Genomic DNA, 57,671 nt, shown 5'->3' with positions numbered 1-57,671 from the left:
TCGTCTCATGACCCGCTAAAAATAATTTCGTTTGACTAGCAGCAGCGGCAGTTGTTAGGCGCTGCTGCGTATTTTCAAGAGCTTGGGCTTGGATATCAAACGCGTAAACCGTTCCTGCTGCGCCGACTAATTGCGCTAAAAATAAAGTATCATGACCGTTTCCCATCGTGGCATCGATCACGTGATCTCCCGGTTTGACGACGGCTTGTAACAATTCATGACTAAAGTGCAGTGCGGTTTGTAACATCTTGTTCACTCCTAACGGCAAACTTTCCTTGCCAAGAATCTCGGCGTACTAGTTCTGCATCGATCGCATTTAAGACTTCCCATTTTTTTAAACTCCACATAGGACCGACCAGCGAATCACCAGGAGCATCACCAGTCAAACGATGGATGATGATTCCTGGCGGGATCATTTCCAACTGGTCACAAATCACCGAGATATAATCCGTTTTTTTCATCAAATGCAGCTGTCCTTCTGCATAATCTCGCAGCATTTTCGTATTGCGCATCAAATGAAGCAGGTGCAATTTGATACCTTGGATGTCAGAATCTAACAACGTTCGCCGGACATTTTCCCGCATCATGGCGAGACTTTCACCGGGCAACCCATTGATCAAATGGGTGCAGACCTTGATGTCGTGTTTGCGTAAACGAGCGACCGCATCGACATACGTCTGATAATCATGAGCGCGATTGATCACATCACTAGTAGTTTCAAAAGTTGTTTGCAAACCGAGTTCTACCCACAGATAGAGTCGTTGATTGAGCTCGGCTAAATAATCGACTACATCGGGGGGCAAACAATCCGGCCGCGTCCCGACGGATAACCCCACGACACCTGGCAAGTTCACGACTTGTTCAAACCGTTCTTTGATCACAGCTAGTGGAGCATGAGTGTTGGTGAAATTTTGAAAATAAACGATATATTGTTCGACGTGGGGCCACTTTTGATGCATGAAATCAATCTCTTGCACGAACTGTTGTGGCAAAGGTGCGCTGGGGGCCACGATCGTATCCCCAGAGCCGGACACACTGCAAAAAGTACAGCCGCCATGAGCCACGGTACCGTCGCGGTTTGGACAATCAAAGCCGCCATCGACTGGCACTTTAAAAATCTTGTCGCCAAACTCTTGGCGTAAAGCGTAATTCCAAGAGTGGTAGCGTTTAGTTGGGTCATCGGTAAAAGGAAAAGGATTCATCTAATTTCTCCTTGTCTGTTTGAATTGGGTGATAAATTTTCGCTCCGCGTAATACGGATACGTAAACAGCAGCCAGCTTAGACCTAATAGCCAGCCTGCTAAGACATCGCTAGGATAGTGAACGCCTAAATAAATGCGACTGATCCCGATCAAAAAGATCAGAACGCCTAATAAAATTTGGCCAGCTAGTCGCACTGGCCGGGTGGTGATGAAGTCTTTGAGTGCAAATAAAACGACACCATACAACAACATGCTGGTGATTGCATGCCCGCTAGGAAAACTAAAGCTGTGCTCCACAACGAGGTGGGGCAAAACAGTCGGACGTGTGCGGTGGAAAAAAGTTTTTAGCACCGGATTGATGATACCGCTGACTAAAACTAAAGACAACGCGAACCATAAGGCACTGATTTTTTGCCGCGTGAGTAAAAACAACGCGAGAAAGGTCGCGCCTAAGATCAAAATCGTGATCGGGTTAGCAAATTTAGTCACCCACAGAAAAAACGGATTCGCTGCCGGACTTGCTCGATGGACGAATAAAATGATCCCGCGGTCAAAAGCTTTTAACGTCGCTGGATAAAATTTGACGAGATAACTGAGCGCTGCAAAAAATAAAAGCGTAAAGCTGCCAGCTAAATGGTAATATGTTTTGTGTTTCATGCAAACCTCCTATTCAAATGAACTTATTATAGCATGTTCTAAGTTTCACTCCATTATTTCTGAAAATTCTTAAGGGAACTAAATTGAATTTTCAATGAGAATCTGCTAAGATAAAGCTACTTTCATAGCTTTGCGATGAAAAGGAGTAGTAGAAAAACAAGCATTTCAGAGAGTACACGGGGCTGTGAGTGTACATGCGGCTTTTCGAACTTACCTTGGAGCATGATCGAGCTTTCGGTCCGGTTTAAAAACCGTTATCACAAGAGGTCTGTGCAAACAGATAAAAATAGGTGGTACCACGTGCGAAACGTCCTATAGAAGCTGGCTTCTATAGGACTTTTTTACTAGTTTTACTTCAGGCTAAAACATTTAAGCAGAATGATTGGCAAGCAAAGTCAGCGAAAGTTTAGTTGTCTTTGCTTAGTCCAACGGGTCACTACCGACTGGATCGGATGCAATTTGAAATAGGAATCAAATCAATGAAGATTTTTTGAGGAGGAACCAGCACAATGAGTTACAATCACAAGACGATTGAAAAAAAATGGCAAAAGTTTTGGGCAAAACACAACACCTTCAACACCAATGATGATCCGGAAAAACCAACTTTTTACGCCTTGGATATGTTTCCTTATCCATCAGGGCAAGGCTTACACGTTGGGCATCCAGAAGGCTATACCGCAACCGATATCATTGCGCGGATGAAACGAGCTCAAGGGTATAATGTCTTACATCCGATGGGGTGGGATGCATTTGGTTTGCCCGCGGAACAATATGCGTTAGACACTGGGAATGATCCAGCTGAATTTACGAAAAAGAATATCGAGACTTTCCGTCGTCAAATCAACTCATTAGGTTTCAGTTACGATTGGAATCGGGAGATCAATACGACCGATCCTGATTATTATAAATGGACCCAGTGGATCTTTGAAAAAATGTATGAAAAAGGCTTAGCTTATGAAGCGGAAGTCCCAGTCAATTGGGTTCCTGAATTAGGGACTGTCATTTCAAATGAAGAAGTCATCGATGGCAAAAGTGAACGAGGCGGCTATGACGTTGTTCGGAAACCGATGCGTCAATGGATGTTGAAGATCACAGCTTACGCGGATCGTTTATTGGATGATCTAGAGTTAGTGGATTGGCCTGACAGCATCAAAGAAATGCAACGCAACTGGATCGGCCGTTCAGTCGGAGCGAATGTCACCTTTAAAGTAGCGGATAGCCAAGCAGAATTTACCGTCTTCACGACGCGACCTGATACATTGTTTGGTGCGACGTATACGGTATTGGCACCAGAGCTTGATTTGGTCCAAGAAATCACGACACCGGAACAAAAAGCAGCTGTCGAGGCTTACATTGCGGAAGCAAGCAAAAAATCTGATTTGAATCGAACTGATTTAGCAAAAGAAAAAACTGGCGTCTTCACCGGAGCGTATGCGATCAATCCAGTCAACGGCAAAAAAGTTCCGATCTGGATCGCGGATTATGTTTTAGCTTCGTATGGAACTGGCGCGATCATGGCAGTGCCTGCTCATGACGAACGGGACTATGACTTTGCTAAAGCCTTTGACCTTGAGATCATTCCGGTCTTAGCTGGGGGCGAGGTCGAAAAAGCAGCGTACACCGGTGACGGGGAACATATCAACTCTGACTTTTTAGACGGCTTGAATAAAGAAGACGCGATCGAAAAAATCGTCGCTTGGTTAGAAGAAAAAGGTGTCGGCAAGACGGAAGTCAGCTACCGGCTACGCGATTGGTTGTTCTCTCGTCAACGTTATTGGGGCGAGCCGATCCCTGTGATCCATTGGGAAGATGGTACGACGGGTCTAGTTCCTGATTATGAATTACCATTAGTGTTACCAAAAACCGATAATATCCAACCAAGTGGAACCGGGGAATCGCCTTTAGCTAACATCGAGGATTGGGTGAATGTCACTGATCCGATCAGTGGTAAAAAAGGTCGCCGCGAAACCAACACGATGCCGCAATGGGCAGGAAGCTCATGGTATTACTTACGGTTTATCGACCCTCACAATAAAGAAGCCATCGCGGACTTTGACAAATTAGAACGTTGGATGCCAGTCGATCTTTACATCGGTGGAGCAGAACATGCGGTCTTGCATTTATTATATGCGCGCTTCTGGCACAAATTCTTGTATGACATCGGTGTTGTTCCAACGAAAGAACCGTTCCAAAAATTATATAACCAAGGAATGATCTTAGGTTCTAACAACGAAAAAATGTCGAAATCACGTGGCAATGTCGTCAATCCAGATGACGTGGTCCGCGAATATGGTGCCGACACGTTGCGGATGTATGAAATGTTTATGGGACCACTGGATGCTTCCATTGCTTGGAGTGAAAATGGGCTGGAAGGAAGTCGCAAATTCTTAGATCGGGTTTGGCGTTTGATCGTCGATGATGAAGATAAGATGCGAGATCATATCACGAAGATCAACGACGGTAGTTTGACGAAAGTTTACAACCAAACCGTTAAAAAAGTGACGGAAGACTTGGAAAACTTACACTTCAATACCGCGATCTCGCAATTGATGGTTTTTGTCAACGAAGCCTATAAAGTCGATGCGTTGACGTATGAATACGTGGAAGGCTTTGTTCAGTTATTAGCACCGATCGCACCACATATCGCCGAAGAATTATGGGAAATCTTAGGTCACGAAGGTGAAAGCATTTCCTATGAACCATGGCCTGCGTACGATGAAGAAGCTTTAGTTGAAAATGAGATCGAAGTTATTTTGCAAGTTAACGGGAAACTGCGTTCTAAAGTCCAAGTTGCCGTTGATACTGCTAAAGCTGAATTAGAAAAAATCGCTTTAGCTGATGAACACATCAAGCGCAATCTTGAAGGCAAAACGGTTCGGAAAGTGATCGTGGTGCCAAATAAATTAGTCAATATCGTCGCAAATTAATTTGTGGAAATGAAAAACAGCCGCCATTTACTCGTTGGAGTAGTTGGCGGCTGTTAAACTTTTATTTCAATAATTGTTCGGCTAGTTTAAAGTCACCTTCATAAGGTAAATCTTCGCCTTTGACGGTCATATAGGCATCGGTTCCTTTGCCGGCTAAGATGACGGCATCGTTTGGACCAGCCAATGCGATCGCTTCTGTGACAGCTTTTTTACGATCAAATTCTTCTTTGACTGTGACGGTGGGATTTTTGATGGCAGCTTTGATCTCAGCAGCGATCTTTTCTGGTGCTTCAAAGTTTGGATCATCACTCGTTAAAATCGCGATATTTGCGTATTCTCCGATCGCTTGGCCGATCCCGGCCCGGCGAGATTCAGCTTTGTTGCCGGTCGAACCGGTGACGACGATCAATTTACCGTTGGGATGATTTTTTTTCGCGAACCCTAAGATCGACTCCATGCTCAAATAATTATGAGCATAGTCGACATAAATATGAGTCCCGTCTGGTTTGACTAACAAATTCATCCGGCCAGGCACTAACGCTTGAGCGAGCCCTTGCGTGATACTCTCTAAATCAGCTCCAGTCAACGCGGCGGCCAAAACGGCAGCAGCGGCGTTTTCTTTATTGAAATCCCCTGCTAGCCGGATCGTATAATCGCTGTCGATATTTAATGTATCTTGCGTACTGTTAAGGGCAAAACTCAATGGCCCGGTCGGTTGGACTGGGTAATCCGCTTGCGAGCTGCCATACGTGTAAAGGGGCAGATTTTTTTGATCGGTGATCTCTTGTAACAATTCAAAATGATCGAGCTGATCGTATATGATGACTTGTTTGGCATTTGAAATCAATTGCCGTTTACAATAGAAATAATCTTCAAAAGTCGGATGTTCGATCGGGCCGATGTGATCTGGTGAAATATTCAAAAAGATCCCCACATCAAAGGTCAAGCCGTACACACGCTCGACTTTATAGGCTTGCGATGAGACTTCCATGATCAAATGGGTCATCCCATTTGAAACAGCCGTTGCCATCATTTCATACAGTTCCAATGACTCAGGAGTCGTGAGTTCTGATTTGAAATAATTGACACCATCTAATGTCGTATTCAAAGTCGATAAAAGAGCTGTTTTTTGTCCAGTCGCTTTAGCTAAGATCTCTTTTAAGAAGTAAGCCGTCGTCGTTTTGCCTTTTGTACCGGTGATGCCAATGAGTTGTAATTTTTCTTGCGGATAATCAAAAAAGGCCATACTCAAAACAGCGAGTGCTTTGCGAATGTCGGTGACGATGATGGCTAGTTTAGCCTCGACTTCATATGGTTGTTCCGCGATATAAACGGTCAAACCTTGACTGATCGCTTGTTCCAAATAACTTTGTTTGAAATTCAGGCCTTTGCAAAAAAAGAGCGTGGCAGCATCGGCTTCACGAGAGTTATAGCTGATCTTTTCAAATGTTTGCGCAAAAGGAGCATGCAACGTCCAAGTTTCCGGCGTGATGAACTCCCGTAATAAATCTTCTTGTTGTAAAATCGTTTGGATCTGTTCAAGTGATAATGTCATAGTAACCTCCAAAAAATAATCCTCTGCTTCAATTATAGCACAGGGGGTAGAAATTAGAGATTGTCAGCTGGCAAATTTGCCGCTAGAATAAAGCCAATAGGAGGAGAGCATGACAGAAAAAACTCAATCGCTTTATTTACAAGAAAAAATGTTGCGAGGTTCCGCTTGGCTGACGTTCAGCAATGTAGCTTCCCGGCTGCTGGGGGCTCTTTACATCATTCCTTGGTATGCTTGGATGGGAACTCATGCCAAACAAGCCAACAGTTTATTTTCGATGGGCTATACGATCTACGCTTTATTTTTAATGATCTCTACAGCGGGAATCCCTGGCGCGATCGCTAAACTGATCGCGCGGTATAATTCTATGAAAGAATTTCGGGTCAGCCAAAAAGTCTTATATCGCGCACTCCAGTTGTCACTTGGCTTAGGGATTATTTTTGCGGGATTGATGTATGTCGGCGCGCCGTGGTTGGCGAAGATCTCAGGCGGCGGTACCGTATTAGTCCCGATCATTCGCATGCTGTGCTTTGCTTTGGTGACCTTCCCCAGTATGAGTGTCATCCGCGGTTATTTTCAAGGCAATAACACGATGGAACCTTTTGCGATCTCACAAGTTGCCGAGCAAGTGATCCGAGTGCTCTATATGATTTTGAGCGCTTTTTTTATCATGCAAGTTTGGCAAGGCAATTATGTGACGGCAGTCAGTCAATCGACATTTGCCGCCTTTGTGGGGATGCTGGCTAGTTATGGGGTGCTGCTGTACTTTTTAAAAAAAGAAGCGCCTTTTATACGCGAACGCTTAGAACGCAGCCGTGATCAAGTGACGTTTGAAACGCGGGTCTTAGTTAAAGAGATCGTAAAAGAAGCATTGCCATTTATCGTTTTAGGGGCGGGGGTCACGGTCTTTAAACTCGTCGATCAAGTGACGTTTATTGCCACGATGAAAAATTTTACCGGCTACAGCCACGATCAATTATTGGAATTATTTTCGTTGTTCAGCGCGAATCCAGATAAATTGACGATGGTGGTGGTCGCGATCGCCACTTCGATCGCGTTGACGGGGATGCCGCTAATCACTAGCTTAGCGACGCAAGGAAACCGGCATGAGCTAGGAAAGATGCTCAGCTTGAACTTGCAGTTGTTTGTTTATTTGATCACGCCCGCGACGTTTGGCTTGATCTTGTTGGCTTATCCATTGAATACCGTTTTTTATTCGGCGGATCGCTTAGGGAGTTATGTTTTGATCGAATCAGCTGTCGCAGCATTGTTCATTGGCTTGTTTACGGTTGCTTCGACTTTGTTACAAGGGCTAGATCATGATCGCTCTGCTGTTTTCTACTGGCTGATCGGGTTGATCATCAAAAGTGTGATCCAAGTGCCACTTATTCGAGTGCTGGAAGTTTATGGTCCGCTACTGGCGACGATGTTAGGACTTGCGGTCACTTGTAGCTTATCCCTTTACAAATTACGAAAGGTCGCCTATTTTGATCACCAAATGACTCTGCGACGAAGTTTGTTAGTCTTTTTTGTGACGATGAGCATGTGTGCGTTGGCATTTGGGATGCGACAGTTGTGTTACTTGTTCTTAACACCTGAATCAGGTTGGCAAGCCTTTTTGATTTGTTTATTGACAGCCAGTGTTGGTGCAATCAGCTATTTTTATTTTACTTTGAAGATCCGGTTAGTCGATCGACTCTTTGGTCCCCGCGCAAAAGTGTGGCGCCGTCGGTTAAAAATTCGTTAATTTCCCTTTGAGACAAACAATTCTTAGTAAAAAAAGTCTTGTTTCGTCTTTTTTTGAATCAAAAAGCGTTTTGGTTACGTTACAAAGTGATTGCAATGTTGCAAAAATCAGCCAACGTAACAAAAAGATTACAAGACTAAAAAACGCGCGAAAAACTGTCAAATGAATCAAAACGGCAAAAATGACGAAAGTTTTTTCCGAAATCAAGCAAATGTACTTCATCATTCTGTTACATTTCTACATTGTTTTGTAACGAGTTGTTACAGTTTTTTTACCCATGAAATACAAATCGATGGTAAAGTATCTCATGTAGTCAAGAGCAGCACACTGGACCGCTGCTAACGAACTGAAAAAATAAAACAACAACTTGGAGGAACAATCATAATGAAATTCGGAAAAACAATGTTATTTAGCACTTTATTAGCCGCAGGAACTGGATTAGCACTAGCAGGTACGACTGATGCACACGCTGCTGAAACTTACACTGTTCAAGCCGGTGACACATTATCAAAAATCTCAATCAAATTTGTTGGTGACAATAGCTTAGTTTCACAAATCGCTAGCGACAACAGCATTTCAGATATCAACATGATCTTTGAAGGTCAACAATTATCAATCGGTGGGGCTAGCCAAGCACCTGCACAACAAGCGCCTGTTCAACAAGAAGCTTACCAAGCACCGGTACAACAAGCTGCACCTGTTCAAGAAACTTATCAAGCACCAGTTCAACAAACTCAAACTTACCAAGCTCCTGCTCAAACCCAAACTGCAGCAGCTGCTCCAGCAACAACTTCTTCAGCTAAAGAATGGATCGCACAACGTGAATCAAGCGGTTCTTACTCAGCAACGAACGGCCAATACATCGGACGTTACCAATTGAGCGCTTCTTACTTAAACGGTGACTACTCACCAGCTAACCAAGAACGTGTTGCAGATCAATATGTAACTTCTCGTTACGGTTCATGGGAAGGCGCACAAGCTTTCTGGATGGCAAACGGTTGGTACTAAAATAAAAATCGATACTTGAACGAATCATCTGCGGATGGTTCGTTTTTTAGTTAGTGAGCCATACGAAAAAATAGCCACCGCTTCACTATTATTGAAAGCGACGGCTATTTTTTGTGCTGCCAAGCGCGGCGTCCTCGTTTGATTACAAGCCAACTAAAGCTCACCAAAGCGAGGATGAAAAAAAGCGTGACTTGTTCAGGGTGTCCATGATAGTGAAAGAAAAGATCGCTCCAAGTAAAGTGGAGTTCAAAGAGCCACCAAATCGTATCTAACAAATAATTGAGACTAGCGACTACGAATAAAACCAGTTCACTTTTTTGCCAAGGAACATGGCGGGTGAGCCACAAAAAAATTGCGCTCACGAGCAACGTCCAAAAGATCACTGCCAGCCCTTCGCCTAAATGATAACTCAAAATAACCCCGGGGCAGCTGTGACACTGATTTTTTTACGGGTAAACGGTTGAACTAAATGCAACTCAAAAGCGTGCAGCATCAAACGAGATGCAGGCTTACCTCCATAAAGCGGATCGCCGATGATCGGATGCCCCATGCTAGCTAAATGGACGCGGATCTGGTGGGTGCGACCGGTCTCTAATTGACAAATGAGCTGGCTTTTAGTAGGAGTTGCAGTGACGACGCGGACATGGGTGACAGCAGAGCGGCCGCCTTTTTCATCGATGCGGCGCTTCCGGCGATCATGGCGATCACGACCGATCTTTTTATCGATCACTAGATCATGCGTGATTTTTCCGCTGACGAGTGCTTGATAGCGGCGATAAATTTCTTTTTCTTCTAGCATCCGGCCTAAGATCGGTAAGACGAATTGATTTTTAGCAAACAAAATCGCGCCGCTGGTTTCTTTATCTAATCGATGAACGACATGAGGCTGCAATTGTTTTGGGGCGAGATAAGCTGCGACGTGATTTAAAAGAGTATCAGTTTCTTTTGGTTGATTCGGATGCGTTTTGATCCCAGCTGGCTTGTTAACGATCAGTAAATGCTCGTCTTCGTACAAAACATGGACGCGTTGCGGGTCACCTAACTGAAGCACACGCTGCGGATAATCACTGTCTTCAAGCGTCAATGTGATGTGATCACCAGGTGTGACCAAGGTTTGGAAATGAACTGCTTTGCCATTTACTAAAAAGCTTTTTCTAGTTCGGATAAAGTGGCGGACTTTTCGCGGCACGAGCCACTGCGTCTCGAGTAAATTTTTGACTGTCAAAGGGGCTTGATCAGTCGGGATCGTGAAGTTGAATTTCATTTTGCAAAGCTCCTTTTTTCTTATTTTAACATTTTAAAGGATACTTAAGAAAAAATCTGCCAAATTCTAGTCGTGAAATGCTAGACTAACAACGTGTATCCGTCTGAAGACCCACGCAAAAGTGCTTCAGCTGTGGTACACTTTTTGAAACTTAGTAGAATGGAGATCAGCACATGGATTTTCAGGAGATCATGCAAAAAGTCAGACACGGGCTCAAAGTATTTTGGCAATGGCTCAAGCCTTACTTGCTCCAGTTTCATCAAGCTCGGAAACGTTTTTGGAAAAAATACCACGTCAATAAGATTTTGATCTTACTTGCGCTTATCGCCGCTTTAGTGATGAGTATTTATTTATTTATTTTAGCCAAGTCGGTGGATGTGGAGACCTTACAGTCCAGTCTGAAACAATCGACAGTGATCTATGACGAAAACAGCAAACAAGCTGGCAGTCTTTATGGTCAAAAAGGGACTTACGTGGAAGGAGAACAGATCTCGCCGTATTTAAAGGAAGCGGTCGTCTCAACCGAAGATCGCAACTTTTACAATCATCCCGGTTTTGATATCAAAGGGATCGGGCGCGCTGCTCTTGGGGCGCTTACCCATGGTCATATCACAGGTGGCGGGAGTACCATCACACAACAGTTAGCCAAAAATGCGTATTTGAGTTTGGATCAGACATTGGAACGAAAAGCCAAAGAGTTGTTCATGGCACTCGAGATCGAAAAAACGTACAGCAAAGATCAAATTTTGACGATGTACTTGAACAATGCGTATTTTGGCAATGGCGTATGGGGCGTACAAGATGCCGCGCGAAAATATTTTGGTGTTGATGCCAGCCAAGTGACGATCGGTGAAGCGGCCACGATCGCGGGGATGCTGAAAGGCCCGGGGATTTATAATCCGCTCGATCATTTGGACAATGCAACGAATCGGCGAAATACTGTTTTACAATTGATGGTGGATAATGGAAAGCTCACAAAAGATCAAGCTAGCCAAGAAAGCAATGTCAATCTCGGTGGTCTATTGAACGACACCTATTCATCCGCCGATGCCGGCTACAAATATCCTTTTTATTTTGATGCGGTGATTGATGAAGCCGTTGAACGCTATGGAATCAATGAAAAAAATCTATTGAACAAAGGATATAAAATCTACACGGCACTGGATCAAAATTATCAAGCGCAGATGGAAGACGTGTATGCCAATAATTATAATTTCCCAGAAAATGCGTCAGATGGTGCGAAACCACAATCAGCTTCTGTTGCCTTGAATCCAAAAACCGGCGGGGTGCAAGCACTGGTCGGTCGCCGAGGGGAACATGTTTTTCGGGGGTATAATTTTGCGACTCAGATGAAACGCTCGCCAGGCTCCACGATTAAACCGTTGAGTGTTTACGCACCGGCACTAGAAGCAGGCTACAAACCCGACAGCACATTAAAAGATGAGCCGCAATCGTATTACAAAGCTAAAAATTATGATGGCACGTATCAAGGCGAGGTCAAGATGTATCAAGCGGTAGCGCAAAGCTTGAACTTGCCGGCTGTGTGGTTGTTACATGAGATCGGCTTGAACAAAGGCTACAACAAAGCCGAAGAATTTGGTTTGCCACTAGCGAAATCCGACAAATATTACGGCTTAGCACTCGGTGGGTTGGAAAAAGGAACTTCGCCGATGCAAATGGCCAGTGCGTACGGCGCCTTTGCCAACCAAGGACGTGTCTATCAACCGCATTTGATCACGAAGATCATTGACTCTACCGGTGCAGTGGTGGTTGATAACAGCGATCCGAAATACGATCAAGTGATTTCAAAAGATGTCGCGGATGAAATGACGAGCATGCTTTTAGGAACTTTTTCAAACGGAACGGCGGCTCAAGCAAAACCAGCCGGCTACACAGTCGCTGGTAAAACAGGAACGACAGAAACGAATTTTGATGCCAATAAGGTCAATGATCAGTGGATCATCGGCTATACGCCAAATATTGTGATCTCAACTTGGCTGGGCTTTGAAAAAGTCAGCGCGACGCATTATTTAAGCGGGACGAGTGGCGAAGAAGTCGGGCAAGTCTTTAAAGCTGAAGCCGAATCGATCTTGCCGTATACGAAAACGGCGAGTTTCGATGTTGCGGATGCGTACGCTACCGGGGGTAAAGTCGTGCCGGCAAATCAAGTCGATCAACCCGACAGCAGTTCATGGCAAGAAAATATCGAGAAGGCAACGAGCGGCATGGACAAAGCTAAAGCCGGGCTAGAAAAAGCGACTGAAAAAGCGAAAAAAGGCTGGGAGATCATTAAAGAAAAAGGTTCGCAATGGTGGCAACAGCAAGGCAATTAAGCTTTGAGTCCGTTTGCATTCATGTTACAATGAGAATGTTCATAAATTTAAAGAAATTGCGAGGGACAATACATGGCAAACATCTATGATACAGCGAATGGTTTAGAACGTGAGATCCGAGAATTACCAGAATTCAAAGAACTGGAAGCAGCATTTGCGGACTTAAAAGAAAACGAACAAGCTTACCAAGCGTTCAAAGAATTCCAAACGTTCCAACAAGAGCTACAAGAAAAACAAATGCGCGGTGAAGATTTCTCAGATGAAGATGCGCAAAACGCACAAGCATTAGCAACACGTGTCCAAAGCGAAGAATTGATCAATGCGTTGATGAATAAAGAACAAGCTTTCAGCATGATCGTCAATGATTTGAATCGCATCATCATGACACCGATCCGTGACTTATACCAAAGCTAAATGATAAAGCCGCTACTCTTTTGGGAGGGCGGTTTTTTTGTAAAGTTAAAAGGGTCGTTTTGTCTTAAAGAGGAATCACTGGATTGATGGTATGCTCACTCAAAGCACCAATTTTCCTTCATACAAATAGTATTCTTCTGTTTCGTCACCCCAATCATATTTGGCGGTGGCGATTTTTTTGAGCCCGTGGTGTTCATAAAATTGAAAGTTGGAGCTGCTGTCGGTGAAAAGATAAAAATTTTGTTTTTGCTGACTGCGCATGTGTTGTTGAAACTGTTGATACATGGTGGAGCCGATGCCGCGACCGGCGTAAGCTTGGTGCACGATGAAAAGATTGATGGTCCCGTCATATTTTTTTTGCTGCTGACTTAAAAGCTGTTCATCTAGTTCCATCGTTTCGATGAATTTTGTGAAGACATTTTCTGGCGCTTGCACGTTTAAGATCCGGCGCAAGGCTGCGATTCGTTTGTGGGCGATCATTTGCTGAGCGGTGGATTGGATATCAGTAGAATACGCGATCACACCGACGACTCGTTCTTGAACCAGGGCTACGGTAATGGTTGAAGAACGCTCTAACATGTCACATAAAAAATAGTCCGCCATCGGTTCGACCAAGGGCGCGGGCACCCAAGTCCGGTATTGCCAAGTGTCGATCACCAGGTCTAAAAGTGTCGAAAAGTCCCGTGGCTGCATGGGGCGAAAAGTTATTTCGGTCATCTAAGTTCCTCCAAGTGTTTCTTTTTATTATCAAGAAATCAGCGGAAAAGGTCAATCTTGAATTGAAGCGAACAAACTTTCGCTTTCTTGCTGAAATCCACTGATAAACATGATAAAATAGCTAAGATCGGAGGGAGAATCATGAAATTTATCCATGCAGCTGATCTCCACTTGGATCGTTCGTTTGAAGGATTGACGGCGATTCCGGAGACCTTTCAGCCGTATTTGAAACAAGCTAATCAAAAAATGTTGCAACAGATCATCGATGCCGCGATCACCCATGAAGTCGATTTTGTTTTATTAGCAGGCGATACCTTTCACCAAAACCGGCCGAGTTTGAAGACGCAACAATTTTTCTTTCAAGAGCTCGAGCGGTTGCAAGCCCATGAGATCCCGGTCTTGCTGAATTTTGGGAACCATGATTTTTATGAGCCGGAGCGGTATTGGTTTGATTTTCCCAACAATGTCCAGCTCTTTACAAAAGAAACGGTTGAGACGAAACAGTTAACGACTCGAAACGGTGAAACGGTTGCTGTCACGAGTTTTAGTTTTCAGCAGCCAACTTTGGAAAAAGAAATGGCGCGGGAATTCCCAGTGCGAACGACTGCTGATTTTCAAATCGGCATGTATCACGGTGGTCAGTCTCCTTATGCGCCGTTTACCGTCTCGCAATTAGTTGAAAAGGGCTATGATTACTGGGCGCTCGGGCATATCCATGTGCCACAAGTCTTGCATCAAGCGCCGTTGATTGTTTACCCTGGCACGCCACAAGGTCATACGAAAAAAGAAACCGACGTCGCTGGCGTAGCTTTGATCAGTGGTGAAAAACAAGCCTTGAAACTGGACTGGTTGTCTGTGGCGCCACTACTTTGGCACAAACAAACAGTGTCACTAGCTGGTGTGCGTCAGATCAGACAAGTCATCCCGACTATCCGCGAAGCCTTGACGACTGAGCAGCCGACGTTGTTGCAAGTGACCGTGACAGACGGTGAATTATTAGGCAGTGAATTAGCGGAAAAGATCGCGACTGGGGAGTTGAAAAACGCGCTTCAAGAACGCTTGCCCCCACAACTTTTTTTGACTGATTTAGTATTAGCGCAAAAAAAAGCTGATCCGCCTTATTTAGCGGTAGAAGAAACACTAGCAACACAGCTGCTAGCGACTTATGAAGCACCGGAGATCTTTAATGAGTTGCTTTCAGAAGTCTACCATAATCCTGATTTGCGGCCGTTTTTGACAGAAGATTTCAAGCAAGAGGTGTTACACGAAGTCCAGCAGGCTTTGAAAAATAATTATCGCTTCAAGGAGGATCAGCATGCGGATTAAAAAAGCAATCATCACCGGCTTTGGCAAGTGGCAGCAGCAGACCTTTTTATTCGAGCCGAAAAATCAATTGGTCTTTGGCTTGAACGAAGCAGGCAAGTCGACGCTGTATCAATTTATCCAAGCGATCTTGTTTGGCTTTCCGACTAAGCGAAAAAAGCAACACGATTATACGCCGACTGATGGCACGGGCTTTGGCGGGAAACTAGTCGTGCAACATGCGCTTTATGGCGAAGTTGTGATCGAGCGTTTCAAGCACAAAAATAAAGGCAAAGCACACGTCATACTAGCCGGTGGTGAGACCGGCGGCGAAGAGCTACTAGAAAAGATTTTGTTTCCATTGAATCTGACGTTGTTCCAACAAGTCTTTACCTTTCAACAAGAACAATTGCAGCAGTTAGATCATTTGACTGAAGGGGAGCTCCATGACGCGCTGATCTCATTGGGATTATCTGGCAGCAATCAATTGTTTGATCAAAAAGTCGCGCTTCAAGAACAAGCCAGTCAGCTGTATCGGCCAAAAGGGCGTAAGCTGGCGATCAATCAAGCCCTGCAAGTGTGGCAAGCGCTGCAGCAGAAGATCCAACAAAAAGAAGCGCAAGAAGCTGAGTTTCAACAACTCGTAGAAAAAGCGCGGGCAGTCCAGCAAGCCGTAGCAGAACAAGAACAAACGCTGCACCAAACACAAGCGGAAAAATTACAAGTCGAACAGCAACGTTTGAATTGGGAAAATTATGTGGAGTATCAAACGTTAGCGCAAAAGGATCTGACGGTCAAAGGCAGCTCGGCGCAACGGCAAGCCCTGCAAGCTTTTTATCAACAGTATCAGCAGTTAGTCAAAGAACAAGATAAGTTGCAGCAAGCCCTGAAAGAACACAGTGGACTGGATCAAAATTCAGCACGCTATTATTTTTATTTGGAGCATGAAGAAGCAATCACCCAGCTTTTAAATGAAAAAGTTGATTTGTTCCGCCAATTAGATGAACAAACGCGATTAGATCAGCTGCTGGCTCAGCCACTGCCAGCTACTTTTACTCAAATGCCACAGCCGTTTGAAGAGGCGGAACTAGTCCAAAAGTGGGCACCGTTGACGAAGTTTGAACAACAACTTGCCGAACAAACGTTGCGCAAACAACTGTTGGAAGAACAAAAAACACAAGCTGAGGCGCAGTTGAATCGGTATGAGCAAGCGCATCCTGAATTATTTGGTCAGCCAAAACGTTTTAGCTGGTTGTTTTACGGTCTGGCAAGCATTTTATTAGTGAGCAGCTTTTTTATGCCTGCGCCGTTACGGTATGGTCTCGTATTGCTTGCGGCAGGTTCGGCTTTTTATGGCTGGAAAAACAAACCGCGGGGCAACAAGGAGATGTGGCAAGAAAAGTTGACGCAACTAGATCAAGTAGAAGGCCAGCTAGCGCAGTTGAAGACTACGAGTCAAACGTTACAGCAACAACTCCAGCAACAGACGAGTGCATTACAGGCGCAGACCCAAGCGCGTCATTTGAATTTTTCTTCCGAGCTTCAAGTCATGAAAGAGCACAATCAGCAAGCCCAACAGTTTGTGACTGCGAGCACACAACAAAAAAAATGGGCGGAACAACGCCGCGACTTACAAGCGCAATTAGTGCAACAAGCGCAGCGGTTTGATTTTTTAGGCGAGTGGTTGCCGCTGGAAGGATTGTCCATCAGCGAAAAATTTGCCCGATTAGAACAATTCGCTAAAGAGATGGAACAGGTTCGCTTTGCTCAGACTTATCAAGAAAATACGATCTTACAGCAACGAATCAATCAAGCTAAAAAAGAAGAACAAGTCTTGCGAGCTGAAAATCAAACGCTGTTGGAAAAATTTCAACTGCATTATCCAGCTGAGATCCCAGAATTTTTGCAAGCACAACAAGCAAACGAGAACGATCACTTGCGGCTTGAGACTTTAGCTAAAAGTATTCGCTCGTTGTTTCCACAACCGACGACTTTAGAAGCGATCACCGCCAAAAGTCAGGTGCTCAGTCAAGCTGTGGAACAGCAACAAGAACGTCTCCACGCTTTGCAAGAACGGGCCCAGCGATTGAAGTTACAAGTCGAGCAACTCCAACAAGACGGGACGCTAGATCAGTTGTATCAAGAAAAAAGTCAGCAACAAGCGCTCTTAGTCGATCTTTTAAAGAGGTATAGTGGCGCGAAGATCGAAAGTCAGTTGCTCCAAGATTTGGCAACGGAACGCTCTCAGCAGCAGCTGCCACAGTTGATGGCAAAAGCCGCCCATTATTTTGCAGTCTTGACTGATCAGCAAGCGACGTTAGATTTTACGGACGGTCAGCTGTTTGTCACCCGCAACAAACAAAGTCAGTCGCTTTATCAGCTGTCAACGGGAACGAAAGATCAAGTGATCATGGCGTTGCGGTTTGCGTATTTAGCGTTACAAGAAAAAACACTTGCGCCGATCATGATCGATGACGGCTGGCTGCACTACGACCATCAGCGAAAATTCCAGTTAGCCAAACTATTAGCTGAATTCAGTCAGCAGTACCAAGTGATTTGTTTGTCTTCTGATCAAGAAATGGTAAGCTATTATCAAGAACTCCACCAGCCAGTGTGGGAATTGAAAGGAACTTGATGATGAAAAAATTAAAAGAATTGACCGTGGATGAGCAGTTCGAGCTGTTCGTTTTACTGAAAAACGCTGATGTCCGCATCGCTAAAAATGGGAAAAAGTTTATCGCCTTCACGTTCCAAGATACGTCGGGTTCGATCGATGGTAAATTTTGGGATGCTTCAGAAGAAGAAATCGCGCGTTATCAAGCTGGTAAAGTCGTTTTCTTGAGTGGTAAGCGGGAAAACTACCAAGGCAATCCGCAGATCAAGATCATGCATTTGCGACTGGCAAAAGCTGATGAACCGAATGATCCGATGCTCTACATGGAACGGGCACCGTTAAAACGTGAAGAGATGGAAGAAGAGATCAGTCAAACGATCTTTGAGATTACGAACCCTCATTGGAACCGAATCGTGCGTTTTCTACTCAACAAATACCAAAAAGACTTTTTCTTTTATCCCGCAGCCAAACGGAATCATCACGCATTTGCGGGTGGCTTAGCTTTTCATACCGTGACGATGCTCCACATCGGAAAAAGTTTGACTCACGAATATCCCCAACTTGATGCCGCACTGTTATATGCAGGGATCATCTTGCATGATCTAGGTAAAGTGATCGAACTGACTGGGCCTTCCGCGACAGAATATACCGTCGTCGGCAATTTAGTCGGGCATTTAGTTTTAGTGGATGAAGAGATCACTAAAGCTTGTGTCGAATTGAAGATCGATCCGATGGAAGAAGACGTGATCGTGTTGCGCCATATGGTCTTAGCGCATCATGGGTTGTTGGAATACGGTTCACCGGTGCGTCCACGGATCATGGAAGCCGAAGTGTTGCATCAAATCGATAATATTGACGCGTCGATGCAAATGATGACTAGTGCCATCGAAAATGCCGAACCAGGTCAATATACGGAACGGATTTTTGGCTTAGACAATCGCAGTTTTTACGTCCCAAAAGAAAAATAATGTTCGTCAGCGACGCTCAAATCGCAGTTCATTTCAGACTGCAATTTGAGCGTCACTTTTTTAGTTCACGCTACAGACATTTCCGCTCAAAAATTATCCGCGATCCAAGATCCATAGTATAATGAGTCAAATGACTTGGAAAGGAGCTTTGAGATGGCTTTTATTGGAACGTTGTGTTTGATTTTAGTGGCGACGATGTTTGCGGCTCATTTTTGTCGACGGATCGGGATTCCCGGTGTGATCGGCCAGTTGTTAGTTGGTGTTTTGTTAGGCAAAGCCGTTTTAAATTGGATTCAGCCAAATGTTTTAGTGCATGAATTTTCGGAGATCGGTGTCATCGTCTTGATGTTTTTAGCGGGTTTAGAAAGTGACTTGTCCCTGCTGAAAAAATATTTTCGCCCGGGGATCTTAGTCGCGTTGTTAGGAATTTTATTTCCTGTGGTCATGGGTTTTGTGACGGGGAATGTCTTTCATCCCACTTGGAATGAAGCGATCTTTTTGGGGATCTTGCTGGCAGCGACTTCAGTCAGTATCTCCGTTGAAGCATTAAAAGAATTGAATGTGCTAGACACCAAAGAAGGTTCAACTATTTTGGGAGCTTCGGTGGTAGATGATATTTTGATCGTTTTAGTGATGAGTTTGAGTTTGGCTTTTTTGGCCCCAAATGTGGAACAACGATTACCGTTTCCGATCCTCTTGTTGGAGCAAGTCGTCTATTTTGCGCTGATTTATTTATTGGTTCGTTTTATCGCACCGTATTTGATGAAGCTGAGTCAGCGACTATTTACCAGTGGCGCAGTGATCATTATGTCGCTTGTGATCTGTCTGGCGATGTCTTATATCGCGGATTTTGTTGGCTTGAGCTCAGTCATCGGCGCTTTTTTTGCGGGGATCGCCGTCAGTCAGACTGAGGTGAAGCAGGAAGTTCAACTGAACACCGAGGCTTTGGGCTATGCGGTTTTTATCCCTGTCTTTTTTGTCAGTATCGGATTAGAAGTCAACTTCGATCACTTTATGGATCAGCTGGTTTATATTTTGATTTTCACCCTCGTTGCGGTGCTCTCTAAATTATTGGGGGGATTTATCGGCGCGCGGGCAGCTGGCTTTAGTCAAAATAGTTCGCTCATGGTAGGGGCAGGGATGATCTCCCGTGGTGAGATGGCGTTGATCATTTTGCAATTGGGTTATGAAGCTAAATTGATCGACCAAACATTTTATTCGCCCATCGTGATCGTGATTTTATTGACGACGCTTGTCTCACCATTGATCTTGAAATATTTCACTAAAAAAGTTTATGCGTAGAAAAATCCCGGACACTCGTGTTCGGGATTTTTTGTCGTGTTCATAAGAGGCATCGTTATCTTTAGAGGGAATGTTTTTTTCGTGATAAGATGAAGAGGAGGTGAGGGAGATGGCGATAAAAATTCCAGCGCATTTGACCGGTTTGCAGCAAACGGAAGTCGAAGCATTCCAGCAAGCAGGCGAGATCAATCAAAACCAAGAAAATTTATTAAAAAGTGACCGCCAGATCATCAAAGAAAATACGGTGAATGTCTTTAACGTGCTAAATCTAGTGTTAGCTCTTTTAGTGATCGGAGTAGGTTCACCGAAAAATGCTTTGTTTTTTGGCGTGGTGATCATCAACACGTTGATCGGCGTTGTCCAAGAAATTCGCGCCAAGCATACGATCGATAAATTATCCGTCTTGAATAAAACGGAAACGGTCGTTTTACGGGATCAAAAATTACAGACGATCCCACAAGAGGGCATCGTTTTACACGATGTGATCAAAGTTGAAAACGGCGATCAGATCCCAGTCGATGGCAAATTACTCCACGGAACATTAGAAGTCGACGAATCATTGTTGACGGGGGAAGCCGACCGTATCCAAAAAACAGTTGGGGAGAAATTATTCAGTGGAAGTTTTGTGACTGCTGGCTTAGGTTTTTATGAAGCTACGGCAGTCGGAGCGAATAATTTTGCTGAAAAACTAGCCAGTGAAGCGAAAACGAAAAAAAGCTCCAGCTCTCAGTTGACGAAAGTGTTAGCCCGGATGATCGCAGGCTTGACGATCGTGATCGTTCCAGTGGGGTTAGGTTTATTTTTCACGCAATATGCTAGTACGGCTTCGTTCAAACAAGCGATCTTAGGGACGGTAGCAGCATTAGTGAGTATGATCCCAGAAGGCTTAATGTTGTTGACGAGTGTGGCCTTTGCTGTGGGAGCCGCAAATTTAGCCCGCAAAAAAGTGTTAGTCCAAGCGCTGCCTTCGATTGAAACACTGGCGCGTGTCGATGTGATCTGTTTAGATAAGACCGGCACGATCACTGATGGGACATTGACTTATCACGATGCGCTTTTAAATGGAATCACGTTGGAAGAATTGACGACGACCATGACTGCCTTATTAGCTAGTCTGCCGGATAATAATGCGACTGCCACCGCGTTACGCCAACATTTTTCTGGGACTAGCTCATGGCAAGCAAAAAAAGTCATTCCGTTTTCATCTGCGCGTAAATGGAGCGGCGTGACCTTTGAAAAGGGAAGCTATATCATGGGCGCACCAGAATTTATTTTCAAATCAGTTCCCGCTGAAGTAACTGATCAGCTCACACCGTTATTAGAAAAAGGCTATCGCGTTCTGGCGTTAGCCAAGTATCCAACTGAACTGACAGAAGTCTTGACCCAGCCGCCAGAATTTTTAGCCGCTTTAGTGATCACAGATAATTTACGAGAAAATGCTGAGACGACATTTAGTTACTTTGAAAAACAAGCGGTGGAGTTGAAAGTCATTTCCGGCGATCATCCTGTCACTGTTTCAAAAATCGCGCAAAAAGCTGGGATCAAAAATGCGCAATATGCCATTGATATGACGACGGTCAATGATACCGACAATTATCAAGCGCTAGTCAAACAAAACGCGGTCTTTGGGCGGGTCACCCCGTATCAAAAACGCCGCTTGATCAAAGCATTACAAAATGAAAACCATACTGTCTGCATGACCGGTGATGGTGTCAATGATGTCTTAGCTTTACGCCAAGCTGATATCGGAGTTGCGATGGCAAATGGTAGTAGTGCCGCACGAGCCGCTGCTGATGTCATTTTGTTGAACTCTGATTTTAAAGAGATGCAAGCCGTCTTGAATGAAGGGCGTCGCGTGATCAATAATATCGAGCGTGTTGCTTCAATGTATTTAGTGAAGACGATCTATTCATTGTGTTTAGCGGTGATCTTTATGTTTCTTGCCGCACCCTATCCGTTTGCGCCGGTTCAACTGACGCCGATCAATGCGCTGACAGTTGGCATCCCTTCGTTCTTCTTAGCTTTGAAACCTAGTTATGAACGGATCAAAGGCGACTTTTTGAACAATATCTTACGCGTCTCAGTCCCCGGTGCTTTTACCGTTTTGTTTAGTGTACTGATCATTCAATTAGCGGATCGGTTATTTCAATTGTCATTCATCGCGACCTCCACGATGTCTGTTTTTCTCACCGGTTGTACGGGACTGATCGTGTTGTATACGATCTCGCAGCCACTAGACAAAATGAAAGGGCTGCTGATTGGCGTGTTGAGTGCCGCCTACTTGAGTTGTTTCTTCTTTTTCCGGCCATTTTTTGAATTTGACCAGCTCCTCAACCGCAATGCTTTTTTTGTCATCCCGCTCTTATTTGCGATCTGGTGGGTCTTTAAAGGTAGTACGTGGGTGATGGGGAAAATCGTGGCTTGGCGGATCAAATGGCAAACGTGGCGCAAAGATCGGCACAAGTCGCGCGTGATGTAAGCTGCAGAATTAAATGCTGCCAGTAGAAAATGCAAAAAAGAAAGCATTTTCTGCTGGTGTTTTGGTATAATAGACTTAAAGATGCTACAGGAGGCAGACGAACGATGACATTAACGACATTACAAAATGGTTCAGATATTCGCGGGATCGCTATCTCGGCGGAAGGAAACGAAAAAAATCTTGGCGCGACTGAAGTTCGCCAAATTGCAAACGGTATCATGAATTGGCTTGAAGAGCGCGGAGTCAAAGCTCCGTTCAAAATCGGGATCGGCATGGACAGCCGTTTGTCCGGACCTGAATTAAAACAAGCGCTGATCGAAGTGTTTGAACAAAGTGGCTGTCACGTGCTAGATTTTGGGATCGCCACGACACCAGCTTTATTTATGGCGACGCAATTCACACAATTTGCCTGTGATGCGGGAATCATGTTGACGGCGAGTCATTTACCGTTTTACTTCAACGGGATCAAGATCTTCAGTCAAGCAGGCGGGGCGGAAAAAAGTGATATCGCCTATATTTTGAACCACACGACACCGCGAGAAAAAAGCACGGGCAAAGTAGAGTCAGCGGATTTGATCTCAGTTTATGCCGCAGACTTGGTGAAAAAAATCAAAGGAGGGATCGACCAAGCAGAGCAACCATTAAAAGGAATGAAGATCATAGTTGATGCAGGAAATGGTGCCGGCGGATATTTTGCTAAACAAGTCTTGCAACCACTGGGAGCCGACACGACTGGTTCGCAATTTTTAGAACCGGACGGGCATTTTCCTAATCATATTCCAAACCCTGATAACAAAGAAGCGATGGCTAGTATCAAACAAGCCGTTTTGGCAAATAAAGCTGATCTAGGAGTGATTTTTGATACGGATGTGGATCGTTCCGCGATCGTGTCCCATGATGGTCAGATCATCAACCGAAACAATTTGATCGCCGTTTTAGCTGCGATCATCTTAAAAACAGAACCAGGTGCGACCATCGTGACTAACTCGCCAACGACCGACCACTTGAAAGATTTTATCGAAGCTAAAGGTGGCAAACAATATCGTTACATCTCTGGTTACCGCAATGTGATCAACAAAGCGGTAGAATTAAATGCCGCGGGGATCGATTGTCCGCTAGCGATCGAAACGAGTGGTCACGCCGCGTTTCGTGAAAATTATTTCTTAGATGATGGCGCCTATGTGATCGCGAAAGTATTGACGATCTTACCACAGTTGAAACAAGAACAACGTGACTTAGCCGATCTAATGCGAGAACTGGTGCAACCTGCTGAAGCGTTGGAACTACGCTTTAAAATCAGCGGGGAGGAACATAAAGCTGCAGGTCAAGCGATGATCGAGACCGTGCGAACCGAATTAGCAAAAGAAACTGGCTTTACCGTCAATCCTGAAAATTATGAAGGTGTCCGTTTTTCGATCACCGAACCGTTTGGCCAAGGCTGGTTGTTATTACGACTAAGCTTGCATGAGCCGCTGCTGGTTTTACAAGTCGAAAATGATCAAGCCGGGCAGATCAAAAAAATCCTACCGCATGTACGGGCGATCTTAAGCCAAGATCCCCACATCGATGTGTCAAAACTTGAGGCGTACTTGAAGTAAAATCGTTTGCATTTTTTCTCGATTCGTTTGATGATAAGGGTATCAACGAGGAGGGGTTTCAGATGTATATTACAATTGATGATGCAGCGAAAAAACGTTTAGCAGAACACTTGAGTCCGAACAAACTCGTTTTATTGACTTTTGAAGATGGCGTGGGGCCTTACTCACAACATGCAATGATCCATATGCAGACTCAATTTTCGATCAATATCATTGATGATACGATGGAAAAGGCGGATTACGACGAAACGATTCCCACTAATTTAGTCGACTTTTGGATCAAAGGTTACTCCAAAGAAGACTTGCAAGAAAATATGAAATTGAAATTAGATGAACGATTAGATACGTTTTCGCTTTCCGGTGAAGGCGGGATGATCGATGATACGATGGGCTTTCTTGATTTCACGCAAAAAAAATAAAGTTTCAGCAGCTGCTCAGTCGGCTGCTTTTTTTGTGGGATCGTTGTGATAGCTAAGCTTTCGGTTAAATTTTGCAGATTAAGTGGCAGATCATTTTTTCTTTGGTAGTATAAGGAGGAAGTGAAAAAGCGGAGGCAAAAAAGATGGCAAAAATTATGATCGTAGAAGATGAAGTAGTGATCCGTCAATTGATCAGTGAAGAGTTAGCGAAATGGAAATTTGAGGTGTTTCAGACGACGGATTTCAATGAAGTGCTAAACGATTTTGAACGTGAGCAACCGCAGCTCGTTTTACTAGATATCAATTTACCCGTATTTGACGGCTATTATTGGTGCCAGCAAATTCGCGCGGTCTCGAAGGTGCCGATCATTTTTATTTCATCACGCAACACGAACATGGATCAGATCATGGCGATGAATATGGGAGCAGACGATTATATCACCAAGCCGTTTCAAGTTGATATTTTAGTGGCAAAGATCAATGCGCTACTACGGCGGTCGTATAATTACGTGGAAGGCGGCGAGACGTTGTCCCACAATGGGATCACATTAAATATGGATAACAGCAGCATGGCGATCAACGGCCAAGTGATCGATCTCAGCAAAAATGAATACCGGCTTTTATTTATTTTAATGAAGCAACACGGCAAGATCTTGAGTCGAGAAAAATTGTTGCGCGCACTGTGGGACGACGAACGTTTTGTGGATGACAATACTCTGACTGTCAATATCAATCGGTTGCGGCGTAAAATTCAACAAGCCGGGATCGATGAGTATATTCAAACGAAAGTCGGTCAAGGCTATATCATTCCATAAGTGAGGGCGAAGATGACATTTTTAAATTATTTAAGAGACCGTGTACCGATTTTAATCGGTTGGCTGCTACTAGATGCTTTATTAGTCTTTATGGTCTGGCTGACACCAGGCTTGACGCATTTTTGGGATAATTTAGCTTATTTGTTTTTGTTGCAGCTCGTCTTGATCTTTTTGCTGCTGGCATTGTATTATTTCCGCAAAAAAGAATGGTTGACACAGTTTAGACAAGACACGAGTTTACAACAATTCGTGAAAAAAGGGCAGACCCATGAAGAAAGAGCAATCGAGCATTACGTAAATCAACAAGTACTAGAACATCGGCAAACGATGCAGCAAGTCATCGACCAACAAAAGGATCAAAAAGAATATATTGATTCATGGATCCATGAGATCAAAGTTCCGTTAGCCGCAGTGGATCTGATTTTACGAAGCATCGAGTTTGATGTGCCGGATGAAAAATATCTTTTGTTGCAAGATGAAGTGCAGCGAATCGATGAGTACGTCGAACAAGTGTTGTATTATTCACGCGCGGATGAATTCGTCAATGATTATTTGATCCAAGAATATTCTTTGAAAGCCATCATTCAACCGGTGATCGCAAGCCAAGCAAATTATTTTATCCAAAAAAAATTGCAGTTGACGATACCAGAAAACGATGCGCGAGTCTTAACAGACAGCAAATGGATTGCCTTTGTCTTTCGACAGTTATTGAGTAATGCGATCAAGTACACGCCCGCAAATGGCACGATCATGTTGATGATCACAGAAAAAAATGATGGTGTCTTACTGCAAGTCGCAGATCACGGCATTGGTATTCCTCCAGAAGACCTCGGTCGGATTTTTGATAAAGGCTTCACGGGTGAGAATGGTCGCAGCGCTGAAAAACATTCGACTGGACTCGGATTGTATTTAGCAAAACAGCTGACAGAAAAGCTAGGTGTAACACTGACGGCTGAATCAGAAGTCGGTCACGGCACGACGATGAAATTATTTTTCCCCACATTGCGGTACTATCATGAAAAAAGATAATGAAAGTTCTAATGTAAGCAAATAATAGTTGTCAATGACTCTCCTTCTTTGCTATTCTATTCCAGAATTAAATGAAGGGAGTTTTTTTATGAGCTTTTTGATCGCATTGGTCCCGATGCTTGCGTGGGGGAGTATCGCACTAGTCAGCAGTAAACTTGGCGGCGATGCGAACCAACAAACATTGGGAATGACGATGGGCGCATTTTTATTTGCTTTGGTGACGTATTTGATCGTCCAGCCAGTCTTGAACGGTTGGGTCTTTTTGATCGGTTTTTTATCAGGCTTTTTTTGGACGATCGGACAAAATGGTCAGTTCCATGGCATGAAATATATGGGGGTTTCGGTAGGACTACCGTTATCCACCGGGTTTCAGTTGATTTTGAATACAGTTGCAGGTGCGATCTTTTTCCACGAATGGACGAAGACCCGCGACTTTGGTTTTGGTTTTTTAGCGTTGGTCCTTTTAGTGCTGGGCGCGTATTTGACGGCTCGTCAAGATGATGAGGAAGCACCTAAGACGGATCATAAAATGTTGGATTTTGGCCGCGGCTTCCGGGCGTTGATTTTTTCGACGATCGGTTACGGCTTATACACGATCATCATCACGTGGGCGGGGCTTGATCCATTAGCGATCATTTTACCTCAAAGTATCGGGATGTTATTAGGCGCCGCGATCTTTGCTTTGAAAAAAGCGCAGCTCAATCGTTTTGTCTTCAAAAATATGTTGTCCGGTCTATTGTGGGGCATCGGGAATATCTGTATGTTGTTGACGGTCCAAAATATTGGGCTGGCGATCGGTTTTTCATTGTCCCAGATGGGGATCATCATCTCGACTTTAGGTGGGATCTTTTTACTAGGCGAGCACAAGACAAAAAAAGAAATGGTGTATGTGGTGAGCGGTTGTTTGCTGATCATTTTGGGCGGTCTCGTATTAGGTTATATGAAAGCGTAAAACAGCTAACTAAAAAACGAGAACCTCACTGTTTAGTTTAACAGTCGAAGGTTCTCGTTTTGGCATCTCAAAATATTTTGACTGACTAGCCGCCACCTAATAAGAAATCTAGTACGTTCCAGCCGCCGCTTGTTTGGGTGCGATACAGTTCGGTGTAGCCGCATTGCGTGCAGCTGATCGTCGTGAATTTTTTATTTTGGACATTAAAGAGTTTAGAAAAATTCCCGCCGGTTGCTTGAAATTGATCCGCGGTGTAATGTTGATTGCCGCATTTGACACAGACGAATTGTTTTTTCTCCATGATAAACTAGCCTCCTAGCGGTCGTTTAGATCCATCAATTTTTGTTTTAAATCATTTTCCATGTGGCCTAGTTCTAGTTCGGCTGCTTGGCGCCGTTCTTTGCCTTCTTTTTGGATGCGTAGTGTTTCTTCCAAAGTCTCGACTAGATCATTTTGAGTTTGTTGTAACGTTTCCAGATCGACTACGCCTCGTTCATTTTCTTTGGCGGTTTCGATCGTTGAGATCTTCAACATCTCTGAATTTTTCTTCAACAAGTCATTGGTCGTCTCTGAAACTTGGCGTTGTGCAGTCACAGCATCTTTTTGACGCAACAAGGTCAACGCGATCGCGACTTGATTTTTCCACAATGGGATAGCGGTATTGATCGAAGCTTGGATCTTCTCAGCCAATGCTTGGTTGGTATTTTGGATCAGTCGGATCTGCGGTGCTTGTTGGATCGTGATCTGACGCGCAAGTTTCAAGTCGTAAGTGCGTTTGTCGAGGCGATCTAAAAATTGGGTGTAGTCATTGACGACTTGCACATCCATTTGATCTCCGCTGGCTTTGGCTTTTGCGGTCGCTTCAGGAATCGTTGTTTGTTTCAATTCATCGATCTTTAGTTCAGCTGCTGCGATATAAATGTTCAACGCATCAAAATAGTCTTTATTTTTATTGTAGAGTTGCTCTAACATTTGGTTGTCTTTTAAGAGACCGTTTTTTTCTTGATCTAACTTTGTGGCGATCTTATCGATTTGGGCGCCGATCTTTTGATATTTGGCAGTAATCTCATAAATCGATTGTTTGACTTTCCCAAACATCCGTTGGAAAACATTGCCTTCACCGGCACGCAATTCATCGGGATTGGCTTCATTCAAGCGATACATCAATTGGTTCAATGAATCGCCGATCGGACCGATGTCTTGTGTTTGGACGGTGTTTAACATCGATTGAGAAAATTCGCTTAATTTTGTTTGCGCCGTCGCGCCGTAACTGATCACGGCTTGTGAGTCATTGACGTCGATTTTTTTGGCTAATTCTCGTGCTTGGTTTTGGCGTTCTGCCGGCAGTTTATCGATTAAACGCGGCGCTTGTTCTTGCTCTTTTAAAGTGGAAAGTTCATCTTGTTGGACCGGTGTCAAACTGTCAGTTGATCCAAAAGGGTTGCTCAATAAATCGTCTAAGGTCGTATCGACGGATTGGGTCGGTTTCGTGTTTTCTGGCTCCATTTTCATTCCTCCTGCTAGTAAAAAACCGTGGCTCTGAATTGCTGGCAAGTCGTGGTGTTCCATGCGAGAGCTGCGGATTTTTTTGTGGAAAAAAATCTAGCATGCGCTAGATTTTATTCGGTAAATTGTTTTTGTAAAGGTTCTTTCAAGTCGTGGTCAAGATTTTTTTTGGCAATCGAGATCTCAACATCCATGTCTTCCATATCTTCTGAGACAAATTGCTGGTAATCTTTGACGATCAGATCCGCCATTTGGTCGATGATCTGGGCGCTTTCTTCTAGTTTACCATACGTTTCTTTTGTTTTGACTTCATGCTGGTTGATCTCGATATAATGATCAGTCAAATCTACGATGTTTGGTAAATGCGTATATAAAAAGTGGCTGGCTTCTGGCAGGCGGGTCGGTTCTTTTACCAATTCTTTGAACAACGCTTTGGCAGCTTTTAGGGTGTCATGCCGTAAGTCGATCGCTTTTAATTTGGCGTTTTGCGTGATGTTTTCTTGGAGTCGGACGATTTGTTGCTTGCTCGTGCTCATCGTCTCGCGAAACAATACGATCTCGCTTTCAGACATGCCGGCCTCGCGATAGTGCTGTTCTTTTTCTTTGGACATAAAAGGTACTTCTGCTTGCGCTTGTTTGCCTTTCCGGCCGCGCAGTCCTCGATAAATCAAATAGATTCCTCCTAGCATCAATAAGAAAATGAGAAATTCGCTGAAGTCGCCTTCAAAAAATGCGATAATCCCCATGATGACTAGGCCGATAGTAACGATTTTCTTCCCCATAACGATCCTCCTAATCTATACGTAAAGCTGACTTATTTATGTGTTTTACTTCGATTACTTTACAGGTTCATTTTAGCATGAAACCTTAAACGATTAGTATCAGACCAAAGATGGATTTTTCAGATTTAGAAAAAACGTAAGAATTTTCTGTGATACAATGGGACCAAGACATTTGAGGAGGAAACATTTCAAGATGCTAGAATACAAAGATTTTGAAGAAAAGACGATCCACCGCAAAGAGATTTTTAAAGGCAAGATCATCGACGTGTATTTAGACGACGTTGCCTTGCCCAATGGCGGTACGAGCCAACGAGAACTAGTCTTTCATCCTGGCGGGGTGGCGACGATTCCTATCACGGCTGAAAATAAAATCGTGATGGTCAAACAATTTCGCAAACCTTTAGAAAAAGTCGTCTTAGAAGTTCCAGCTGGTAAGATCGATCCCGGGGAAGGGACACATCCTGAGGTCACCGCCCGCCGCGAATTAGAAGAAGAGACGGCTTATCAAGCAGAGACGCTCACGTATGTGGCGGAGATGTATTTGTCACCGGGCTTTTCAGATGAAAAGTTATATGTCTATGCTGCACAAGGTTTGAAAAAAGTCAGTCACCCACGCCCGCAAGACGATGATGAAGTGTTAGAGCTTTACGAATTGACGTTAGAAGAAACAAAACAAGCGATCACAGACGGTGTGATCTGTGATGCGAAAACGATTTTTGCTGTTCAGTATTGGGAACTCATGCAAGTAAAAGGAGCGATGAAATAAATCATGCCATTGGTGAATCGTGAAGAGATCCGCCGCCGTAAAGAAAAAAATGCGCGCTTAGCCCGTGAACAAGAACGGCAACAAATCGCGGAAAAACAAAAAAATAATTTTTATCGGAAAGAACTGAAACAAAAACCGCCAGCGAAAAAAACCCGCAGCGGTGAAAACGAAAAGCAACGGGAGACAGGGAATTTTTTAAATAAAGCGATCTTGATCGTTTTAGTATTACTAGTCTTGACGATGCTGGCCGTCTTTTTTATTTAAAGAGGAGGATGTTAGATGAAAATCGGTATTATTGGTGCTATGGAAGAAGAAATCAAAAGTTTACGGGAACGCTTGGATCACCCGCTGTCTTGGGAACAAGCTGGGGCTTTGTTTATTTCCGGTAGCCTGGGCAATCATGAAGTGATCGTCGTCCGTTCGGGGATCGGCAAAGTGCTAGCTTCCATCACAACGACACTGTTGATCCATCAATATAAAGTCAACATGGTGATCAACACCGGGACAGCAGGTGGGATCGGTTCTGGACTGGCGATCGGCGATTTGGTCGTGGCAGACAAAGTGGCGTATTACGATGTCGATGCAACCACCTTTGGCTATAAAATCGGCCAAGTTCCCGGCATGCCGTTGTATTACGATAGCTCGGTTTATTTACGGCAAGAAATGATCAAAACCGCCGAAAAAGTCGGCCAAAAAGTTCATGAGGGCTTGATCGTTTCCGGGGATAGCTTCATCAGTAGTCCGGAAAAAACGCATGCCATCAAACAAAATTTTCCTGACGCACTCGCACTGGAGATGGAAAGCACCGCGATCGGGCAAACTGCTGCTCAATTTGGGATCCCGTTTTTGATCTTGCGGGCGTTAAGTGATACCGCCGATCAAGCTGCGACTGAGACCCACGAAGAATTTGTTGAACACACTGGGAAAGCTTCCGCGGAATTAGTCACGGAATTCGTCCAGCACTTAAAATAGGAGGCAACCTTCATGAAAGCTTTACTCTCGATTGATTACACTTATGATTTTGTGGCAACCGCTGGTAAATTGACGACCGGAGCTGCGGGTCAAGCGATCGAACCAACGCTCGTCCAGCTGACTAAAGACGCGATTGCAAATGATGATTTTGTCGTCTTTGCGATCGATGGTCATGATGAAGATGATCAGTACCATCCTGAGATGAAGTTATTTCCACCCCATAACTTGATCGGAACAGCAGGGCGTGAATTGTACGGTTCATTAAAAGCTGTTTATGCTAAAAATCAAGACCGCCAAAATGTCTATTGGATCGACAAGCGACATTATTCTGCTTTTAGTGGAACTGATTTAGATATTCGGCTGCGAGAACGCGGCATCACCGAATTATGTTTGACCGGTGTCTGTACGGATATTTGTATCTTGCACACTGCAGTCGATGCGTATAATCTCGGATATAAACTAGTGATCCCAGAACATGCGGTTGCTAGTTTTGATCCAGTGGGACATGACTGGGCACTGCAACATTTTAAAAATACGTTAGGCGCGACACTGATTTAAAAATGACGAAAACAAGCCGCTGTTGAAGTGTGAGTTCAACAGCGGTTTTTTGAATTTCTGATCAGGCCGAGCCGTTCATCTTTTAATGAACGAATAGTGGGTCAAGTATGTTTTGTTCAAAGTGGGTAAAATCTTTGATGATCCCATTTGGGGCTAAGTTTTCGGCTTCAAATAATGGTGTGTTGTGCCCGGTAGGATCGATCGCAACAATGGAACCGATCGCAGCATTCCGAGCAGCTTGTAGGCCGGAATAGGAATCCTCGATCACCATGCAGTCAGTTGGATCTAAGTTTAACTTTGCCGCAGCTTTCAAAAAAATATCCGGCGCGGGCTTGCCAGGAAACGTTCCATCATCTACTACGACGTTGCGTTGATCAAACCAGCGAGCCAAATCAAAGATCTCAAAATAAAAATCCATATTCGCTTGAGGCGCAGCTGAAGCGATGGTCAGGGGAATCTGTTCTATCACTAACGTATCCAATACTTCAGCTAAGCCAGCTGTTAATTGGATCTGGGTCGGATCGGCTTTTACCAATTGCCGATAATAACTTTCTTTTTCACCAGCCAGTTTTGCGATTTGAGTATCCGTGAGCTCAGGTGAGATAAAATGTTTCAAGATCGCGGCATTGGTTTGACCGTGGATCTGTTTGACGATTTCAGTTGGCTCCAGCGTAGCTTTTGAGTATTTTGTAATCATGTGGAGCCAAGCTTGTTCATGGAGTGGGGAATCGAGAAACATCGTCCCATTAAAATCAAAAATGATTCCTTTCATGTTTAAACCTGCTTTTTAATGTTTGAATTTGTTTTATTCTAACATATTATGTTTAAGAATAAAACGATTTCTCGGAATAGTTGCGTTAAGTTTTTATTAATTATATAGTGAGATGGGAATTTCAGAGGAGATGAAAGGTAATGGATTACTTAGTGATCGCGCTGTTTGCTTTTTGTGGTGGTGCGATTCGTTTTTTAGTCAGTGAGTGGCTTCCAAAAATCGGTGGGGTCTTTCCCTTAGCGACCTTAGTGGTGAATTTGATCGGCTGTCTATTTTTCAGTTGGGTGGTCAAACACATTTTAAGTGACATCGATCTCTCGGCGCGTCTCGTATTAGGAATCGGCGTCGGCTTTTGCGGAGCCTTAACGACGTTTTCATCATTTGCGTTAGATGTGATGCAGCTGGTGTTAAGCGCGCATTATTGGTTAGCGCTTTTGTACTTTGGCTTATCGTTAGCTGGCGGTCTTGGACTAGTCTTTTTAGGGGAATCACTCTATCAACGTAAGCAGGTGAAACTATGAACGCTCTATTAGTCGGAAGTGGCGCTGCGATTGGTGCGATGATGCGTTTTGCGTTGAATCAATACTTTGAAGATCGGACGAAACATTTACCAAAAGCGACTTTCTTTATTAATTTAACTGGCAGCCTGCTTCTGGGAATTTTTTTCGGACTGCATTTAGCCCAGCCAGTGTATTTATTTATCGGAACTGGGATCATGGGCGGGTATACGACTTTTTCAACGTTCAACTTTGAACTGCTCGTTTTATGGCAACACGACCGTTCGATGTTTTATCGTTACATCACAGCTACCTATGTGCTGGGGATTTTATTCAGTTTGATCGGGATCATGATGGGGCGAGCGATTTAAATCAAAAAAATGCGTTAGCCATCGTCTGATAGCTAGCGCATTTTTTGATAGTATAGTTTATTCTTCTGCTACGATGATCTTGATGACTTTGTCGAGAAAATCTTCTTCGCTCAAGACATTGCCGTCTTCGTCGTGGTTCGTGATCTTGTCGGTTTTAGAACCGTCTGTGAATTCGTAAGTCCCATCATTGTTGGCAAAGACATAATAATCTTTTTCACCTTCGACGTGGAACGCTTCTTTGCGATCAGGAAATTCAACACCGGCATTGATGACCGTGATTCCTGAGACGCGTTGTGTCAAATAATCTTCTACTTCTTTGATAGTAAATTCTTTCATTTCTTTGCACCCTCTTCACATTTAATCATAGCACCATTTTTAAGAAAGCGTATCAATAAACCCTTGAGAACTGAAAAATTATTCTTCTTCTTTTGGCAATTGGTTGTCAAGATCTGTCCGGACGATCAGCACATCACAGCCAGCATTGCGAATAACATATTCAGAGACCGAACCAATAAAGAGCCGTTCAACGGCATTTAACCCAGTCGCGCCTAACATGATCAAATCAACATGGTGTTTTTCTGGAATCTGATTGGCGATGACGGATTTTGGTGCACCGTACTCGATCACTTTGGTAATTTTTTTACAGCCGATCCCTTGTGCGTATTTTTCGTAGTCGGCAAGCGTTTGTTTTGCCATATCGGTGGCTTGTTCGGCTAATGTATTGTCAAAGGATGACACGGTTTGAAATGCCCGCGTGTCGATCACGTGAGCCAAGATCAATTCGGCTTCGTTTCGCTTGGCAACGTTGGCAGCTTTTTTAAACGCGAGCTCAGCTTCACTCGAACCATCAACGGCGACCATGATCGTTTGATATTGTTGTTCCATCACAATTCCACTCCTTTTACCAGCAAAGGTAGCTGGCAACCATTTTCTTTTCCTCTTTATTTTAGAACATTTTAGCGGAAATTGACAATCTTAGCTCTTTTTCATTTTACCGGCAAAGCGTAAGCTGAAAATCGCAGAGCAGATCAAGACGACCACGAGGTAAAGTAGTGAGTAGTTCGTTTGGTTCAAAAAGCCGATCACTAGACCGAAGATGCCGAGGATACCATAGCTGATGGCGAAATTGCGAAAGAAACTTTGATTGTCGCGATTTTTTTCGATCAGCAAGAAGAGGCCGGCATTTTTTTTCCATAAATAATAGCTGCAAAATAGTAACAATAAAGCTAGCACAAATAATAAAATTCGAATCATCATGTCCTCCATATACAGAAAAAAGCAATTTGCAAAAGCAAATTGCTCTTTCATTCTAAAAGAATGGAAAACTCCGTCGATGCCGTTATTCACCCGAGAGTATTGATCCCGCAAAGTCTAGCAGGTGGGTTCCACGGTCTAAGCATTGAACTACCAAATGAAAAGGCATGTCGCCTGCTTTGACACAAGACAGATCCCAAGATATCAATAAAAATGTTCGGTCAACACTGAAATGGGCAACGCGCACATCACAGAATTTCCATCTCAATAGTAGCACAGGAAATATAAAGTTGCAATGAATTACGACTTGCTCAAAACTTCGATCAGCTGAATCAAATCGTATTTTCTTTGTTGGCTCTATTCTATAAAAAGCCTGATAAATTGTCAATGAAAGCGAATTATATTTACTGGTGATCAAAGCGCTTTGCTTGATCGGCTTAGAAAGCGGCAAAGCATTACACCTACTTTTTCTTCGCTGAGTCCTTCGCCGCTTTTTTCCATTCCTTGATTCGAAAATATTGTTGCCCGAGGGCTTGTTCATATTTTCCCGTGGCTTTGGGCTCATAGTAGTGCGCATTTTTTAATTTAGTAGGTAAATACTGTTGATCGACCCAAGCATGTTCGAAATTATGGGGATATTGGTACCCGATCCCGCGGTTTAAATTTTTAGCCCCTTGGTAGTGACTGTCGCGCAAATGATCGGGAACTTCACCGGCTTTACCGGCACGAATGTCTGCGATCGCGGCATCTAGTGCTTGGTACGCTGAATTTGATTTTGGTGACAGACACAAATCCACGACGGCATCCGCTAATGGAATACGCGCTTCGGGTAGTCCTAATTTTTCAGCGGCTTGGACCGCTTGAACGGTACGCGCTGCAGCTTGTGGATTGGCTAGCCCGATGTCTTCATACCCGATCACCATCAAGCGCCGACAAATGATCGGCAAATCACCCGCTTCGACTAACCGCGCTAAATAATGTAAAGCAGCATCAACATCACTGCCGCGAATCGATTTTTGAAACGCGGAGATGACATCATAATGTGCATCCCCATCTTTATCGTGAGTCAGTGCTTTTTTTTGAACACATTCTTCAATGATCGCAAGGGTCAAATGGATCACCCCGTTTTCGTCTTTGGGCGTTGAGCGGACGGCTAACTCCAAACCGTTCAACGCACTACGCAAATCACCATTGGTCGCGCGACTCAGATGCAACAAAGCGTCTTCATCAAGGGTGACCTCTTCGTTTCCTAGACCGCGCTCTTTATCAGTCAATGCTTGTTGGATCGCTTGTTGGATATTTTCTTCGGTCAATGGTTTGACTTCAAAAATCTGAGTTCGACTGCGGATCGCGGGATTGATGGTAATATACGGATTTTCAGTCGTCGCGCCGATCATGACGATCCGGCCACTTTCTAAATGGGGTAAAAGAAAATCTTGTTTCGTTTTATCTAAACGATGGACTTCATCTAATAATAAGATCACGGTGCCGCTCATCTTGGCTTCTTCAGCGACGATCTGTAAATCTTTTTTCGTATCAGTGGCAGCATTCAACATGCGAAACGCGTAGTGAGTCGAACCGGCGATCGCGCTGGCAATGCTTGTTTTCCCAGTGCCTGGTGGTCCATATAAAATCATCGACGACAACATCTTGGCTTCCACCATCCGCCGAATGATCTTTCCTGGGCCGACCAAATGCTCTTGACCGACTACTTCAGCTAAATTACGCGGCCGCATGCGATACGCTAACGGTTGCTGCATGGAATCCCTCCTTTTCAGTCACTTTTCATTTAGTATAGCATTTTTTGAATCCAGTTTCGCAAACCAACTTCTCGGCAGCAAGGCTCACTGGCTGGTGGGCAGAAAGTATCAAACCGCCAGTGACCGCTTACTTGCACGAAGCGGAACTGTTTTTTAGTTAAAAAATTTTATTTGTGGCTTGCAGTCGTAGCATGTAACGGCGATATTGTGTATCATGAAGACGGTGAAGAGAATGACAATGAATGAAGTAATCGAATTTTTTAATACACATGAAACGCCGGAAGTGGCGGAATATTTGTTGGGGATGTATGTGGAACATGACACGCCTCAAGGGAAGTTGGGCGGCTATATCGTGGATTGTGAGGCCTACCTCGGTCCAGATGATGAAGCGGCCCACAGTTTTGGTCTGCGAAAAACCCCACGGCTAAAAGCGATGTATCAAAAGCCAGGCACGATTTATCTGTACACGATGCACACGCACTTGATTTTAAATATGATCACGCGGGAAGTCGGCTTGCCTCAAGGGGTGATGATCCGCGGTTTGGAACCAGCAGCAGGGCTGGAGCAAATGATCAAAAATCGCAACGGAAAAACGGGTGTGGCGTTAAGTGACGGCCCCGGAAAATTAGTGGAAGCGCTGGGAATCGAAAAAAATTTGTACGGCGAATCGATTTTTTCAAGTGCGCTCCATTTAGTGCCAGAAAAACGTAAATATCCACGCACCGTTGAAAAGTTGCCGCGAGTCGGCATCCCGAATAAGGGGATCTGGACGGATCTGCCGCTGCGTTTTACGGTCAAAGGGAATCCTTATGTGACAAAACAAAAAAAGGCGAATATCGCGGAAAATAATGGCTGGAGGAATTAAGATGGCAAAAGAAACGATGATCAGTTTTTTAGATCAGTACTTAGATAAAAAAATTCCCGATTATGATCTCGCATTGGATTGGGATACGAAAAATCATAGCTTTGAATTAGCTTTTCGCTTGTATGGCGAGAATAAGCAACAAATTGAGTTGGATGATGTCGATGGTGTCGCGTCAGAAGAAACGGTGATCGAGTTTGAAGATGCGATCTTATTGGCTGATGAAACTAAATCTGATTACGAGCTCGCCGATTATTTAGCAGTGATCACCTATCCGGGCAAAAAAGGCTTGCCAAAAGGGGTTTTAAAAGCGATCGTGGATTATTTGCGGGATGTTTTAGAAGAAGGGCAAAGCGACTTACTCGACTTTTTAGCAGGTGATAGCCAGCAAGAAGTTTTTGAATTAGTTTGGAACAAAGAGCAGTTTGAAAAATTAGCGGAGCAAGGACGCGACACACCGTACTTGCCTTATCCTAGTTATTAAGGAGTCGAAAAGATGAAATGGAATGAAGTCAAAGTCACCACGGAAAGTGAAGCAGTGGAAGCTGTTTCCAATATTTTGATGGAAGCTGGCGCAGCCGGAGTCGCCATTGAAGACAGTTTGGATGTCCAAAATTATCAAAAAGATCCCTATGGTGAAGTGTTGGATCAAAAAATGTTTACCGACTTGACTGAAGGTGCCGCGGTCAGCGCGTATTTTCCCGAAACGATCTTTTTACCGGAGATCTTACCGCTGATCAAAGAAAAAATCACCCGCTTGCCGGAATTTGGGTTAGCAATCGGTGAAAATAAAATCGAAGTCAGTGAAGTAGCCGAAAGTGATTGGGCGACGGCTTGGAAAAAGTATTATCATCCAGTGCGGGTCACGCGCTTTTTAACGATCGTTCCGAGTTGGGAACAATATACTCCCCAATCAGATGAAGAAAAAATCATCACGTTAGATCCTGGGATGGCCTTTGGAACGGGAACGCATCCGACAACAAATTTGACGTTGCAAGCCTTAGAAACTGTTTTGCGCGGGGGCGAAACTGTTGTAGATGTCGGGACTGGTTCAGGTGTGTTGAGTATTGCGAGTTCTTATTTAGGTGCAAAAAAAGTGTACGCCTATGATCTAGACGAAGTGGCGGTCCGTTCCGCGCAAGAAAACGTCGATCTTAATCCCCATACGGAAAATATTTCCGTTTCTGCTAACGATCTATTAACGGGGATCGAACAGCCAGCCGATGTGATCGTGGCTAATATTTTAGCGGACATCATCAAATTGATGATCGAAGATGCGTGGCGGCTGTTAAAACCAGACGGGACGTTTATCATCTCAGGGATCATCGAAGACAAAAAAGCGATGATCTTAGAAAAATTGACGGCGCAAGGTTTTGTCGTGGATCGGATCTTCCAGCAAAAAGATTGGTTTGCGATCATTTTGAAAAAAGGCGAGGAAGACTAGATGCAACGCTATTTTGTAGAAGGCACGTATCGCGCGACAGTGGAATTGACTGGTGAAAACTACCATCATATCGTCCGCGTGATGCGCATGAAACCTGATGATGAAGTCTTTATCGTTTTTGCTGATCAGCAAAGTTTCAAAGGTGCGATCACTGTGATCACATCAGACAGTGTGACTGTAGCAGAACAGGAAAAAGAAACGTTGCGGCGGGAGTTGCCCTTTGAGGTGACGATCGCGAGCGGCTTGCCAAAAGGTGAAAAATTAGAGTTGGTCGTCCAAAAAGGTACGGAGCTAGGCGCTCATAATTTTATCGTCTTTCCTGCTCAGACATCCGTTGTAAAATGGGATCAAAAAAAGCAAAGCAAAAAAGTGCAACGCTTGCAAAAGATCGCGCAAGAAGCGGCTGAGCAATCTCAACGCCAACTTCAGCCAACCGTGGAATTTTTCCCTAGTACCCAACAGCTGACGGCAGTCTTTAACGACTACGACGCTGTGCTAGTTGCGTATGAAGAATCAGCCAAGCAAGGTGAACGCGGACAACTCGTTCAAACATTGGAAAAGCTAAGCGCAGGACAACGTTTGTTAGTGATTTTTGGCCCTGAAGGCGGATTGACCCAACCAGAGATCGCGCTTTTTACTCAAGCAGGCGCGAAGTTGTGCGGGCTAGGTCCGCGAATCTTGCGCACAGAGACCGCACCGCTTTATGTTTTAGCGGCCGCAAGCTTTTATTCCGAGCTCTTTGATCCCTCCGATTGAAAAAAGCCGGACAACTTTGTATAATAAAAACAATAATTTTCGGAAAATACTAGCATTGAAGTGTTGAACGATACATTAAAGGTGGGAAGTCAGATGTCAAAAGAAGTAATTTTAACGGGGCCGCAAGTCATCGAGCTAGTGGCTACTTATATGGGCGAAAAACATGTCGCGTTTGTCAAAAAAGCGTATGAGTACGCCGCAAATGCCCACAGCGAACAAGTGCGGCAGTCTGGCGAACCTTATATCATCCATCCGATCCAAGTCGCGGGGATCTTAGCGGATCTGCACATGGACCCGCATACGGTCGCGACCGGCTTTTTACATGATGTGGTAGAAGATACTGAGGTCACTCTAGAAGACTTACGCCAAGAATTTGGGTCTGATGTCGCTTCATTAGTCGATGGGGTGACAAAATTAGGGAAGATCAAATACAAATCCCACGAAGAACAATTAGCGGAAAACCATCGTAAAATGTTACTGGCGATGGCACAAGATTTGCGCGTGATCATGGTCAAGTTAGCCGACCGCTTGCACAACATGCGGACGTTGAAATATTTACGAGATGATAAACAGCGGCGGATCGCGCGGGAAACATTAGAGATCTACGCGCCGTTAGCCGATCGTTTAGGGATGAGCCGGATCAAATGGGAATTGGAAGATACCGCACTGCGCTATTTGAATCCGAAGCAATATTATCGAATCGTGCATTTGATGCAAACCAAACGCGAAGAACGAGTGGCGTATGTCAATGAAGCGGTGGAAGAGATCAAAGCTGCGACTAAAGAGTTAGGGATTTCAGGAGATATTTATGGCCGACCCAAACATATTTATTCCATCTATCGCAAGATGCGGGATCAAAAAAAACAATTCGATGAGATCTATGACTTGTTAGCGATCCGAGTCATCGTGGATTCTATCAAAGATTGTTACGCGGTCTTAGGCGCGATCCATACGAAATGGAAACCGATGCCTGGGCGCTTCAAAGATTATATCGCGATGCCCAAAGCCAATATGTACCAATCGCTCCATACGACAATCATCGGACCAAAAGGTAATCCGGTAGAAGTGCAGATCCGGACCCACGAAATGCATGAAGTCGCAGAATTTGGGGTCGCGGCACATTGGGCGTATAAAGAAGGCAAAACGGAAAAACAAGAAGAGACACAAGACAATAAACAGCTGGATTGGTTCCGCGAGATTTTAGAGTTGCAAGATGAAAGCTATGATGCTTCTGAATTTATGGAAGGGGTCAAAGGCGATATCTTCAGCGACAAAGTCTATGTGTTCACACCAAAAGGGGATGTGACGGAGCTGCCAAAAGGTTCTGGGCCATTAGATTTTGCCTACAGCATTCACACCGATGTCGGAAATAAAACCACTGGCGCCAAGGTCAACGGCAAAATGGTACAGCTGGATTATAAATTAAAAAATGGCGACATCATCGAGATCTTGACTTCACCTAATTCATTTGGGCCGAGCCGTGATTGGTTGAAGATGGTGAAAACCAGTAAAGCCCGTAACAAGATCAAACGTTTCTTCAAAACGCAAGATCGGGCAGAAAATATTACCAAAGGACACGAGTCAGTCAACAAATGTATCACGGATCTAGGTTATTCGCCAAAAGAAGTCCTGACTAAAGAGCGTTTGCAAGATGCGATGACGAAATTTAATTTCCACAGTGAAGACGATTTATTTGCGACGATCGGCTTTGGCGAATTAAGCGCGTTGACTTTTGCCAATCGTTTGACAGAAAAAGAACGCCGCGAAGAACGGAATCGTAAAAAACAAGAAGCGGTCGATGAAATGATCAATCATCCGCAGAAAAAAGAACCGGAAAAAATCAAAGTCCGGCATGAAGGCGGCATCGTGATCCAAGGGGTAGAAAACCTTTTGATCCGCATCAGTCATTGCTGTAACCCGGTTCCTGGAGATGACATCGTCGGTTACATCACCAAAGGCCGCGGGATCTCGATCCACCGGACGGATTGTCCGAACATCACCAAACAAAAAGGTATCGAGGATCGTTTGATCGAAGTCGAATGGGAAGATACCTCCAATACGAAACAAGAATACGATGCGACGTTAGAGATCTATGGGTTTAATCGGGATGGCTTGTTAAATGATGTGTTGAATATCGTCAGCGGCATGACGAAAAAATTAGTCAGTGTCGAAGCCAAACCAACTAAAGATAAACTCGCGATGATCACGTTGACGTTTAAGATCCAAAATTTGAGTCATCTGTATTCCATCGTGGATAAAATCAAAACCGTTCGTGACGTTTATAGCGTCAAACGAACGAAAGGCTAGGAGGAAAAAGTGTGCGCGCAGTGATCCAACGAGTCAGTGAAGCGGAAGTTAAAATCAAAGGCACTTCAGTCGGCAAGATCGAGCGAGGGTTTATGATCTTGTTAGGTGTACATGAAGAAGATACAAAAGCCGATGCGGATTATTTGATCCGTAAAATTCCGCTGTTACGCATTTTTGAAGATGCAGAAGGGAAAATGAATCAAACGATCCAAGATATCGGCGGTAGTATTTTGAGTATTTCGCAATTCACGCTTTATGCGGATACGAAAAAAGGCAATCGGCCCAGCTTTATCAAAGCGGCACGTCCGGAAACGGCGATTCCTTTGTACGAATATTTTAATCAAGGTTTAGCTGCTAGTGGACTGAAAGTTGAAACAGGTGAATTTGGCGCAGATATGCAAGTGGCGCTGATCAACGACGGACCTGTAACGATCATTTTTGATACGCGGGATAAATAAAGCGGCAGTTTAAGTCGTCTGAGGAGGAAAAAATGAAAACAGTGAGTTGGGTTTGGTCGTTGAATCGTAACGATCAATTGTTGGGAGCTCCGATAGAAACAGTCAATACGTTTCATCCGTATCGATTTCAACGAGAATTTCCGAAAGTATTAGGAAATGATTGGCACGTGGCATTTATCACGTGGGACCTCGTGCAAACTGAAAGTCCACATGGTGAGGTGATCGTCATCGTGGAAAGCCTCAAGCGTTTCGTTGACTTTTCAAATGCGTCGGTTCCCGTTGTAGTGATCCCGGTAATAGAAATGATGCGTCAAGACTACCAAGCTATTGCCACGCGGATTTTAAGCGCGGTTCATTAAAAGATCGACCAGATAGCCAGCGGGCTGTCCGGTCGATTTTTGCTAGAATGGTCTATAACACAAGCTAGCTTTTGTGGTATACTAGCAGGGAAATTATTTACGGGAAAGAGGAGGACCACATGGCCGAGAAAGATACATTTTATATTACGACTCCGATTTATTATCCGAGTGGCAAATTACATATCGGGAATTCTTATACGACGATCGCCTGTGATGCGGTTGCGCGTTACAAACGTTTGATGGGCTTTGACGTATTTTATTTGACTGGTGTGGATGAACACGGTCAAAAAATCGAGAAAAAAGCGGAAGAGTTAGGGGTCAAACCACAAGAATACGTGGACAAGATGGCCGCAGACGTCAAGAAATTATGGAAGATGTTAGATATCAGTTACGATAAATTTATTCGGACGACTGACGGGTATCATCAAGCCGCTGTTCAAAAAATCTTTGAACAACTATTGGAACAAGGTGATATTTATTTAGGTGAATATGAAGGCTGGTATTCTGTTTCGGATGAAGAATTTTTCACTGAGACCCAACTAGCAGAAGTGTATCATGACGATGAGGGTAAAGTCATCGGCGGGAAAGCGCCAAGCGGCCACGAAGTCGAATTAGTGCGGGAAGAATCGTATTTCTTCCGCATGAGTAAATATGCCGATCGCTTGTTGCAATATTATGAAGATCATCCTGATTTTATTCAACCAGAGTCGCGGAAAAATGAAATGATCAACAACTTCATCAAGCCAGGCTTAGAAGATTTAGCAGTTTCGCGGACGACATTCAAATGGGGCATTCCGGTCAAATCTGATCTGAAACATGTGGTGTATGTTTGGATCGATGCGTTATCTAATTATATCACCGCGCTAGGTTATGGTTCTGCTGATGACAGCTTGTTCCAAAAATATTGGCCAGCTGATGTTCATATGGTAGGAAAAGAAATCGTCCGGTTCCATACGATCTATTGGCCGATCATGTTGATGGCACTAGACTTGCCATTACCGAAAAAAGTTTTTGGTCATGGCTGGTTGATGATGAAAGACGGCAAGATGTCTAAATCAAAAGGCAATGTCGTCTATCCTGAGATGTTAGTTGAACGCTACGGTTTAGATGCGTTGCGTTATTATTTATTGCGGGCAGTGCCATTTGGTTCCGATGGCGTCTTCACACCAGAAGATTTTGTTGCACGGGTCAATTATGATCTAGCCAATGACCTCGGGAATTTATTAAATCGGACCGTTGCCATGATCAATAAATATTGTGAAGGCGTCGTACCGAAATATCAATCACTGGTGACGCCATTTGACAGTGAATTGTCGACGACTGCGGCTAACGTGGTAAGTCGTTACCATGAAGCGATGGATAAAATGGAATTCAACACTGCACTCAGTGAGATCTGGAGTTTAGTTTCGCGGGCGAATAAATACATCGATGAAACTGAACCATGGGTGTTAGCTAAAGATGAGACACATCGAGCTGAATTAGATAGTGTGATGGTGCATTTGGCTGAAACGTTGCGGATCGTCGCGATCTTATTACAACCGATCATGACTCAAACACCGAAGAAAATCTTTGAACAATTAGGTCTTGATCCAGAAACGATGATGTTGCAAAATATCCATTTTGGTGAATTTCCTGAAGATACGAAAGTCACACCAAAAGGCAAACCGATCTTCCCACGGTTAGATATGGACGAAGAAGTCGCTTACATCCAAGCTCAAATGGCAGAAGGCAGCAAGCCGCAAGCGGAAGCGATCAAATGGGACCCGGAAGAAACCGAATTAGTCTCCGTCAAAGATAAAGAGATCAAGTTTGACGTATTTGATAAAGTCGAATTGAAAGTTGCTGAAGTGATCGCGTGCCAAAAAGTCAAAGGCGCCGATAAATTATTACAATTCCGCTTAGATGCTGGCGATAAGCAAGACCGTCAAATCTTATCGGGAATCGCTGAATATTATGCGGACCCCGAAAGTTTAGTCGGTAAAAAATTAATCATCGTCGCGAACCTCAAACCACGAAAAATGCGTGGCGAGATCAGCCAAGGCATGATCTTATCTGCGGAAGCTCCAGACGGCACTTTAAAAGTCGTCGAAGCCCCAGCTGATATGCCAAACGGTGCGATTGTGGGTTAAGAAAAAGAAGTCTTTGATTTAGTTCAAAGGCTTCTTTTTTTGCTTTGATCGTACTGTTCCCCTTCAGAAGACCGGATCTCAATAGAACAAAGTTACTGCTCGTGATACAATGAGAAAGGTGTTAGAAAATGATAGCGCTATCAATTTAGAAGGAGGATACATTGTGAAGCGAAAAGTAGGGAAAGTCATCGTCACCGGGTTGAGTTTAGTTGCAGGACTTATGTTGGCCGGAAAAGTTCAAGCAACAACCGATACCGACGCGATGCACCGGTTATACAACCCGAATTCGGGTGAGCATTTTTACACCGCGAGTACTCATGAACGAGATAGTGTCAGAAATGCTGGTTGGAAATATGAAAATATTGGCTGGTATGCACCTAAAGAAGGTCAACCGGTCTATCGCATGTACAATCCGAATGCGGAGGATCACCATTATACAACAGCGGCTGCTGAGCGTGATCAACTCAAAACGGTTGGCTGGAAATATGAAGGCATCGCTTGGCAGTCAGGTGGGACGATTCCGGTCTACCGCCTATATAATCCGAATGCAACGGCTGCGGGGGCACATCATTACACAACGGAAGTCCACGAGCGAGATGAGTTGAAAAAGATCGGTTGGAATGATGAAGGAACTGGTTTTTATGCAGCTGCTCGAGGGGATACTTCTGGTGGCGGCGAAGAGCAACCGACAGTCGAACCGAAAAAGGTCGACGTTGATATCACGGGTGCTGGTGGGGAAGAAGCCAATGTTCCAGGTTCTTATCGCCTATTGTATTCTAATAAAGCCAACGATCAAGCCAATCTAGCAGGTCATCCAACGATGGAGTTTGCCGCAGATGTAGCTTTGACAGGCGCGACTAGTGACTACGAGGTTCAATTCGTGATTGCCGGCAATGGAGATGCAAGCGGTCAAGTAGGCGTCGGATTGCATTATCAAGCTGGTTTTGATGCGGATTTTGCTCAAGGTCGAATCAATGTCACGAATATCAATTTCCCAGCGAATGCCGGAACTTCAGGCGAGCAATATTACTCAGTCAACACAAAAGCACCTCAGATCGCTAATGGTCAATCTGTCAAGTTGCGAGTAAAATATTTTGAATCTGGCTATATGCAAACTTTTGTCAATGAGCAGTTAGTAGGGCAATATCAAACGAAATTAGTTCCAGGTGGTGGAGCATTTATTTTACATGCCAATACGAATGCTACCGTCAAACTTCGAAACTTACAAGTTTTCCGCAATGGTGAAGAAGTGACTACAAACGGTCGGCCGCCATTTGCTCAAACTTCTTATGATCTTGTCAATGACGTTGTGTCTGGCGCTTATTAATAGCCAAAAAATCGTCGTGCTGAATGAAAATCATTCGGCACGGCGATTTTTTTAATACTGACGTGGGTTTTTACGATATGTTTTACGGTAACGCACTTCTTCAGGCATTTGCTTGAATTTATTTTTGAAACGTTTGGGTAAGAGTGCCGCTAGCAGTTCGAAGGGGATCGCAAGGATCGTCCAAGCGACTTGGCGGGCAACGGGATATAGTTGATACAATTTAGCAAGGGTGAAGTGTAAGATAAGCAGTCCCGGTAGCAAGAGTAAAGCAGTTTGCCACGGGGCGTTCCAGTGAGTGAAATATTTGACTGCACTCATAGCAAAAGGATACAAATAAAACCAGCTAGCTGCTAGATTCACGCGCCAGCTTTTGGTCAGTAGGCGAATATTCAATAAGAAAAACACAGCGGACAATACGATCCCTAGTGGTGGGAACAAGCTGACTAAAAAAGAATAGGCCGCGCCCCATAAAATCATGCCCGGTCCTTTGACTAAGGCCGTGGCGGCGATCAATAAACCGATGAGCAAAAATTGTTCTTTAACAGTCGCGAAGGTCAAAAGACCAAAAATCCCCAGCAACGCCCAATGCCAAAAACTGTTCAAGGGAGCTTTATTAGGAAATTTTTGTTTCAATGTTTTCGCAAAATAAGGATAGTCTTGTTGAAAGTTCGGCATGCTATCATCCTCCTAGGCTTTCAGTATACGCGCTAGCCCGATCAAATTCCTCCGGCTAAAGACGGATTTAGCACGGTGTGAAGATTAAGAAAAGAAAAATTAACCGGTAACGACTGCTAATTTTGGTAAATTGTGCTACATTACTAACAGAAGAAAAGCCAAAGGAGTCGTAAAAGATGATTTTTGATTCACACACCCATTTGAATGCAGAACAATTCAATGATGATATTCCCGAAACGATCGAGCGCGCCCATGAACTTGGCGTGAGCGAGATGGCCGTGGTGGGATTTGATACGCCAACGATCGAAAAATCGCTGGCACTAAGCCGTCAATATGAAGGGATTTATTCGATCATTGGTTGGCACCCGACCGAAGCCGGTAGTTACACCAAAGCAATCGAAACAGATCTGATCCAAAAATTGACACAACCTAAAGTCGTCGCGTTAGGCGAGATCGGACTGGATTATTATTGGATGGAAGATCCAAAAGATGTCCAAGAAAAAGTGTTCCGCCGTCAGATCGCGATCGCAAAAGAAATGAAATTGCCGTTTAGTGTGCACAACCGCGATGCGATGGAAGACACGTATCGGATTTTAAAAGACGAAGATGTACGCGATATTGGTGGGATTATGCACAGTTTTAATGGTGATCCAGAATGGGCCAAACGCTTTTTAGATCTTGGGATGCACATTTCCTTTTCAGGCGTCGTGTCATTTAAAAACGCGCCGGAAGTCCAAGCGTCAGCTCAAATCGTTCCATTTGATAAAATGCTGGTGGAAACTGACGCACCTTATTTAGCTCCCGTTCCTTATCGCGGCAAGCGAAATGAACCAGGCTACACGCGTTACGTCGTCGAAAAAATTGCAGAATTGCGGGAACTATCATGGGAAGAAGTCGCACGGCAAACGACGAAGACGGCCCATCAACTATTTGGGATCACCGCACATGAATAAAATCGAAGAGATCATCGTCGTAGAAGGTAAAGATGATACGAAACGCTTGAAGGAAGTTTTAGCAGTCGATACGATTGAAACTCGCGGCTCTGCGATCGATGAGGAGATCTTGACTCAAATCGAACACGCGCAAGAAACGCGGGGCGTGATCGTCTTCACCGATCCTGATTTTTCGGGTGAGAAGATCCGCAAAACGATCATGGAAGTCGTACCAGATGCCAAACACGCTTTTTTAGCGCGGCGGTTTGCGGCGCCAAGTAAACGCGGCGGCAGTTTGGGTGTCGAACATGCTAGTGATGACGCGATCTTGCAAGCTTTGGAAAAAGTTGTCACACCTAGTCAAACACCAGAAGTTACGATCCCGCGGCAAATTTTATTAGACTATGGCTTGATTGCCGGACCTGCTGCCCGCGAAAAACGTGAGCGGCTCGGAGAAGAATTACGGATCGGTTATACGAACGCGAAGCAATTAGAAAAGCGTTTAGCGATGTTTCGCATCAGTGAAGCAGAACTACGCGCAGCAATGAAGAAAGTTGAGGAATCTTTGTGAGAGATATCGCTACCCCTTCTTATACGAGAGAGATTTTAGAAAAGCACGGCTTCTCGTTTAAAAAAAGTTTAGGTCAAAATTTTTTGACTGAACCGAATATTTTGAAAAAAATCGTTGAGACTGCAGGCATTGACGAGCACACGAATGTCGTGGAGATCGGCCCAGGGATCGGTGCGTTGACGGAATATTTAGCGCGCAGTGCAGACCAAGTGTTGGCATTTGAGATCGATGACCGTTTGATCCCCGTGTTAAAAGAAACATTGCGACCGTACGATAATATCAAAGTCATCAATCAAGATGTGTTGAAAGCCGATTTATTAAAAGAAACTGCCTATTTTGATCCGACTGAAAAAATCAAAGTCGTGGCGAATTTACCTTATTACATCACGACACCGATCATGATGCATATTTTAGAATCTGACTTACCAGTGGCAGAACTAGTCGTCATGATGCAAAAAGAAGTTGCCGATCGGATCGCCGCTAAACCTGGTACGAAAGCATACGGTTCACTTTCCATCGCGGTCCAATATTACATGGAAGCTGAAACTGCTTTTATTGTGCCCAAAACAGTTTTTATCCCGCAGCCAAATGTTGATTCGGCGATTTTACGACTTGTGTGCCGCCCGCAGCCAGCTGTAAAAGTCACAAACGAGAAAGACTTTTTCCAATTAGTGAAAGCTAGTTTTGCGTTGCGGCGGAAAACACTGTGGAATAATTTGATCCACCGATATGGGAAAGACGCTGAAACGAAAGCTTGGTTGGAAAAAAGTTTAGCCCAAGCGGCAATTGATCCTAAACGCCGCGGCGAGACGTTATCGCTGGCGGAGTTTGCGGCACTAGCAAATGCGATGGCAGAAAATAAAGTCAGCGAATAAACCAAATCACCTGATAAAAAATAGACCCTAGATAATAGCCACTGATGAAATGATCAGTCGCTTTATTATCTAGGATCTTTTTTCGTTAAAATTTCTTAGCAGTTTGTTTCATAAACGAGGCAAAATTTTCTTGGGCTATAGTTGGTTGTGTCAATGTGATCAAGTGTCCAGCTGGATCGGTGACTGTCGTTTCTAGCGCTTTTTACGAGGCAAAGACCTCAGTTGTTCTAATTTGAATAAATAATTTGTTATTTGTGTCTTGACAGCTACGTGTTTTTTCACTACACTTAGAGCGTTGTCAAGACATAACAGTTGACGTTGATTTTAACTGTGATCATAGGAGGAAAAAAATGAAAACAAATTCAGTCAGGAATTTAACGATCTCGGCGCTGTTGATCGGTCTTGGGATCTTGATCCCGTTAGTGATGCCTAAAGTCGTGGTACCGCCAGCTTCATTTACTTTAGCGAGTCATGTCCCAGTCTTTATCGCAATGTTCTTTTCACCAGCGATGGCAGTAGCGGTCACCTTGGGGACAGCGTTTGGCTTTTTTATTTCTACATCACCGATCATTGCATTACGCGCGTTGTCGCATATCGTCTTTGCAGTCGTAGGTGCGTATTATTTGCGAAAACATCCGGAGATCGTCTTTAAAGATGGCAAATTCACATTAGCCAATGGACGCTTTCAACTGTTTAATTTTTTGATCGCGCTGTTACATTCCGCAGTTGAAATGTTAGTCGTCAGTGCCTTTTATTTCATGGGAAATATGCCCGACACTTTTTATTCGCAAGGTTACTTGTATACGATCTTCGTGCTGATGGGAGTGGGTGGCGCGATCCACAGTTTAGTAGATTACAACATCGCCTACTTTATTGCCGGTGCGTTGTATAAACACTTCAACTTACCGATCTTTGATCAAGCGACCAAAGCTGAAAAATTAAAAGCCAAAGCAGTCTAAACTTAGTTCACTCAGTCAAGCGGCTGGGTGTTTTTTTCTTTTTGAATGGAAAATTATGATACAATGAGTCAGAGAAAGTAACACAGGAGGAACTTATGACAAAAAAAGTAGCAGTCGGCATGTTTATTGCCGCAGCGAGCGTCTTCTTGTTGGCCGGTTGTGGGCAGCAAAAAAAAGCCGAGACTAGTCAGCCCGCTAAAAAAACTGAAACAACTACCAGCGCATCTGCTGAAAAATCAAAAGCCAAAAAATTATTGACTGATATGACATTGGAAGAGAAAGTCGGGCAGTTGTTTTTCGTACGGGTGCCCGCTGAAAATCAAATCCAAGACATCAAGCAATACCATTTAGGTGGTTATATTTTATTTGATCGTGATATGGAAGGCCAAACGATTCAATCCTTGAAAAAAAAGGTGGAAAATTATCAAGCTGCGAGTAAAACGCCTTTATTGATCGCGTCTGATGAAGAAGGCGGAGATGTCAGTCGCTTAAGTTATAACCATGTCGTGAAGACGCCTTTCAAAAGTCCGCAAGAGCTGTATCAAAATGGCGGCTGGGAAAATATCGTAGCAGACATTGATGCAAAGGCGAAAGTGTTTCATGAGATCGGGATTGATGCGGGACTAGCACCGGATGCCGATGTCGCTACCGATCCAGAGTCCTTTATTTACAATCGGACGATCGGATTAGATGCGGCAGGGACTAGTGAATATGTAACGAAAAGTGTTGAAGCGATGCAAAAAAATAAAATTGGTTCGACGTTGAAACATTTTCCCGGCTACGGCAACAACAAAGATTCTCACGTGGAGATCGTAACGGACACCCGGCCTTTAAGTGAGTTGCAGCAAAATGATTTCAAACCGTTTGAAGCGGGGATCAAAGCAGGGGCAGATAGTATTTTAGTGTCTCATAATATCGTTAACGCGATCGATCCTGACATGCCAGCTTCTATCTCCAAAAATGTTCACCAAGTCATTCGCCATGACTTGAAATTTGACGGTGTCGTCATGACCGATGATATGGATATGGCTGGGTTAGCTGATTTTATTTCTCAAGATGAAGCGGGACTGCAAGCACTAAAAGCCGGTAATGATCTAGTGATGTCATCGAGTTACGCCACTCAGATCCCGTATGTAGTCAAAGCGATCAAAGCCGGGCACTATAGCGAAAAACAATTGGATCGATCGGTTGAACGTGTGTTGGAATGGAAAGAAAAACTAGGGTTGCTCTAAATCTAAACCGTTCAAATTAACTGAACTTAAAAGCGAAAATGCGAGTGATGCTACGCTGAATTTTCGTTTTTTTTTAGTGCAAATTAATCTTTAAGTTTAAATTATTTTAATTTAATTGATTAATTTTTTTATATTCATGATAAACTTGAAAAAATTATTACAAGAAGGAGTGTTGATCAGATGAAAAAAATTATTTTAGGTAGCTCACTGACATTTTTAGGAATTTGTTTTATTGGTAGTCAGGCACTAGCTGCACCAACGACTACGACTGGTTCGCGGCTTGCGATCTTGCGCGTGTACAATCCCAATTCCGGTGAGCATTTATTTACACCGCGTTTGAGCGAACGGGATCTGTTAGTCAACTTAGGCTGGAAAGATGAGGGGACTGCTTGTTACGTTCCGTATGAACCGCATTCCAATAAAAATTACGCTTATCGTTTGTACAATCCCAATGTCGGTGATCATCATTACACGATCAATTTTGCTGAAGTACAAAACTTAGTTAAACTTGGTTGGCAAGAAGACCACGTGGGTTTTTACACGGCAGATGAAGGGGAGCCGATGTACCGTTTATATAATCCAAATGTCAAAGTCGGTTCCCATCATTTCACTATGAGTCAAGCGGAAAGAGATGTGTTAGTCAAAGCCGGCTGGCAAGCAGAAGGAATCGCCTATACAGCTTATTTGACTACTGCGGCTGAATAATAAAAAAGCGTCGCGATAGATGAAGTTGATTAAATAGACTCTGTAAATGAAAGCACTAGAAAAAGTGTTTTTGTTTATAGGGTCTATTTTAAAAAATACTGAATATTTAGTATTATTCATTTTTATCCTAACTATTTTAATAGGCTCACTGATTAGCAAAAAATAAAAACGATTCATCACACCATCTAAAAAGTGGGGAATGAATCGCTAAGGATATCTAACAGAAAGTTCGATAAAAGTTTCTTTCGGGTCTGTAATTGCTTTCTTTTATAGTATTTGCCAATGTTAAATTTAGGTTTGAGGAGTTATTGAATATTCTTGCTGTGTCCATTGCATTTCAGGTTCAAGGTGAGTTCGTTTTGAATCATCATGACTGAAATGATAGCCAACATCATTTCGTAAATACGTGTAATTGATTAAACCGGATAAGAAGTGCTCTGCATCATCAATTCTCATGCGTGTTCGATCATGTCGAGAATAAAATCCATGGACGATCGTTTTTGGCTTAGCAAAAAACATAGCATATTCAGGCCACATATGTCCCGTTCGCATTTCGTGAAGTGCACGCTTTTCCGTAACTTCCCGCAATCGACGGTACTCATCATTTGTGAATAATTCACCTGCAAAAGGAGATTCTTCAATACGTTTAAACATCTTATTAGCGGCACAGAGTAATTCTAAAAAGGTTGGGTAAGCCGTGTCTCTTTCTTCCATGAAAGTCAGATTTTCCAATGCATTTTTCACACCAAACTCAAAGTACTCTCTTTTTGGTAAATACAAAGTGAGCTCATTTACCGAATAGCTGAGCCAGTGATCATGATAGCGTTGGTAACCTTCAATGATGTATCGATCCATCAACAGTTCCCCAAGCTTGAGCAATCGTTCATCTCCTATCAGTGGATAGGCCCGCATCAATGCAAACAAAGCCTCGCCATTGTAATAAATAATTCGGAAAGCTTCTCGCACGGATAAATCTTCATTCAGAACGTGGACGGTTCGACCCTCTTCATCGATATATGCTCTTAAACCTTCTACTAGATTGAGCATGATTTGGTGGTAATGATCATCACCAGTTAGACTTTCATACTTTGCCAGTGCTAAAATTCCTAGAGCCTGTCCGCCAAGCTTTAATTCGTGACCATCTTTGATCTTTTCAGATACATAAAGGATTCCGTCAACTTCAATGCATAAATTTAGCAAGCCCCATTCCAGACCTTTGTCGATTTTCTCCAGTAATTTCTCACGCGGATATGTTCGCTTGTTGAGATCAGAATACTCGAGGGTTTCCAGTAACGCATACAAGCTTGAAAAATGTCTCACGCCATTGTAACCACGAACTGGATTATTATATGCAGGATAATAGCCGTAGATAAAAGAGCCATCTTCTTTGATTTGATCAAAAAGAAAGTCCATTCCCGTTTCAATCGTTTCTTTCAACATCTCTGGTTGATTATCCTTTGTGATTTTCCGCATGCCACGGCCAAAAAAATCTGTTTCTAACGTATGAATTATGCCATCTTCGATCATGATGCCACGAGTTTCGAATAAGTCCCACTCAGCGTCAAAGTAAGCTAGCGGATTTGGGACGATTCGTTGATTACGCCGTTTGATATATCCCCGAATGTTTCCAAGGTTCATCTCTAACTTAGCATGATTCAGCCCCATTTTATGTCCTTTATAAGGAACGAGCAGAGCGTTACTGCTGATTTCTTCTTGGAGAAAACTACAACTGCCATCATTTCGAAAGGCGATTCCTTGCCCAAAGTAGTTTCCGCGCTTCGTTTGAGCGAATCGGCGGATTCCGGCGGCTGCGGACATACGTTGTGTTTTGACCTGAAATTCTATGCGTGTCCAGCGAGGAAGTTGTGGCGTTTTATTTAAGTAGCGTTCTACTTTATGCCATGCTTTTTCAAACGTATTGCTACTGGTTCTCCAAGTTTTTCCCCGAGTATTATTACTACAAGTGGTTACATAGAAAATTTGTTCTCCGCTTTCCAGTTCTGAATACTTTTGCATGAGCTGCTTTGCGTCTTTCAGTATATCAGTTTTTCTTCGCTCCATATTTTTCTCCTCATCCATGTTTTTTTATTAATCTTTAAATCAATGATACTATCATAATTATTATATCATGATAAATTTGTTAGTTTTTTTAAGTTGATACAAGAAACATTATGTAAGTTCAAAGGAGTACCCAAGTATAGGTACTCCTTTGAACTAGGATGACTTCTTAACTTCTTTTGAATAGTAGTTTTATTTTTTCTTATTGCGTTTTTTGAATAGACCAAGACTAGTTAAAACCGCTCCAAGTCCTGTAAGTGCTAGCGTTGGGTCAACCACTGCTCCTGTTTTCGGTAGGTTGTTAGCACTTGATCCATTACTTGAACCGCTATTCAAATTACTACCTGTTTTCGGTAAGCTACTAGTACCTGAGCCATTACCTGAACCACTATTTAAACTAGTAGCTGTTTTCGGTAGGGTACTAGTGCCGGAACCGTTTCCTGATCCATTAGTTGAACTACTACCTGTGTTTGGAAGTCCCGAGCGGCTGGCGTTGCTACCAACTGGGATGGTAGTGGTTGGTGTATTAGGCAGATTACTAGTGCCGGAACCGTTTCCTGAGCCATTATTTGAACCATTACCTGTATTTAAAGGTGGTTGGCGATTATCATCAGCGTCGGCATCGGCATCGGCATCGGCATCAGCGTCGGCATCGGCATCAGCATCAGCATCAGCGTCGGCATCGGCATCAGCATCGGCATCGGCATCAGCATCAGCATCAGCGTCGGCATCGGCATCAGCATCAGCGTCGGCATCGGCATCAGCATCAGCGTCGGCATCGGCATCAGCATCGGCATCGGCATCGGCATCAGCGTCGGCATCGGCATCAGCATCAGCGTCGGCATCAGCGTCAGTATCCGTATCCGTATCTGTGTCGGTATCGGTATCCGTGTCGGTATCTGTGTCGGTATCAGTATCCGTGTCGGTATCGGTATCGGTATCTGTGTCGGTATCAGTATCCGTGTCGGTATCGGCATCGGTATCGGTATCAGTATCGGTATCCGTGTCGGTATCGGTATCCGTGTCAGTATCTGTGTCGGTATCCGTGTCAGTATCTGTGTCGGTATCAGTATCGGTATCTGTGTCGGTATCGGTATCTGTGTCGGTATCCGTGTCGGTGTCAGTATCGGTATCGGTATCAGTATCAGTATCAGTATCAGTATCAGTATCTGTGTCAGTATCCGTATCGGTATCAGTATCAGTATCAGTATCAGTATCAGTATCTGTGTCGGTATCGGTATCGGTATCAGTATCGGTATCTGTGTCAGTATCCGTGTCGGTATCGGTATCGGTATCTGTGTCGGTATCCGTGTCGGTATCGGTATCGGTATCGGTATCGGTGTCAGTATCGGTATCGGTATCAGTATCGGTATCTGTGTCGGTATCCGTGTCGGTATCGGTATCCGTGTCGGTATCGGTATCTGTGTCGGTATCCGTATCCGTATCCGTATCAGTATCTGTGTCGGTATCGGTATCCGTATCAGTATCTGTGTCGGTATCGGTATCGGTATCGGTATCCGTGTCGGTATCTGTGTCGGTATCGGTATCTGTGTCGGTATCCGTGTCAGCGTCACCATCATCATCGAGGTCTCCCAACATAGCGACACCATTACCGTTATAAACGAGATACTTCCCAGCCTTTGTATTTTTTAAAGAAAATGTGGAATTAGGTGCCATGGCTAGGTCAATGTAGCTACCCACAATAGTGTCCTCAATGTCGATTTGCACGCTACCACAATTATTGATTGTTAAATAGTTTCTTGTTGTAACCTGTTTAACTTTGACACTTTTTAGATTAGGGTTAAGTGTCGCATGTATATAATCACCAAATGACGCGTTTGTGATCGAAATCGATTCTAGGTCCTCAATATCGCTTGCAGCAAAATGTGTGTCAAAAATTGAATTCTTGATTTCAATCGATTTCAAACTATTCACATGATTAACATCCACATATTCTGCTTCAATGCCGTCTAAAACTAAACTGGTTGGGTTTGGAATTTCTTTGATCGTGCGACCGGTAACGTAGTCGATGATTAGCATTATATTTCCAGCATCGATGTAGGAAATTCGAATTTTTGGAAAGACTATTGGTGTACCGTTATTGTCAGTCAACTGAACGCCATTGACGTAAATAGCACGTTCAGTAGTTTCAGTAGGAAGAGTTGGGCTAGCACCTGCAGTTGAATCATCCCCAACTTTTCCAAACCAGGTTGCTCCTTGATCATTCTTAATCTCATGATTGTGGACAGTACCATTATTGAGTTTACAGTTTTCAAATTGTAATTCGAATCCAAGCTTATTTCCATGGGTATGGATTGGACGGTCGAACGTATTAAGATGATTAAATTCAGAATCGATCGCTTCTAAAAAGCCAAGTGAACCATTACCATTCACTTCTAAACCTTTATCAAAAGAACAGCCTTTCACAACGAACCGAGTTAATTGATTGTTGTTATACACCTGTGCTCCTTCAGGAAATTTACAGTCTTCAAAAATGATTGTTTCTAGACCAGAAATACTGTGGATATTAGCCTTTCTAGTAACGGTAACATTCTTAAAAATCAATTCACTTGCTCCAGCATAGTAGTACCTTTTTCCACCGATACTAATATAAGAACTATTAATCATAGTAACAGAGGCTGAGATTGGAACCTCAATCTTTTGCTCGCCAATTTTAACGTATCCCGCCTGTTTAACATTTACACCATAGGCTGACTCTTGGGCATTTGCTATGATGGAATTTGGCACGGTCATCATCAAAGGGGTTGCTAGCATCGTTCCTGCAATGAGCATTTTTGTTCGCTTTTTTTGTTTCGCTCGAGTATTCATCATTTTACGATAATCTTTTCTTTTCATCTTGAACCCTCCTTTTTTTTCCTGTATTCATAATGAGTATTTTGGCCTCCATTAAAACTACAACGCTTTTTTTCGACAGAATAGACGAGAAGATAGACATAGAAAATACTTTGTAATAAGTAATATTTCATTAAAGAACAAAGAGTTTTTTACGCTTATTATCTACCCGAAAACTAATCGTATTGTAATTGTATCATGATGTTTCATATATTTAAAAAAATATGCATGATTTAGAATAAAACTAGTTGTTTTGATTGTAGATGAATGTTGATAGTTCACCTAGTTGTTTTTAAAAATAGGACTTCTTGCAGGTTACTTAGTAGCGAAGTTAAGAATCCCATGCAGGTAATGGAAAAACTAATTTTGGGACGCCCGCTAGTCAGATTCTGAGTAAGAACGATGGTATTCATCTAATTTTTTCTTATCTAAGTAGATGAAAAAAGACCTTCCGAATCGGAAGGCCTCAGACTGTAGACAAATCCCTTTTCAGAACCAGTTAATATGGTTTCGAAAAGGGATTTTTACTTTTATATGTATTTTGTTAGTACTTTTTCAATAGTTTCGGGTAACTCGACCCGCTTATTAGGTATGGTTTATAGCCAACTGGCTAATTTTTTGAGGTTCATTGC

At 43.7% G+C, this 57,671-nt stretch carries 54 protein-coding genes, 1 other RNA gene and 1 other annotated feature (1 of these 56 running past the window's edge); of the genes, 36 read left to right on the top strand and 19 right to left on the bottom strand.

The window, feature by feature from the left end:
• The 3 genes in view from GVJ38_RS07940 to GVJ38_RS07930 are tightly spaced (each overlapping or abutting the next) and all read right to left on the bottom strand, a layout consistent with a single transcriptional unit that may run on beyond the window.
• Nucleotides 1-247, bottom strand: partial view of a class I SAM-dependent methyltransferase gene (locus GVJ38_RS07940; protein WP_159722647.1) — the beginning only. Its footprint begins 317 nt before the window's first position; the window shows 247 of its 564 coding nt (coding positions 1-247); the start codon lies at nucleotides 245-247; its stop codon lies off the left edge, out of view.
• Nucleotides 222-1,202 (bottom strand): TIGR01212 family radical SAM protein, encoded by a 981-nt coding sequence (locus tag GVJ38_RS07935; RefSeq protein ID WP_159722646.1) that lies wholly within the window; start codon nucleotides 1,200-1,202, stop codon nucleotides 222-224. Before GVJ38_RS07935 ends, GVJ38_RS07940 begins: the two co-directional genes overlap by 26 nt.
• The gene (locus GVJ38_RS07930) at nucleotides 1,203-1,859 is read right to left on the bottom strand and encodes a phosphatase PAP2 family protein (protein ID WP_159722645.1); all 657 of its coding nucleotides are present in this window, start codon (nucleotides 1,857-1,859) and stop codon (nucleotides 1,203-1,205) included.
• Between the two features lie 126 nt (nucleotides 1,860-1,985).
• Nucleotides 1,986-2,177: a binding site (T-box leader), on the top strand.
• 191 nt (nucleotides 2,178-2,368) lie between these two features.
• Between GVJ38_RS07930 and leuS the strand changes: the two genes are divergently transcribed.
• A complete protein-coding gene (leuS, locus tag GVJ38_RS07925; protein WP_159722644.1) occupies nucleotides 2,369-4,786 on the top strand; it encodes a leucine--tRNA ligase in 2,418 nt (805 codons plus the stop codon).
• Nucleotides 4,787-4,847: 61 nt separating this feature from the next.
• On the opposite strand, the gene GVJ38_RS07920 is transcribed toward leuS, so the two are convergent.
• A complete protein-coding gene (locus GVJ38_RS07920) occupies nucleotides 4,848-6,341 on the bottom strand; it encodes a UDP-N-acetylmuramoyl-L-alanyl-D-glutamate--L-lysine ligase (protein WP_159722643.1) in 1,494 nt (497 codons plus the stop codon).
• Between the two features lie 109 nt (nucleotides 6,342-6,450).
• Here GVJ38_RS07920 and GVJ38_RS07915 point away from each other — a divergent pair, with 109 nt between their 5' ends.
• Together GVJ38_RS07915 and GVJ38_RS07910 are read left to right on the top strand one after the other, a co-directional pair.
• Nucleotides 6,451-8,085, top strand: a complete 1,635-nt coding sequence (locus GVJ38_RS07915; protein WP_159722642.1) for a putative polysaccharide biosynthesis protein — start codon at nucleotides 6,451-6,453, stop codon at nucleotides 8,083-8,085.
• 384 nt (nucleotides 8,086-8,469) lie between these two features.
• A complete protein-coding gene (locus tag GVJ38_RS07910) occupies nucleotides 8,470-9,093 on the top strand; it encodes a LysM peptidoglycan-binding domain-containing protein (protein ID WP_159722641.1) in 624 nt (207 codons plus the stop codon).
• 104 nt (nucleotides 9,094-9,197) lie between these two features.
• On the opposite strand, the gene GVJ38_RS07905 is transcribed toward GVJ38_RS07910, so the two are convergent.
• Together GVJ38_RS07905 and GVJ38_RS07900 are read right to left on the bottom strand one after the other, a co-directional pair.
• A complete protein-coding gene (locus GVJ38_RS07905) occupies nucleotides 9,198-9,506 on the bottom strand; it encodes a hypothetical protein (protein ID WP_159722640.1) in 309 nt (102 codons plus the stop codon).
• Nucleotides 9,503-10,357 carry an RluA family pseudouridine synthase gene (locus GVJ38_RS07900; RefSeq protein ID WP_159722639.1) on the bottom strand — a complete coding sequence of 285 codons (855 nt, stop codon included), beginning with the start codon at nucleotides 10,355-10,357 and terminating at the stop codon, nucleotides 9,503-9,505. The genes GVJ38_RS07905 and GVJ38_RS07900 overlap by 4 nt, the downstream gene beginning before the upstream one ends.
• A gap of 173 nt (nucleotides 10,358-10,530) precedes the next feature.
• On the opposite strand from GVJ38_RS07900, the gene GVJ38_RS07895 reads away from it, so the two are divergent.
• Together GVJ38_RS07895 and GVJ38_RS07890 are read left to right on the top strand one after the other, a co-directional pair.
• Nucleotides 10,531-12,690, top strand: a complete 2,160-nt coding sequence (locus GVJ38_RS07895; RefSeq protein WP_159722638.1) for a PBP1A family penicillin-binding protein — start codon at nucleotides 10,531-10,533, stop codon at nucleotides 12,688-12,690.
• Between the two features lie 72 nt (nucleotides 12,691-12,762).
• Complete coding sequence (locus GVJ38_RS07890) at nucleotides 12,763-13,104, top strand: YlbF family regulator (protein ID WP_159722637.1); 342 nt, start codon at nucleotides 12,763-12,765, stop codon at nucleotides 13,102-13,104.
• 99 nt (nucleotides 13,105-13,203) lie between these two features.
• On the opposite strand, the gene GVJ38_RS07885 is transcribed toward GVJ38_RS07890, so the two are convergent.
• Entirely contained in the window at nucleotides 13,204-13,821 is a 618-nt protein-coding gene (locus GVJ38_RS07885) for a GNAT family N-acetyltransferase (RefSeq protein WP_159722636.1), read from the bottom strand.
• Between the two features lie 141 nt (nucleotides 13,822-13,962).
• Here GVJ38_RS07885 and GVJ38_RS07880 point away from each other — a divergent pair, with 141 nt between their 5' ends.
• From GVJ38_RS07880 to GVJ38_RS07835, 10 genes are all read left to right on the top strand, one after another.
• Nucleotides 13,963-15,147, top strand: coding sequence for a metallophosphoesterase family protein (locus GVJ38_RS07880; RefSeq protein WP_159722635.1), 1,185 nt, complete (start codon nucleotides 13,963-13,965; stop codon nucleotides 15,145-15,147).
• Entirely contained in the window at nucleotides 15,137-17,758 is a 2,622-nt protein-coding gene (locus tag GVJ38_RS07875) for an ATP-binding protein (protein ID WP_159722634.1), read from the top strand. Before GVJ38_RS07880 ends, GVJ38_RS07875 begins: the two co-directional genes overlap by 11 nt.
• A gap of 2 nt (nucleotides 17,759-17,760) precedes the next feature.
• Nucleotides 17,761-18,705 carry a 3'-5' exoribonuclease YhaM family protein gene (locus GVJ38_RS07870; RefSeq protein ID WP_159722633.1) on the top strand — a complete coding sequence of 315 codons (945 nt, stop codon included), beginning with the start codon at nucleotides 17,761-17,763 and terminating at the stop codon, nucleotides 18,703-18,705.
• Between the two features lie 153 nt (nucleotides 18,706-18,858).
• Complete coding sequence (locus GVJ38_RS07865; RefSeq protein WP_159722632.1) at nucleotides 18,859-20,007, top strand: cation:proton antiporter; 1,149 nt, start codon at nucleotides 18,859-18,861, stop codon at nucleotides 20,005-20,007.
• A gap of 109 nt (nucleotides 20,008-20,116) precedes the next feature.
• Nucleotides 20,117-22,486 (top strand): HAD-IC family P-type ATPase, encoded by a 2,370-nt coding sequence (locus GVJ38_RS07860; RefSeq protein WP_159722631.1) that lies wholly within the window; start codon nucleotides 20,117-20,119, stop codon nucleotides 22,484-22,486.
• A gap of 104 nt (nucleotides 22,487-22,590) precedes the next feature.
• Nucleotides 22,591-24,084, top strand: coding sequence for a phosphomannomutase/phosphoglucomutase (locus tag GVJ38_RS07855; protein WP_159722630.1), 1,494 nt, complete (start codon nucleotides 22,591-22,593; stop codon nucleotides 24,082-24,084).
• Between the two features lie 62 nt (nucleotides 24,085-24,146).
• Complete coding sequence (locus tag GVJ38_RS07850; RefSeq protein ID WP_159722629.1) at nucleotides 24,147-24,503, top strand: iron-sulfur cluster biosynthesis family protein; 357 nt, start codon at nucleotides 24,147-24,149, stop codon at nucleotides 24,501-24,503.
• 143 nt (nucleotides 24,504-24,646) lie between these two features.
• On the top strand, nucleotides 24,647-25,318 hold the full coding sequence (gene sapR, locus GVJ38_RS07845) for a two-component system response regulator SapR (RefSeq protein WP_159722628.1): 672 nt from the start codon (nucleotides 24,647-24,649) through the stop codon (nucleotides 25,316-25,318).
• A gap of 12 nt (nucleotides 25,319-25,330) precedes the next feature.
• Nucleotides 25,331-26,347, top strand: a complete 1,017-nt coding sequence (locus tag GVJ38_RS07840) for a sensor histidine kinase (RefSeq protein WP_159722627.1) — start codon at nucleotides 25,331-25,333, stop codon at nucleotides 26,345-26,347.
• 88 nt (nucleotides 26,348-26,435) lie between these two features.
• Nucleotides 26,436-27,299, top strand: a complete 864-nt coding sequence (locus GVJ38_RS07835; RefSeq protein WP_159722626.1) for a GRP family sugar transporter — start codon at nucleotides 26,436-26,438, stop codon at nucleotides 27,297-27,299.
• Nucleotides 27,300-27,384: 85 nt separating this feature from the next.
• On the opposite strand, the gene GVJ38_RS07830 is transcribed toward GVJ38_RS07835, so the two are convergent.
• From GVJ38_RS07830 to GVJ38_RS07820, 3 genes are all read right to left on the bottom strand, one after another.
• Nucleotides 27,385-27,600, bottom strand: a complete 216-nt coding sequence (locus GVJ38_RS07830; protein WP_159722625.1) for a zinc ribbon domain-containing protein — start codon at nucleotides 27,598-27,600, stop codon at nucleotides 27,385-27,387.
• 14 nt (nucleotides 27,601-27,614) lie between these two features.
• Nucleotides 27,615-28,805 (bottom strand): toxic anion resistance protein, encoded by a 1,191-nt coding sequence (locus GVJ38_RS07825; protein WP_159722624.1) that lies wholly within the window; start codon nucleotides 28,803-28,805, stop codon nucleotides 27,615-27,617.
• A 113-nt stretch (nucleotides 28,806-28,918) separates the two neighbouring features.
• Nucleotides 28,919-29,587: a 5-bromo-4-chloroindolyl phosphate hydrolysis family protein gene (locus GVJ38_RS07820; RefSeq protein ID WP_159722623.1), complete on the bottom strand. Its 669-nt coding sequence runs from the start codon at nucleotides 29,585-29,587 to the stop codon at nucleotides 28,919-28,921.
• 193 nt (nucleotides 29,588-29,780) lie between these two features.
• Here GVJ38_RS07820 and GVJ38_RS07815 point away from each other — a divergent pair, with 193 nt between their 5' ends.
• Genes GVJ38_RS07815 through GVJ38_RS07800 form a run of 4 tightly spaced genes read left to right on the top strand, consistent with a single transcriptional unit; the run spans nucleotide 29,781 to nucleotide 31,883 of the window.
• Nucleotides 29,781-30,353, top strand: coding sequence for an NUDIX hydrolase (locus GVJ38_RS07815; protein WP_159722622.1), 573 nt, complete (start codon nucleotides 29,781-29,783; stop codon nucleotides 30,351-30,353).
• A gap of 3 nt (nucleotides 30,354-30,356) precedes the next feature.
• On the top strand, nucleotides 30,357-30,617 hold the full coding sequence (gene macP, locus GVJ38_RS07810) for a cell wall synthase accessory phosphoprotein MacP (RefSeq protein WP_159722621.1): 261 nt from the start codon (nucleotides 30,357-30,359) through the stop codon (nucleotides 30,615-30,617).
• A gap of 15 nt (nucleotides 30,618-30,632) precedes the next feature.
• A complete protein-coding gene (locus tag GVJ38_RS07805) occupies nucleotides 30,633-31,325 on the top strand; it encodes a 5'-methylthioadenosine/adenosylhomocysteine nucleosidase (RefSeq protein WP_159722620.1) in 693 nt (230 codons plus the stop codon).
• A gap of 12 nt (nucleotides 31,326-31,337) precedes the next feature.
• Complete coding sequence (locus tag GVJ38_RS07800; protein WP_159722619.1) at nucleotides 31,338-31,883, top strand: cysteine hydrolase family protein; 546 nt, start codon at nucleotides 31,338-31,340, stop codon at nucleotides 31,881-31,883.
• Between the two features lie 82 nt (nucleotides 31,884-31,965).
• Here the strand turns inward: GVJ38_RS07800 and GVJ38_RS07795 are convergent, their stop codons facing one another.
• The gene (locus GVJ38_RS07795; protein ID WP_159722618.1) at nucleotides 31,966-32,655 is read right to left on the bottom strand and encodes an HAD family hydrolase; all 690 of its coding nucleotides are present in this window, start codon (nucleotides 32,653-32,655) and stop codon (nucleotides 31,966-31,968) included.
• Between the two features lie 140 nt (nucleotides 32,656-32,795).
• Between GVJ38_RS07795 and GVJ38_RS07790 the strand changes: the two genes are divergently transcribed.
• Complete coding sequence (locus GVJ38_RS07790; protein WP_159722617.1) at nucleotides 32,796-33,176, top strand: fluoride efflux transporter FluC; 381 nt, start codon at nucleotides 32,796-32,798, stop codon at nucleotides 33,174-33,176.
• Nucleotides 33,173-33,523: a fluoride efflux transporter FluC gene (locus tag GVJ38_RS07785; protein WP_159722616.1), complete on the top strand. Its 351-nt coding sequence runs from the start codon at nucleotides 33,173-33,175 to the stop codon at nucleotides 33,521-33,523. Before GVJ38_RS07790 ends, GVJ38_RS07785 begins: the two co-directional genes overlap by 4 nt.
• A 57-nt stretch (nucleotides 33,524-33,580) precedes the next feature.
• On the opposite strand, the gene GVJ38_RS07780 is transcribed toward GVJ38_RS07785, so the two are convergent.
• From GVJ38_RS07780 to GVJ38_RS07760, 5 genes are all read right to left on the bottom strand, one after another.
• Nucleotides 33,581-33,859: a hypothetical protein gene (locus GVJ38_RS07780; protein ID WP_159722615.1), complete on the bottom strand. Its 279-nt coding sequence runs from the start codon at nucleotides 33,857-33,859 to the stop codon at nucleotides 33,581-33,583.
• A 78-nt stretch (nucleotides 33,860-33,937) separates the two neighbouring features.
• Nucleotides 33,938-34,408: a universal stress protein gene (locus GVJ38_RS07775; RefSeq protein WP_159722614.1), complete on the bottom strand. Its 471-nt coding sequence runs from the start codon at nucleotides 34,406-34,408 to the stop codon at nucleotides 33,938-33,940.
• Between the two features lie 90 nt (nucleotides 34,409-34,498).
• Nucleotides 34,499-34,777, bottom strand: coding sequence for a hypothetical protein (locus tag GVJ38_RS07770; RefSeq protein WP_159722613.1), 279 nt, complete (start codon nucleotides 34,775-34,777; stop codon nucleotides 34,499-34,501).
• A 66-nt stretch (nucleotides 34,778-34,843) separates the two neighbouring features.
• Nucleotides 34,844-35,037, bottom strand: a non-coding RNA gene (ssrS, locus tag GVJ38_RS07765) — 6S RNA.
• A 201-nt stretch (nucleotides 35,038-35,238) separates the two neighbouring features.
• Nucleotides 35,239-36,537 (bottom strand): replication-associated recombination protein A, encoded by a 1,299-nt coding sequence (locus GVJ38_RS07760; protein WP_159722612.1) that lies wholly within the window; start codon nucleotides 36,535-36,537, stop codon nucleotides 35,239-35,241.
• Between the two features lie 238 nt (nucleotides 36,538-36,775).
• On the opposite strand from GVJ38_RS07760, the gene GVJ38_RS07755 reads away from it, so the two are divergent.
• The 9 genes from GVJ38_RS07755 to GVJ38_RS07715 all read left to right on the top strand — a co-directional run bounded on the left by GVJ38_RS07755 (nucleotide 36,776) and on the right by GVJ38_RS07715 (nucleotide 46,179).
• Complete coding sequence (locus GVJ38_RS07755) at nucleotides 36,776-37,402, top strand: DNA-3-methyladenine glycosylase (RefSeq protein WP_159722611.1); 627 nt, start codon at nucleotides 36,776-36,778, stop codon at nucleotides 37,400-37,402.
• 1 nt (nucleotide 37,403) lies between these two features.
• Complete coding sequence (locus tag GVJ38_RS07750; RefSeq protein WP_159722610.1) at nucleotides 37,404-37,883, top strand: DUF3013 family protein; 480 nt, start codon at nucleotides 37,404-37,406, stop codon at nucleotides 37,881-37,883.
• A 12-nt stretch (nucleotides 37,884-37,895) separates the two neighbouring features.
• On the top strand, nucleotides 37,896-38,843 hold the full coding sequence (gene prmA / locus GVJ38_RS07745) for a 50S ribosomal protein L11 methyltransferase (RefSeq protein ID WP_159722609.1): 948 nt from the start codon (nucleotides 37,896-37,898) through the stop codon (nucleotides 38,841-38,843).
• Nucleotides 38,844-39,599, top strand: a complete 756-nt coding sequence (locus GVJ38_RS07740; RefSeq protein WP_159722608.1) for a 16S rRNA (uracil(1498)-N(3))-methyltransferase — start codon at nucleotides 38,844-38,846, stop codon at nucleotides 39,597-39,599.
• A gap of 93 nt (nucleotides 39,600-39,692) precedes the next feature.
• A complete protein-coding gene (locus GVJ38_RS07735) occupies nucleotides 39,693-41,906 on the top strand; it encodes a RelA/SpoT family protein (RefSeq protein WP_159722607.1) in 2,214 nt (737 codons plus the stop codon).
• An 11-nt stretch (nucleotides 41,907-41,917) separates the two neighbouring features.
• Nucleotides 41,918-42,364 (top strand): D-aminoacyl-tRNA deacylase, encoded by a 447-nt coding sequence (gene dtd, locus GVJ38_RS07730; RefSeq protein WP_159722606.1) that lies wholly within the window; start codon nucleotides 41,918-41,920, stop codon nucleotides 42,362-42,364.
• A gap of 32 nt (nucleotides 42,365-42,396) precedes the next feature.
• Nucleotides 42,397-42,723 carry a hypothetical protein gene (locus tag GVJ38_RS07725; RefSeq protein ID WP_159722605.1) on the top strand — a complete coding sequence of 109 codons (327 nt, stop codon included), beginning with the start codon at nucleotides 42,397-42,399 and terminating at the stop codon, nucleotides 42,721-42,723.
• Nucleotides 42,724-42,818: 95 nt separating this feature from the next.
• On the top strand, nucleotides 42,819-44,852 hold the full coding sequence (gene metG / locus GVJ38_RS07720; protein ID WP_268839982.1) for a methionine--tRNA ligase: 2,034 nt from the start codon (nucleotides 42,819-42,821) through the stop codon (nucleotides 44,850-44,852).
• A gap of 163 nt (nucleotides 44,853-45,015) precedes the next feature.
• Nucleotides 45,016-46,179 (top strand): hypothetical protein, encoded by a 1,164-nt coding sequence (locus tag GVJ38_RS07715; protein ID WP_159722603.1) that lies wholly within the window; start codon nucleotides 45,016-45,018, stop codon nucleotides 46,177-46,179.
• Nucleotides 46,180-46,230: 51 nt separating this feature from the next.
• Here the strand turns inward: GVJ38_RS07715 and GVJ38_RS07710 are convergent, their stop codons facing one another.
• Nucleotides 46,231-46,854 (bottom strand): hypothetical protein, encoded by a 624-nt coding sequence (locus tag GVJ38_RS07710; protein ID WP_159722602.1) that lies wholly within the window; start codon nucleotides 46,852-46,854, stop codon nucleotides 46,231-46,233.
• Nucleotides 46,855-47,030: 176 nt separating this feature from the next.
• Between GVJ38_RS07710 and GVJ38_RS07705 the strand changes: the two genes are divergently transcribed.
• The 6 genes from GVJ38_RS07705 (at nucleotide 47,031) to GVJ38_RS07680 (ending at nucleotide 52,128) form a co-directional block, all read left to right on the top strand.
• Nucleotides 47,031-47,807, top strand: coding sequence for a TatD family hydrolase (locus GVJ38_RS07705; protein ID WP_159722601.1), 777 nt, complete (start codon nucleotides 47,031-47,033; stop codon nucleotides 47,805-47,807).
• Nucleotides 47,800-48,357 carry a ribonuclease M5 gene (gene rnmV / locus GVJ38_RS07700; RefSeq protein WP_159722600.1) on the top strand — a complete coding sequence of 186 codons (558 nt, stop codon included), beginning with the start codon at nucleotides 47,800-47,802 and terminating at the stop codon, nucleotides 48,355-48,357. Before GVJ38_RS07705 ends, rnmV begins: the two co-directional genes overlap by 8 nt.
• The gene (gene rsmA, locus GVJ38_RS07695) at nucleotides 48,354-49,232 is read left to right on the top strand and encodes a 16S rRNA (adenine(1518)-N(6)/adenine(1519)-N(6))-dimethyltransferase RsmA (protein WP_159722599.1); all 879 of its coding nucleotides are present in this window, start codon (nucleotides 48,354-48,356) and stop codon (nucleotides 49,230-49,232) included. Before rnmV ends, rsmA begins: the two co-directional genes overlap by 4 nt.
• Before the next feature lie 350 nt (nucleotides 49,233-49,582).
• A complete protein-coding gene (locus GVJ38_RS07690; protein ID WP_159722598.1) occupies nucleotides 49,583-50,191 on the top strand; it encodes a hypothetical protein in 609 nt (202 codons plus the stop codon).
• A 95-nt stretch (nucleotides 50,192-50,286) separates the two neighbouring features.
• A complete protein-coding gene (locus tag GVJ38_RS07685) occupies nucleotides 50,287-51,423 on the top strand; it encodes a glycoside hydrolase family 3 N-terminal domain-containing protein (protein ID WP_159722597.1) in 1,137 nt (378 codons plus the stop codon).
• A 180-nt stretch (nucleotides 51,424-51,603) separates the two neighbouring features.
• A complete protein-coding gene (locus GVJ38_RS07680) occupies nucleotides 51,604-52,128 on the top strand; it encodes a hypothetical protein (RefSeq protein WP_159722596.1) in 525 nt (174 codons plus the stop codon).
• Nucleotides 52,129-52,419: 291 nt separating this feature from the next.
• Here the strand turns inward: GVJ38_RS07680 and GVJ38_RS07675 are convergent, their stop codons facing one another.
• Both GVJ38_RS07675 and GVJ38_RS07670 read right to left on the bottom strand, forming a co-directional pair.
• Entirely contained in the window at nucleotides 52,420-54,189 is a 1,770-nt protein-coding gene (locus tag GVJ38_RS07675; protein ID WP_159722595.1) for a hypothetical protein, read from the bottom strand.
• Between the two features lie 189 nt (nucleotides 54,190-54,378).
• Nucleotides 54,379-56,226: an LPXTG cell wall anchor domain-containing protein gene (locus GVJ38_RS07670; RefSeq protein ID WP_159722594.1), complete on the bottom strand. Its 1,848-nt coding sequence runs from the start codon at nucleotides 56,224-56,226 to the stop codon at nucleotides 54,379-54,381.
• Nucleotides 56,227-57,671: the final 1,445 nt, after the last annotated feature.

This window comes from Enterococcus sp. CSURQ0835, assembly GCF_902706605.1.
GTDB lineage: Bacteria > Bacillota > Bacilli > Lactobacillales > Enterococcaceae > Enterococcus_A.
The sequence above is the reverse complement of the archived record's forward strand: the minus strand, read 5'-3'. Positions and strand labels throughout refer to the sequence as shown.

Coding starts and splice junctions, on each gene's coding strand:
- GVJ38_RS07935 (WP_159722646.1), bottom strand. CDS start 1,202: ATGAATCCTTTTCCTTTTACCGATGACCCAACTAAACGCTACCACTCT.
- GVJ38_RS07930 (WP_159722645.1), bottom strand. CDS start 1,859: ATGAAACACAAAACATATTACCATTTAGCTGGCAGCTTTACGCTTTTA.
- leuS (WP_159722644.1), top strand. CDS start 2,369: ATGAGTTACAATCACAAGACGATTGAAAAAAAATGGCAAAAGTTTTGG.
- GVJ38_RS07920 (WP_159722643.1), bottom strand. CDS start 6,341: ATGACATTATCACTTGAACAGATCCAAACGATTTTACAACAAGAAGAT.
- GVJ38_RS07915 (WP_159722642.1), top strand. CDS start 6,451: ATGACAGAAAAAACTCAATCGCTTTATTTACAAGAAAAAATGTTGCGA.
- GVJ38_RS07910 (WP_159722641.1), top strand. CDS start 8,470: ATGAAATTCGGAAAAACAATGTTATTTAGCACTTTATTAGCCGCAGGA.
- GVJ38_RS07900 (WP_159722639.1), bottom strand. CDS start 10,357: ATGAAATTCAACTTCACGATCCCGACTGATCAAGCCCCTTTGACAGTC.
- GVJ38_RS07895 (WP_159722638.1), top strand. CDS start 10,531: ATGGATTTTCAGGAGATCATGCAAAAAGTCAGACACGGGCTCAAAGTA.
- GVJ38_RS07890 (WP_159722637.1), top strand. CDS start 12,763: ATGGCAAACATCTATGATACAGCGAATGGTTTAGAACGTGAGATCCGA.
- GVJ38_RS07885 (WP_159722636.1), bottom strand. CDS start 13,821: ATGACCGAAATAACTTTTCGCCCCATGCAGCCACGGGACTTTTCGACA.
- GVJ38_RS07880 (WP_159722635.1), top strand. CDS start 13,963: ATGAAATTTATCCATGCAGCTGATCTCCACTTGGATCGTTCGTTTGAA.
- GVJ38_RS07875 (WP_159722634.1), top strand. CDS start 15,137: ATGCGGATTAAAAAAGCAATCATCACCGGCTTTGGCAAGTGGCAGCAG.
- GVJ38_RS07870 (WP_159722633.1), top strand. CDS start 17,761: ATGAAAAAATTAAAAGAATTGACCGTGGATGAGCAGTTCGAGCTGTTC.
- GVJ38_RS07865 (WP_159722632.1), top strand. CDS start 18,859: ATGGCTTTTATTGGAACGTTGTGTTTGATTTTAGTGGCGACGATGTTT.
- GVJ38_RS07860 (WP_159722631.1), top strand. CDS start 20,117: ATGGCGATAAAAATTCCAGCGCATTTGACCGGTTTGCAGCAAACGGAA.
- GVJ38_RS07855 (WP_159722630.1), top strand. CDS start 22,591: ATGACATTAACGACATTACAAAATGGTTCAGATATTCGCGGGATCGCT.
- GVJ38_RS07850 (WP_159722629.1), top strand. CDS start 24,147: ATGTATATTACAATTGATGATGCAGCGAAAAAACGTTTAGCAGAACAC.
- sapR (WP_159722628.1), top strand. CDS start 24,647: ATGGCAAAAATTATGATCGTAGAAGATGAAGTAGTGATCCGTCAATTG.
- GVJ38_RS07840 (WP_159722627.1), top strand. CDS start 25,331: ATGACATTTTTAAATTATTTAAGAGACCGTGTACCGATTTTAATCGGT.
- GVJ38_RS07835 (WP_159722626.1), top strand. CDS start 26,436: ATGAGCTTTTTGATCGCATTGGTCCCGATGCTTGCGTGGGGGAGTATC.
- GVJ38_RS07830 (WP_159722625.1), bottom strand. CDS start 27,600: ATGGAGAAAAAACAATTCGTCTGTGTCAAATGCGGCAATCAACATTAC.
- GVJ38_RS07825 (WP_159722624.1), bottom strand. CDS start 28,805: ATGGAGCCAGAAAACACGAAACCGACCCAATCCGTCGATACGACCTTA.
- GVJ38_RS07820 (WP_159722623.1), bottom strand. CDS start 29,587: ATGGGGAAGAAAATCGTTACTATCGGCCTAGTCATCATGGGGATTATC.
- GVJ38_RS07815 (WP_159722622.1), top strand. CDS start 29,781: ATGCTAGAATACAAAGATTTTGAAGAAAAGACGATCCACCGCAAAGAG.
- macP (WP_159722621.1), top strand. CDS start 30,357: ATGCCATTGGTGAATCGTGAAGAGATCCGCCGCCGTAAAGAAAAAAAT.
- GVJ38_RS07805 (WP_159722620.1), top strand. CDS start 30,633: ATGAAAATCGGTATTATTGGTGCTATGGAAGAAGAAATCAAAAGTTTA.
- GVJ38_RS07800 (WP_159722619.1), top strand. CDS start 31,338: ATGAAAGCTTTACTCTCGATTGATTACACTTATGATTTTGTGGCAACC.
- GVJ38_RS07795 (WP_159722618.1), bottom strand. CDS start 32,655: ATGAAAGGAATCATTTTTGATTTTAATGGGACGATGTTTCTCGATTCC.
- GVJ38_RS07790 (WP_159722617.1), top strand. CDS start 32,796: ATGGATTACTTAGTGATCGCGCTGTTTGCTTTTTGTGGTGGTGCGATT.
- GVJ38_RS07785 (WP_159722616.1), top strand. CDS start 33,173: ATGAACGCTCTATTAGTCGGAAGTGGCGCTGCGATTGGTGCGATGATG.
- GVJ38_RS07780 (WP_159722615.1), bottom strand. CDS start 33,859: ATGAAAGAATTTACTATCAAAGAAGTAGAAGATTATTTGACACAACGC.
- GVJ38_RS07775 (WP_159722614.1), bottom strand. CDS start 34,408: ATGGAACAACAATATCAAACGATCATGGTCGCCGTTGATGGTTCGAGT.
- GVJ38_RS07770 (WP_159722613.1), bottom strand. CDS start 34,777: ATGATTCGAATTTTATTATTTGTGCTAGCTTTATTGTTACTATTTTGC.
- GVJ38_RS07760 (WP_159722612.1), bottom strand. CDS start 36,537: ATGCAGCAACCGTTAGCGTATCGCATGCGGCCGCGTAATTTAGCTGAA.
- GVJ38_RS07755 (WP_159722611.1), top strand. CDS start 36,776: ATGAATGAAGTAATCGAATTTTTTAATACACATGAAACGCCGGAAGTG.
- GVJ38_RS07750 (WP_159722610.1), top strand. CDS start 37,404: ATGGCAAAAGAAACGATGATCAGTTTTTTAGATCAGTACTTAGATAAA.
- prmA (WP_159722609.1), top strand. CDS start 37,896: ATGAAATGGAATGAAGTCAAAGTCACCACGGAAAGTGAAGCAGTGGAA.
- GVJ38_RS07740 (WP_159722608.1), top strand. CDS start 38,844: ATGCAACGCTATTTTGTAGAAGGCACGTATCGCGCGACAGTGGAATTG.
- GVJ38_RS07735 (WP_159722607.1), top strand. CDS start 39,693: ATGTCAAAAGAAGTAATTTTAACGGGGCCGCAAGTCATCGAGCTAGTG.
- GVJ38_RS07725 (WP_159722605.1), top strand. CDS start 42,397: ATGAAAACAGTGAGTTGGGTTTGGTCGTTGAATCGTAACGATCAATTG.
- GVJ38_RS07710 (WP_159722602.1), bottom strand. CDS start 46,854: ATGCCGAACTTTCAACAAGACTATCCTTATTTTGCGAAAACATTGAAA.
- GVJ38_RS07705 (WP_159722601.1), top strand. CDS start 47,031: ATGATTTTTGATTCACACACCCATTTGAATGCAGAACAATTCAATGAT.
- rnmV (WP_159722600.1), top strand. CDS start 47,800: ATGAATAAAATCGAAGAGATCATCGTCGTAGAAGGTAAAGATGATACG.
- GVJ38_RS07690 (WP_159722598.1), top strand. CDS start 49,583: ATGAAAACAAATTCAGTCAGGAATTTAACGATCTCGGCGCTGTTGATC.
- GVJ38_RS07685 (WP_159722597.1), top strand. CDS start 50,287: ATGACAAAAAAAGTAGCAGTCGGCATGTTTATTGCCGCAGCGAGCGTC.
- GVJ38_RS07680 (WP_159722596.1), top strand. CDS start 51,604: ATGAAAAAAATTATTTTAGGTAGCTCACTGACATTTTTAGGAATTTGT.
- GVJ38_RS07675 (WP_159722595.1), bottom strand. CDS start 54,189: ATGGAGCGAAGAAAAACTGATATACTGAAAGACGCAAAGCAGCTCATG.
- GVJ38_RS07670 (WP_159722594.1), bottom strand. CDS start 56,226: ATGCTAATCATCGACTACGTTACCGGTCGCACGATCAAAGAAATTCCA.